This is a genomic window from Virgibacillus sp. LDC1, from assembly GCF_025792345.1.
Lineage (GTDB): Bacteria > Bacillota > Bacilli > Paenibacillales > Paenibacillaceae > Paenibacillus_AQ > Paenibacillus_AQ lautus.
The window spans coordinates 1,672,475-1,730,145 of the sequence record NZ_JAOXLZ010000001.1 but is presented as its reverse complement, the minus strand read 5'-3'; the positions used below and the strand labels follow the sequence as shown (position 1 = coordinate 1,730,145).

56 protein-coding genes and 4 pseudogenes are annotated in these 57,671 nt (G+C 43.1%); 49 read left to right on the top strand and 11 right to left on the bottom strand.

Translation table 11 applies throughout. From position 1 onward, the window contains the following. Nucleotides 1-3: 3 nt before the first annotated feature. From OHJ21_RS07835 to OHJ21_RS07790, 10 genes are all read left to right on the top strand, one after another. Nucleotides 4-579, top strand: coding sequence for a TetR/AcrR family transcriptional regulator (locus OHJ21_RS07835; protein WP_486019729.1), 576 nt, complete (start codon nucleotides 4-6; stop codon nucleotides 577-579). A gap of 1,067 nt (nucleotides 580-1,646) precedes the next feature. After that, nucleotides 1,647-2,768 carry an acyltransferase family protein gene (locus OHJ21_RS07830; protein ID WP_486019728.1) on the top strand — a complete coding sequence of 374 codons (1,122 nt, stop codon included), beginning with the start codon at nucleotides 1,647-1,649 and terminating at the stop codon, nucleotides 2,766-2,768. A gap of 586 nt (nucleotides 2,769-3,354) precedes the next feature. Then, the gene (locus OHJ21_RS07825; protein ID WP_486019727.1) at nucleotides 3,355-4,053 is read left to right on the top strand and encodes a response regulator transcription factor; all 699 of its coding nucleotides are present in this window, start codon (nucleotides 3,355-3,357) and stop codon (nucleotides 4,051-4,053) included. Between the two features lie 3 nt (nucleotides 4,054-4,056). Then, nucleotides 4,057-4,995: a sensor histidine kinase gene (locus OHJ21_RS07820; RefSeq protein WP_486019726.1), complete on the top strand. Its 939-nt coding sequence runs from the start codon at nucleotides 4,057-4,059 to the stop codon at nucleotides 4,993-4,995. A gap of 171 nt (nucleotides 4,996-5,166) precedes the next feature. Beyond that, nucleotides 5,167-6,081 carry an ATP-binding cassette domain-containing protein gene (locus OHJ21_RS07815; RefSeq protein WP_100537140.1) on the top strand — a complete coding sequence of 305 codons (915 nt, stop codon included), beginning with the start codon at nucleotides 5,167-5,169 and terminating at the stop codon, nucleotides 6,079-6,081. A 6-nt stretch (nucleotides 6,082-6,087) separates the two neighbouring features. Then, a complete protein-coding gene (locus tag OHJ21_RS07810) occupies nucleotides 6,088-6,786 on the top strand; it encodes an ABC transporter permease (RefSeq protein ID WP_486019725.1) in 699 nt (232 codons plus the stop codon). Nucleotides 6,787-6,803: 17 nt separating this feature from the next. Continuing rightward, complete coding sequence (locus OHJ21_RS07805) at nucleotides 6,804-6,938, top strand: hypothetical protein (RefSeq protein WP_486019723.1); 135 nt, start codon at nucleotides 6,804-6,806, stop codon at nucleotides 6,936-6,938. A gap of 32 nt (nucleotides 6,939-6,970) precedes the next feature. Further along, on the top strand, nucleotides 6,971-7,261 hold the full coding sequence (locus OHJ21_RS07800) for an alpha/beta fold hydrolase (protein WP_243390858.1): 291 nt from the start codon (nucleotides 6,971-6,973) through the stop codon (nucleotides 7,259-7,261). A 697-nt stretch (nucleotides 7,262-7,958) separates the two neighbouring features. Continuing rightward, on the top strand, nucleotides 7,959-8,417 hold the full coding sequence (locus OHJ21_RS07795; protein WP_486019722.1) for a hypothetical protein: 459 nt from the start codon (nucleotides 7,959-7,961) through the stop codon (nucleotides 8,415-8,417). A gap of 378 nt (nucleotides 8,418-8,795) precedes the next feature. Beyond that, entirely contained in the window at nucleotides 8,796-9,809 is a 1,014-nt protein-coding gene (locus OHJ21_RS07790) for a S66 family peptidase (protein WP_326113771.1), read from the top strand. A gap of 583 nt (nucleotides 9,810-10,392) precedes the next feature. Here OHJ21_RS07790 and OHJ21_RS07785 read toward each other — a convergent pair. After that, the gene (locus OHJ21_RS07785) at nucleotides 10,393-10,716 is read right to left on the bottom strand and encodes a MerR family transcriptional regulator (RefSeq protein ID WP_486019721.1); all 324 of its coding nucleotides are present in this window, start codon (nucleotides 10,714-10,716) and stop codon (nucleotides 10,393-10,395) included. A gap of 313 nt (nucleotides 10,717-11,029) precedes the next feature. Here OHJ21_RS07785 and OHJ21_RS07780 point away from each other — a divergent pair, with 313 nt between their 5' ends. From OHJ21_RS07780 to OHJ21_RS07750, 7 genes and pseudogenes are all read left to right on the top strand, one after another. After that, nucleotides 11,030-11,551 (top strand): TetR/AcrR family transcriptional regulator, encoded by a 522-nt coding sequence (locus tag OHJ21_RS07780; protein ID WP_394055914.1) that lies wholly within the window; start codon nucleotides 11,030-11,032, stop codon nucleotides 11,549-11,551. 247 nt (nucleotides 11,552-11,798) lie between these two features. Then, a complete protein-coding gene (locus OHJ21_RS07775; protein ID WP_486019720.1) occupies nucleotides 11,799-13,232 on the top strand; it encodes a DHA2 family efflux MFS transporter permease subunit in 1,434 nt (477 codons plus the stop codon). 148 nt (nucleotides 13,233-13,380) lie between these two features. Next, complete coding sequence (locus OHJ21_RS07770) at nucleotides 13,381-13,914, top strand: SRPBCC family protein (protein ID WP_486019719.1); 534 nt, start codon at nucleotides 13,381-13,383, stop codon at nucleotides 13,912-13,914. A 36-nt stretch (nucleotides 13,915-13,950) separates the two neighbouring features. Then, on the top strand, nucleotides 13,951-15,468 hold the full coding sequence (locus OHJ21_RS07765; RefSeq protein ID WP_486019718.1) for a multicopper oxidase family protein: 1,518 nt from the start codon (nucleotides 13,951-13,953) through the stop codon (nucleotides 15,466-15,468). A 39-nt stretch (nucleotides 15,469-15,507) separates the two neighbouring features. Further along, entirely contained in the window at nucleotides 15,508-16,029 is a 522-nt protein-coding gene (locus tag OHJ21_RS07760) for a TetR/AcrR family transcriptional regulator (RefSeq protein WP_486019717.1), read from the top strand. A gap of 74 nt (nucleotides 16,030-16,103) precedes the next feature. Continuing rightward, nucleotides 16,104-16,394 (top strand): annotated as a pseudogene (locus tag OHJ21_RS07755) (NAD(P)H-binding protein); the annotation flags it as partial. A 715-nt stretch (nucleotides 16,395-17,109) separates the two neighbouring features. Next, nucleotides 17,110-18,279, top strand: coding sequence for a cation:proton antiporter (locus tag OHJ21_RS07750; protein ID WP_486019716.1), 1,170 nt, complete (start codon nucleotides 17,110-17,112; stop codon nucleotides 18,277-18,279). Between the two features lie 435 nt (nucleotides 18,280-18,714). Here the strand turns inward: OHJ21_RS07750 and OHJ21_RS07745 are convergent, their stop codons facing one another. Both OHJ21_RS07745 and OHJ21_RS07740 read right to left on the bottom strand, forming a co-directional pair. Beyond that, nucleotides 18,715-19,215 (bottom strand): arsinothricin resistance N-acetyltransferase ArsN1 family A, encoded by a 501-nt coding sequence (locus OHJ21_RS07745; RefSeq protein WP_100537132.1) that lies wholly within the window; start codon nucleotides 19,213-19,215, stop codon nucleotides 18,715-18,717. Nucleotides 19,216-19,438: 223 nt separating this feature from the next. Continuing rightward, a complete protein-coding gene (locus OHJ21_RS07740) occupies nucleotides 19,439-19,888 on the bottom strand; it encodes a MarR family winged helix-turn-helix transcriptional regulator (RefSeq protein WP_486019715.1) in 450 nt (149 codons plus the stop codon). A gap of 430 nt (nucleotides 19,889-20,318) precedes the next feature. Here OHJ21_RS07740 and OHJ21_RS07735 point away from each other — a divergent pair, with 430 nt between their 5' ends. The 11 genes and pseudogenes from OHJ21_RS07735 to OHJ21_RS07685 all read left to right on the top strand — a co-directional run bounded on the left by OHJ21_RS07735 (nucleotide 20,319) and on the right by OHJ21_RS07685 (nucleotide 28,213). Further along, a complete protein-coding gene (locus OHJ21_RS07735; RefSeq protein ID WP_486021008.1) occupies nucleotides 20,319-20,633 on the top strand; it encodes an ArsR/SmtB family transcription factor in 315 nt (104 codons plus the stop codon). 147 nt (nucleotides 20,634-20,780) lie between these two features. Next, nucleotides 20,781-20,894: pseudogene (locus tag OHJ21_RS07730) on the top strand (arsenate reductase); the annotation flags it as partial. Nucleotides 20,895-20,956: 62 nt separating this feature from the next. After that, nucleotides 20,957-21,193: an arsenic metallochaperone ArsD family protein gene (locus tag OHJ21_RS07725; protein ID WP_486019714.1), complete on the top strand. Its 237-nt coding sequence runs from the start codon at nucleotides 20,957-20,959 to the stop codon at nucleotides 21,191-21,193. Continuing rightward, entirely contained in the window at nucleotides 21,085-21,477 is a 393-nt protein-coding gene (locus tag OHJ21_RS07720) for a protein-tyrosine phosphatase family protein (protein WP_486019713.1), read from the top strand. Before OHJ21_RS07725 ends, OHJ21_RS07720 begins: the two co-directional genes overlap by 109 nt. 228 nt (nucleotides 21,478-21,705) lie before the next feature. Continuing rightward, complete coding sequence (locus tag OHJ21_RS07715; protein ID WP_486019712.1) at nucleotides 21,706-22,281, top strand: hypothetical protein; 576 nt, start codon at nucleotides 21,706-21,708, stop codon at nucleotides 22,279-22,281. A gap of 2 nt (nucleotides 22,282-22,283) precedes the next feature. After that, nucleotides 22,284-23,333 (top strand): flavin-containing monooxygenase, encoded by a 1,050-nt coding sequence (locus tag OHJ21_RS07710; protein ID WP_486019711.1) that lies wholly within the window; start codon nucleotides 22,284-22,286, stop codon nucleotides 23,331-23,333. Nucleotides 23,334-24,444: 1,111 nt separating this feature from the next. Next, complete coding sequence (locus tag OHJ21_RS07705; protein ID WP_486019710.1) at nucleotides 24,445-24,765, top strand: hypothetical protein; 321 nt, start codon at nucleotides 24,445-24,447, stop codon at nucleotides 24,763-24,765. Further along, a complete protein-coding gene (gene lepB / locus OHJ21_RS07700; RefSeq protein WP_486021007.1) occupies nucleotides 24,702-25,106 on the top strand; it encodes a signal peptidase I in 405 nt (134 codons plus the stop codon). The genes OHJ21_RS07705 and lepB overlap by 64 nt, the downstream gene beginning before the upstream one ends. Nucleotides 25,107-25,336: 230 nt before the next feature. Continuing rightward, the gene (locus OHJ21_RS07695; protein WP_100537127.1) at nucleotides 25,337-25,711 is read left to right on the top strand and encodes a YciI family protein; all 375 of its coding nucleotides are present in this window, start codon (nucleotides 25,337-25,339) and stop codon (nucleotides 25,709-25,711) included. 545 nt (nucleotides 25,712-26,256) lie between these two features. Next, nucleotides 26,257-27,609 carry a helix-turn-helix domain-containing protein gene (locus OHJ21_RS07690; protein WP_486019709.1) on the top strand — a complete coding sequence of 451 codons (1,353 nt, stop codon included), beginning with the start codon at nucleotides 26,257-26,259 and terminating at the stop codon, nucleotides 27,607-27,609. Nucleotides 27,610-27,637: 28 nt separating this feature from the next. Then, nucleotides 27,638-28,213: a VOC family protein gene (locus tag OHJ21_RS07685; protein WP_326113718.1), complete on the top strand. Its 576-nt coding sequence runs from the start codon at nucleotides 27,638-27,640 to the stop codon at nucleotides 28,211-28,213. A 1,455-nt stretch (nucleotides 28,214-29,668) separates the two neighbouring features. Here the strand turns inward: OHJ21_RS07685 and OHJ21_RS07680 are convergent. Continuing rightward, nucleotides 29,669-30,277 (bottom strand): TetR/AcrR family transcriptional regulator, encoded by a 609-nt coding sequence (locus OHJ21_RS07680; protein WP_100537126.1) that lies wholly within the window; start codon nucleotides 30,275-30,277, stop codon nucleotides 29,669-29,671. A gap of 18 nt (nucleotides 30,278-30,295) precedes the next feature. Then, a complete protein-coding gene (locus tag OHJ21_RS07675) occupies nucleotides 30,296-31,147 on the bottom strand; it encodes a CPBP family intramembrane glutamic endopeptidase (protein ID WP_100537125.1) in 852 nt (283 codons plus the stop codon). 649 nt (nucleotides 31,148-31,796) lie between these two features. Between OHJ21_RS07675 and OHJ21_RS07670 the strand changes: the two genes are divergently transcribed. From OHJ21_RS07670 to OHJ21_RS07655, 4 genes are all read left to right on the top strand, one after another. Next, nucleotides 31,797-32,327 carry a DedA family protein gene (locus tag OHJ21_RS07670; protein ID WP_100539373.1) on the top strand — a complete coding sequence of 177 codons (531 nt, stop codon included), beginning with the start codon at nucleotides 31,797-31,799 and terminating at the stop codon, nucleotides 32,325-32,327. A gap of 542 nt (nucleotides 32,328-32,869) precedes the next feature. Continuing rightward, a complete protein-coding gene (locus OHJ21_RS07665) occupies nucleotides 32,870-34,045 on the top strand; it encodes a sensor histidine kinase (RefSeq protein ID WP_486019708.1) in 1,176 nt (391 codons plus the stop codon). Continuing rightward, nucleotides 34,032-34,676: a response regulator gene (locus OHJ21_RS07660; protein WP_100537124.1), complete on the top strand. Its 645-nt coding sequence runs from the start codon at nucleotides 34,032-34,034 to the stop codon at nucleotides 34,674-34,676. The genes OHJ21_RS07665 and OHJ21_RS07660 overlap by 14 nt, the downstream gene beginning before the upstream one ends. A 150-nt stretch (nucleotides 34,677-34,826) precedes the next feature. After that, nucleotides 34,827-35,723, top strand: coding sequence for a CPBP family intramembrane glutamic endopeptidase (locus OHJ21_RS07655; RefSeq protein WP_100537123.1), 897 nt, complete (start codon nucleotides 34,827-34,829; stop codon nucleotides 35,721-35,723). A 392-nt stretch (nucleotides 35,724-36,115) separates the two neighbouring features. On the opposite strand, the gene OHJ21_RS07650 is transcribed toward OHJ21_RS07655, so the two are convergent. From OHJ21_RS07650 to OHJ21_RS07635, 4 genes are all read right to left on the bottom strand, one after another. Further along, nucleotides 36,116-38,428, bottom strand: coding sequence for a helix-turn-helix domain-containing protein (locus OHJ21_RS07650; protein WP_165789635.1), 2,313 nt, complete (start codon nucleotides 38,426-38,428; stop codon nucleotides 36,116-36,118). Between the two features lie 88 nt (nucleotides 38,429-38,516). Beyond that, nucleotides 38,517-40,154: an extracellular solute-binding protein gene (locus tag OHJ21_RS07645; protein WP_486019707.1), complete on the bottom strand. Its 1,638-nt coding sequence runs from the start codon at nucleotides 40,152-40,154 to the stop codon at nucleotides 38,517-38,519. 41 nt (nucleotides 40,155-40,195) lie between these two features. Next, nucleotides 40,196-41,080: a carbohydrate ABC transporter permease gene (locus OHJ21_RS07640; RefSeq protein ID WP_100537121.1), complete on the bottom strand. Its 885-nt coding sequence runs from the start codon at nucleotides 41,078-41,080 to the stop codon at nucleotides 40,196-40,198. Further along, nucleotides 41,074-42,042: an ABC transporter permease gene (locus OHJ21_RS07635; RefSeq protein ID WP_326118410.1), complete on the bottom strand. Its 969-nt coding sequence runs from the start codon at nucleotides 42,040-42,042 to the stop codon at nucleotides 41,074-41,076. The genes OHJ21_RS07640 and OHJ21_RS07635 overlap by 7 nt, the downstream gene beginning before the upstream one ends. 944 nt (nucleotides 42,043-42,986) lie before the next feature. Between OHJ21_RS07635 and OHJ21_RS07630 the strand changes: the two genes are divergently transcribed. After that, nucleotides 42,987-43,139: a hypothetical protein gene (locus OHJ21_RS07630; protein WP_165789634.1), complete on the top strand. Its 153-nt coding sequence runs from the start codon at nucleotides 42,987-42,989 to the stop codon at nucleotides 43,137-43,139. Between the two features lie 1,005 nt (nucleotides 43,140-44,144). On the opposite strand, the gene OHJ21_RS07625 is transcribed toward OHJ21_RS07630, so the two are convergent. After that, nucleotides 44,145-45,029: a LysR family transcriptional regulator gene (locus tag OHJ21_RS07625; RefSeq protein WP_207797499.1), complete on the bottom strand. Its 885-nt coding sequence runs from the start codon at nucleotides 45,027-45,029 to the stop codon at nucleotides 44,145-44,147. 158 nt (nucleotides 45,030-45,187) lie between these two features. Here OHJ21_RS07625 and OHJ21_RS07620 point away from each other — a divergent pair, with 158 nt between their 5' ends. From OHJ21_RS07620 to OHJ21_RS07585, 8 genes are all read left to right on the top strand, one after another. Next, the gene (locus tag OHJ21_RS07620) at nucleotides 45,188-45,673 is read left to right on the top strand and encodes a DMT family transporter (RefSeq protein WP_486019706.1); all 486 of its coding nucleotides are present in this window, start codon (nucleotides 45,188-45,190) and stop codon (nucleotides 45,671-45,673) included. Next, nucleotides 45,667-46,059, top strand: a complete 393-nt coding sequence (locus OHJ21_RS07615) for an EamA family transporter (protein ID WP_486019705.1) — start codon at nucleotides 45,667-45,669, stop codon at nucleotides 46,057-46,059. The genes OHJ21_RS07620 and OHJ21_RS07615 overlap by 7 nt, the downstream gene beginning before the upstream one ends. 130 nt (nucleotides 46,060-46,189) lie before the next feature. Continuing rightward, nucleotides 46,190-46,729 carry a prolyl-tRNA synthetase associated domain-containing protein gene (locus OHJ21_RS07610; protein WP_100537118.1) on the top strand — a complete coding sequence of 180 codons (540 nt, stop codon included), beginning with the start codon at nucleotides 46,190-46,192 and terminating at the stop codon, nucleotides 46,727-46,729. 1 nt (nucleotide 46,730) lies between these two features. After that, entirely contained in the window at nucleotides 46,731-47,537 is an 807-nt protein-coding gene (gene proB / locus OHJ21_RS07605; RefSeq protein ID WP_486019704.1) for a glutamate 5-kinase, read from the top strand. Between the two features lie 54 nt (nucleotides 47,538-47,591). After that, nucleotides 47,592-48,494: a DMT family transporter gene (locus OHJ21_RS07600; RefSeq protein ID WP_100537116.1), complete on the top strand. Its 903-nt coding sequence runs from the start codon at nucleotides 47,592-47,594 to the stop codon at nucleotides 48,492-48,494. Nucleotides 48,495-48,847: 353 nt separating this feature from the next. Then, nucleotides 48,848-49,483: a DedA family protein gene (locus OHJ21_RS07595; RefSeq protein ID WP_326118389.1), complete on the top strand. Its 636-nt coding sequence runs from the start codon at nucleotides 48,848-48,850 to the stop codon at nucleotides 49,481-49,483. Beyond that, nucleotides 49,483-50,193: a response regulator transcription factor gene (locus OHJ21_RS07590; RefSeq protein ID WP_100537115.1), complete on the top strand. Its 711-nt coding sequence runs from the start codon at nucleotides 49,483-49,485 to the stop codon at nucleotides 50,191-50,193. The genes OHJ21_RS07595 and OHJ21_RS07590 overlap by 1 nt, the downstream gene beginning before the upstream one ends. Beyond that, nucleotides 50,193-51,296 (top strand): sensor histidine kinase, encoded by a 1,104-nt coding sequence (locus OHJ21_RS07585; protein WP_100537114.1) that lies wholly within the window; start codon nucleotides 50,193-50,195, stop codon nucleotides 51,294-51,296. The genes OHJ21_RS07590 and OHJ21_RS07585 overlap by 1 nt, the downstream gene beginning before the upstream one ends. 50 nt (nucleotides 51,297-51,346) lie before the next feature. Here OHJ21_RS07585 and OHJ21_RS07580 read toward each other — a convergent pair whose 3' ends face one another. Further along, nucleotides 51,347-52,099, bottom strand: a complete 753-nt coding sequence (locus OHJ21_RS07580) for a hypothetical protein (RefSeq protein WP_243390683.1) — start codon at nucleotides 52,097-52,099, stop codon at nucleotides 51,347-51,349. Between the two features lie 613 nt (nucleotides 52,100-52,712). On the opposite strand from OHJ21_RS07580, the gene OHJ21_RS07575 reads away from it, so the two are divergent. The 8 genes and pseudogenes from OHJ21_RS07575 to OHJ21_RS07540 all read left to right on the top strand — a co-directional run. Continuing rightward, a complete protein-coding gene (locus OHJ21_RS07575; RefSeq protein WP_486019703.1) occupies nucleotides 52,713-53,294 on the top strand; it encodes a YdeI/OmpD-associated family protein in 582 nt (193 codons plus the stop codon). A gap of 44 nt (nucleotides 53,295-53,338) precedes the next feature. Next, nucleotides 53,339-54,334 carry a helix-turn-helix transcriptional regulator gene (locus tag OHJ21_RS07570; RefSeq protein WP_486019702.1) on the top strand — a complete coding sequence of 332 codons (996 nt, stop codon included), beginning with the start codon at nucleotides 53,339-53,341 and terminating at the stop codon, nucleotides 54,332-54,334. A gap of 20 nt (nucleotides 54,335-54,354) precedes the next feature. After that, entirely contained in the window at nucleotides 54,355-54,642 is a 288-nt protein-coding gene (locus OHJ21_RS07565) for a putative quinol monooxygenase (protein WP_486019701.1), read from the top strand. Nucleotides 54,643-54,808: 166 nt separating this feature from the next. After that, nucleotides 54,809-55,261: a carboxymuconolactone decarboxylase family protein gene (locus OHJ21_RS07560; RefSeq protein ID WP_411829508.1), complete on the top strand. Its 453-nt coding sequence runs from the start codon at nucleotides 54,809-54,811 to the stop codon at nucleotides 55,259-55,261. Nucleotides 55,262-55,556: 295 nt separating this feature from the next. Continuing rightward, nucleotides 55,557-55,649, top strand: a pseudogene (locus tag OHJ21_RS07555) (helix-turn-helix domain-containing protein); the annotation flags it as partial. A 78-nt stretch (nucleotides 55,650-55,727) separates the two neighbouring features. Then, nucleotides 55,728-55,904: a hypothetical protein gene (locus tag OHJ21_RS07550; protein ID WP_326118384.1), complete on the top strand. Its 177-nt coding sequence runs from the start codon at nucleotides 55,728-55,730 to the stop codon at nucleotides 55,902-55,904. A gap of 233 nt (nucleotides 55,905-56,137) precedes the next feature. Continuing rightward, a complete protein-coding gene (locus OHJ21_RS07545) occupies nucleotides 56,138-56,728 on the top strand; it encodes a GNAT family N-acetyltransferase (protein WP_326118383.1) in 591 nt (196 codons plus the stop codon). Between the two features lie 58 nt (nucleotides 56,729-56,786). Then, nucleotides 56,787-56,972, top strand: a pseudogene (locus OHJ21_RS07540) (IS1595 family transposase); the annotation flags it as partial. Nucleotides 56,973-57,671: the final 699 nt, after the last annotated feature.

The window sequence follows — 57,671 nt, the reverse complement described above, 5'->3', positions numbered from 1 at the left end:
ATTATGGCCAAGCGTATGCCAAAATCAAGGCAGGCGATTAATGATGCTTTTATGAGGCTAATGTCAGAAAAGGAATTTGAGCGCATAACGATTAATCAAATTGCGGCAGAAGCGAATGTCAATCGAGGAACGGTGTATCTGCATTTCGATGACAAGTACGATCTGCGCGAGCAATGCATAGCAGCTGAGATTAACCAGTTGCTTCGACATTGTATGTCTGGAGATGACCTGGCTTATCTTCCTTCCAAAACCGCACTACTTCACACTTTTGAATATTTGGAGCAGCATGCTTCTTTCTACTCGATTATGCTGAAGAGCAAGGGAAGCGTGGTATTTCGAAACCAAATGGAGACCATGTTCAGAAAAAGTCTGATGGAACATCTGGATTCAATCAATCTCGATCAGGACAGGAACAGGGACATTACAGTACAATTTTTAATTTCAGCATCAGTGGGTGTATTGGAATGGTGGATTATCCGTTCGATGCCGTATCCGCCATCCGTCATGGTTGAACAATTTTGGAATTTGCTGAACCCAGTTGTCGAAGGACACGAACATCGTTCCATTGGAAGTCGCTAATTTAGCGGCTTTTTTTGTGTTTTCTTATGTTTGAGAGGATAGGAGGTGATAAACATAGTAAAGCCACTGAGGTGCAAGAGCACAACATACAAGTCAGTCAAATTCGAGTCAACCTCGCACTGGGAAACGCCCATCTTGCTTTGGCGTTACTGCGGTCATTGCGGCGCCAAGTAGAGGAATAGGGCTTGGTAGATGAACGGGGGCATTCGTATCTTCCTTGACGAAGGTTCGTCTATCTACACTTTGCTTTAAGAAGCTAAGTGTCGGAGGACAGAAACATTGTCCCATGGAAAGTCGCTATTTTAGCGGCTTTTTTGTTTTATCGGTACAAGTTCTTGTCCTTGGCTCGGGACAAGAACTTGTACCGATTGCCGTAAAGGACAAGAACATGGTCCGATTACCGATTAGATAAGGATCTAATTTAAGTTTCCATGCAATTTCATTAAGCTAACGGGTAGGTTAGTTGAATAAATTGAGGAGAGTAGGTAGGTCAACGTGTCGGATATACACAAATTAGTTGAACAGTAACGAGCCAAAATCATCATTCAAAACAACTACTGAATTTTCATTCAAGTTCTGCTCATTATTATGAAACGCATTATAAATACACCTGTACAACGTAACGGGAAACGCTAAATTAATAAGATAATGAAGCTAGCTGGCTACATTCGGCTGCATTTCAATGAGATAAAGGGAGTCACCTATGATAGGTAAATAAAAAACTCGGACTGTAGACTGAGCTATGAATCAGACTCAAGGTTGTTTTGGGGCACTCCATTCTCCAAGTAACATAAAGATACAATTCAATGGAAGGGAATGGTTATTATGTTCAACAAGAGGATTCCGCCTGATGTTAAAAATCTTATCTGCTTTGGCTTTTTGCGATTGCAGCAGGAGTTTTCGAAATGTTTATAGCTGTTGCTCAATTGTTATCCAACGAACCAGAAGTCGGAATTTTAATGCATCGTCCGGCTGCTAATTTCAAGCAGTATGCCATTTAGTATTATTAGTGGGTTTCGCTAGGCGAAAAGCCAATAAGAAAAACATCATATAAAAGGGGGAACAACATGAACAATCGTCTATTTTATATGGATCATCTGCGGACATTTCTCACGATTCTGGTTGTGTTCCATCATGCAGCGACGACATATGCTGTACCGGGTTCGTGGTATTTTTTTGATACGCTACAAAAGCCAGATGCGAGTTTTGTGCTGATGCTGTTGTTTGTCTTTATCAACCAAGCGTTCTTTATGGGATTATTCTTCTTTATCGCGGGGTACTTCGTGCCCTCATCTTTTGATCGCAAAGGACCAAAGCCTTTTCTCAAAGATCGGCTGATGCGCTTGGGGATTCCGTTGATCGTTTATATCTTCCTCATCAGTCCAGTGATTTTATATACCACTACGCTCCACTACAACGCAAACGCTAGCAAAGTAGTGTCATTTTGGGAGTTTTACCGGACCCAGATCCTCAGCTTTGCAATCACAGAACCTGGACCACTCTGGTTTCTGCTCGCACTGCTTGTGTTTAATGCAGTTTATGCGCTTGTAAGTATGGTAAGGAAAGATAGTGCACCGAAGAAGAGTATCCCTTTTCCATCGGTGAAAGTGCTTTTGCTTACTGCCACGCTCATTGGGCTTGTAACCTTCGGAATTCGGCAAATATTCCCGATTGGTACGCTGATATTTGGATTGAACTTTGGTTATTTTCCTGCATATATCGTACTCTTTATTGCAGGGATCATGGCGTACCGCAATCTTTGGTTAACGAGTATTCCACGTCGAACCGTGAAAATCATGGGCATCATCGCACTCGTTTTCCTGCCGATACTTCCGATCGCCGCTCTCATCCTCAATCCGACATTGAGTACCGGAGGGGGACTAAACACAAATGCCTTCATTTATGCCATGTGGGAGCCCTTTGTCGGATTTGGCATCTCGCTACTATTGTTGGCAGTGTACCGCAAATATAGCAATCAAACGAACGGATTTCAACGTAGTGTGGATGCTACCTCGTATACGGTTTATATCATCCATTCACTCGTATTGATCGCTTATAGCATTTGGTTGCACAGCGCGCAAATGCCTCCGTTTATTGAGTTTCTGATATTAGGTGGGTTAGGGACGATCACGAGTTATTTACTCGCTATGCTGATTCGGAAAATCCCTTATGCCAAGAAGATACTATAACCATTTTTAACTGGACAAGAACATGTTCCGATTACCGATTAGATAAATATTTAACTACTTTTCACTGCTCTAATTCATTAAGCTAACGGGTAGGATAACGGAATGAACCCGTAACAACCATAAAGAACTAATCAAAATCATCTGTATATCACATTAAAGGAACATCTTATGATTATATTTTCTTAAAGTCACACCAAAAGATCAAATGTATTGTGAAGCCATAATGACAAAGTTGATTACATCGTATGGCAGTCAGAGCAAGGCGACGCTTGCCTCTTCCGTCTTCAAATGCCGAAAGGGGAAGAGGCTTCCGACTTTGCCGGTCCCGTGCTCGTATCACTATCCACCGTTCAAAGCGAATCAGAAAGATATATAACATCAGCAATTCGGTCAGGTGATTACCTGGAATATACTTTAAAGGAGCCACGTGTTGTGTGGCTTCTTTTTGTATATCAAGTTGTGTAAATCTAGCGGATCTCCACAGCTACTTATGCTAATTTATGTTAAAATCGAAGCATAAAACTACAATTCGCATGATCGCAAAGAAACCGCAACAAGCGTATATCCCTGTTCAGGAGGAACTTAAATGCAAAAACGAATATTGCTCGTTGAAGACGACAACGACATTCATCAATTAATCGAGAGTCAGCTGCAACAAGAGGACTACTCCGTAGTTTCCGCACGTGATGGAGAGGAAGCCCTTGCACAGTTTCAAAGTGAGAAGTTTGATCTCATATTGCTCGATTTAATGCTGCCGAAGATCAATGGCATGGAATTGCTCAAGCAAATTCGAGGGACAAGCAAAGTCCCGGTCCTGATCATCTCAGCGAAAGGCAGCGATTTGGACAAGGCTTTAGGCCTTGGGTTTGGGGCGGATGATTATATCAGCAAGCCGTTCTCCATGATCGAGCTCACAGCCAGAGTCCAGGCAGCTATTCGAAGGGCGACACTGTATGCGGAAACGGACAGCAAACCGGCCAAGCCTCCTGTGCTCAACTATCAGGACCTAGTTCTGGATCTGCATTCGTTCTCCGTAAAAGTCAAAGGAAACAACGTTCCGCTGACATCCAAGGAGTTTCACATCCTAAAGCTTCTTATGACCAATCACAGCAGAGTATTCACGAAGGAGCAAATCTACCAGCTCATCTGGGAAGATGATTACTATGGGAATGAGAACGTCATCAACGTACATATCCGCAGATTGCGGGAAAAAATTGAAGTTGATCCGTCCAATCCGCAATACATCCGGACAATTTGGGGAATCGGATACAAGTTGGGGGAGTAGGCCATGATCCTTTTTTTAACCGTCACGATGAGTCTGTTGATCATGGTAATTGGCTGGCAATCATATCTGCATCATAAACGAAGTCAAAGCATTCTTGAAATCTCAAACCGAGTATCTGACATCCTGCAGCATGAAACGGCCGAGAAAGTGCTGGTATCGACAGGGGATGATCCGGTTCGTCAGCTGTTGATCCAGATCAACCGCCTCCTCGATAACAAGCAGAAGGTCTTTGCGGACTATGCCCGCACGAAGGACAGCCAACGGAAAATGATCTCGAATATGTCCCATGATCTGAAGACGCCGCTGACAGTCATTCTGGGTTATACGGAGAAATTAAATCAGCAGCATGCGTTAACTCCGCAAGAGAAGGAGCAGCTCATGGAGCGACTAAATGATAAAGTAAACAGTCTAATCTCATTGCTGAATCAGTTCTTTGATCTGGTCAAGATCGAATCGGAAGACTATGACATACCGCTTAGCAAAATTTCTCTCAGCGAGGTATGCAAGAGCAGCGTGCTCGAGTATTACGACCTGCTGGTATCCAACAACCTGCAGGTTCAGATCGACATACCAGAACGGCCATGCTTCTTCCTTGGCAACAAGGATGCTCTGCAGCGCATACTGAGTAATCTCATCTCGAATGCCATTCGCTATGGCAGTGACGGCGGAGTATTCGGGTTGACGGTTCGGGAAGAAGGAGGGTTCGTCGCTGTCGACGTGTGGGATCGCGGCAAAGGCATTGCAGAGATTCATCAGGAGCGTGTATTTGAGAGGCTCTATACGCTGGACGATGCGCGCAACCCGCAATTTCAAGGAAGCGGGCTGGGACTCAGCATTACGAAACGCTTAACAGAGGAAATGAATGGGTCCATCTGCTTGAGCAGCTCACAGAGTGAGCGAATGACGACCTTCACCTGCAAATTCAAGCAGTTAACCTACTGAAGCTAAACAAGAGAGGTTGTTCTTTCGTTCAACGTCTCTTTTTCTATGTGGTTCGTACACAGATTTCGATTCTTAAGAAACATGTAAGGATTGGGAAAGGAATATCTTCAATCTCTGGTCTATCCTTTAAATAACAAAGGAAACCAATCGTAAACAAGGCGGTGAATCTCAATGAATGCCATCATACAAACCTCCAAGCTGACGAAGATCGCAAATGGCAATACCATCGTATCCGGCGTCAATCTGAATGTGAGAAAGGGCGAAATTTTTGGTCTGCTGGGTCCCAACGGTGCAGGTAAAACGACAATCATGAAAATGCTCACCGGACTCATCTTGCCAACCTCCGGGACGATCATGCTGTTCGGCAAGCCATTCTCCGAAACCGCGAAGGAGGGACTGAAGCGAGTCGGAAGCATCATTGAATATCCCATCTTCTTCGAGCATCTGACAGCCGTGGAGAATCTTCAGCTTCACTGCGAATACTTGGGTTACTATGATCAGCAGGGGATGCGCCAAGCGTTGGATCTGGTCCAATTAACTGGTATTGAAGGTAAAAAAGTAAAGGAATTCTCCCTCGGCATGAAGCAGCGCCTAGGTATTGCACGAGCAGCCGTCACCAAGCCGGAGCTGATCGTGCTTGATGAGCCCACAAATGGGCTGGACCCCATCGGGATCAAACACATGAGGGATTTGATTCGAACACTGAATCAGGAATATGGGATTACGTTTCTGCTGTCGAGCCATATCTTAGGCGAAATCGAGCAGGTGGCGGACCGGATCGGTGTCATTCGGCAGGGACAGTTGGTCGACGAAGTTTCTCTGCAGGAGTTACGCCGACATGGGACCGATTATATTGAAATACTGACCTCGAATGTGCAAAGATCGGCCTTCTTGCTGGAACAGCAGCTGCAAATTTCCAATATGAAGATTGTACAGGGTCAGCGAATCCGGATCTATGATGCCGAGATATCGCCTGGACAGATCACGAAGCTGCTCGTAGCCCACGAGATCGAAATTGAGGAGATTCAGAAACATACCAGTACGCTCGAAGACTATTTCTATCATCAAATTCAGGGGAAGGGGTGAACCGATATGATGAAACTAATCGAGCTCGAATGGATGAAGCTGGAGCGGAAGAAGGTGATCGGCGAAGCGGTGATATACTGGATCATTCTGATGTTCCTGCCTTTCCTGATACTGAGAGTAGTCTTTGCCGACATGCCGACGATTTCTTTTGGCGAGAGTTACGCAGCCGCCATGGATCTGATGCTGCCCATCCAGCTGGGGTTTCTCTTATTCGGCGCGTCCTTGATCAATCATGTATTCATTGAAGAGTACAAGAATAAGACGATCGCCCTATCATTCGGATACCCGATCAGTCGAAAAAGACTCGTGACGGCGAAAGTGCTGTTTATCTTCCTAGCTGTTTTTCTCGGGACGATGATATCGTTCGTGTTGAGCGGTATTGCGACATATGCGTTCGATCAGGTGACGGATATCATTCCTGGAACGCCTACAGCAGCGGATCTTATGCATTATGCCGCCCGAGCGGTCATTCACTCCGTCGTTGTCGCACTTGCTTCGCTGGTTCCGCTGTTCTGGTTCGGCATCTGGAAGCGAGCGGTCATTCCGACGGTCATTTGCGCGATATTCATGATGCAGTTCCCGAATTTCAGTGGGCTGTTACGTATCACGTTGAACCATGATCTTCTTTATGCTTTATTCTGCCTGTTAGGCTTGGCAAGTGTCTTCTTGTCCGTAAAGTTCGTGAATAAACTAGGGGATTTGTAATGAAAGGATGGGGCAAAATGGCAGTTCATATAAATTCAGTCGAGTTGTCTAATGGAGAAACGTTGTCTTATCGGGATTTGCGGGGTTATGGCGAGTCCAGCTACCGAAATTTGATTCACGGCATGAGGGATTTCTCAAAAGACTGGATTTGATCCATCAGGTGGGCGTAGAGCAGGTCGTATTCATGGGGTGGTCCAACGGAGGAGGGGTCCCCATGCAGTTTGCAGCCGATTATCCGCAGCGCGTGCAGCGGTTGATCCTGCTGGCCTCCATCTCCACGAGAGGCTATGCAGCTGTCAATGCGGAAGGCGTTCGACTGCAGACGAAAGAGCAAATTGAGAATGACCCTAGACTTGCCATGACGTTGCAGGCTAATCAGAGACCGAATCGGGATTATTTTGATCAAGCGATGGGCTTCCTGATGTTCAGTCAAAGCGCAGCGAAAGACCAGACACTAAAAGTATGCCTGGTTTAATTATTGGTTTAATAATTATAGATGTTTTAATAGCTGTAATTTTTGATAGATAGATCGTAATTGGTTTAGACAATCGTTGTAGACATAAATTTAGAGAATAATTGCTTTTAAACGACAAAATCAGAGCTTATTTAAGTGGTGGGTTGCCGTGATTGTGAGTGGATGGAGTATCATAGAAGGAAAAAAGCAGAGAAGGGGCATAGCGTTGGCGTATGCTCCTATTTGTCGGGGTGTATATGTAGAAACCAACTCAATTTAATTCTTAACTCGAAGATATCTCACTTAGTCAAAAATGATTTTAATATCATATGAATATATTACTCTTCTCTTGTTTGTTATTTTCTTCTGCCCTCCTTTCCCACCGTGACTGTTGCGGTTAAAGAGTGGATTGCAAGGGCTGCCGCTGCCCAAATAAAGCGGCGTTTTTTATTTTAGGATTAAATAAAGGGGCATCCCATGGATATCAGAGTTCTATCAATAGTACGACTCTGAATGGCTTCGACAAAGACGGAATCGCCGAGATCGTACGCCACCCGTAGCTCGCCGAGTCGTCAAAACGTAGGAAGCAGGACGACCTTCGGTCCACCTGCATCAAGACGTGCTTACAGATTGAAAAAAAGCTGATTTTCATGGTCAAGTATCATGTTTTATCAGTTCGGAATAAGCTACAATCATCGATCAGATTGGAGGCTTACTAATGATAAATAACCCCTATTTATGCTCATATAGTCGATTCCCTCAACCATCTTATTATTATCCGTATCCTGCACCATATTATGGCGTTTATTCTCTTAATGGCAACCATTTCGGACATGGCATTGGTGTTCATGCTGGTGGTCAGCTTGGGGGTGATTATGGAGCAGGTATTTTTGTCGGTGGTCATCTCGGGAGTGGCCAGGGAATAGGAGCTCATGCTGGCAGCCATCTCGGTGGTGACTATGGAGTAGGAGTTCATGCTGGCGGCCAACTCGGTGGTGGTCATGGGATGGGAGTTCATGCAGGTGGATATCTTGGTGGAAAATATGGTGTCGGTGGTTATACCGGTGCACATCTTGGTGGGGGACATGGTTTTGGCTTCGATGCCGGTGCCCATTTAGGCGGTTATAGTGGTCAGTTCGGTTTCCAGTTTGGCGGACATAAGGATGAGTACCGGTGATAGAAAACGGTTCTTAAAAGGAAACAAGCTATCGTTTATCGGTAGCTTGTTTCTTATTCGTAGGGTTCCAGCCATATGTCGAGGGACAAGAACATGGTCCCTCGACATTTTCGAGGAGTGCCACCGAAATGTACCGACGCGGTTACGTCAAAGTCCTGCCTTGTCTTGATGATTCTCATTCTTACATCACCTTAGAATTAAATTGACCCCTTGAAAAAGGGGTCTTGGTACTAGGTCACGAATATGATATATATTCCAAAATGTGCTAGAATCGGTTCTTGCATGGCGTGGATTCGTATATATGTATGCAAATTTGCTGGCAGGACACAAAACAACAGACTAGTAGATCTGGCAACATGTTTGAGGGGGAATCAGTATATGATCCGCTATCCATTGTTACAGAAAGGGACGACGATAGGCGTCACCGCCCCATCATCCGGCGTAAAAGGACCTTTACACGAGTTGGTAAAACAGTCAATTGGCCGTTTGAAAGAGAAGGGCTATCCGGTGATTTGCGGGGAAACAGTATGGACTCAAGAGAAAGCAAAGTCGGCATCTGCCACTATAAGGTCTACAGAACTTAACGCTTTACTGCAGAACGAAAAGATTGGAATGATCTTCCCGCCATGGGGCGGAGAACTGTTGATCGAAATAGTGGATCGAATCGAATATGATCATATTCAGCCCAAGTGGATTCTCGGCTACTCAGATACGAGTGTTCTATTACTGGCTGTTACGCTCGCTACAGGAATAGCCACAGCTCACGGTACGAATCTGATCGATTTGAGAGGGGAATATGCGGACGAGACAACTGCAATGTGGGAAACCGTGCTGGCGACGCGGGTCGGTGAATCCGTTCAGCAATTTTCGTCAAAGCTGTTTCAAAAGACATGGGATCACGAAAATCCTTCGCCATGTGTTTTTCATCTAACCGAGTCTACCGCATGGCAAACATCAGGCAATAATGCCCGTGTACGCGGGCGTCTACTTGGGGGATGTATTGATGTCATCCGGCATTTGATTGGGACGCCGTATGGCAATGTACGGACATTCCAGAGTCAATTCATTCATGGCGAGCCGATTCTTTGGTATCTTGAAAATTGTGAATTGAACGTAACCGACCTTCGGCGTTCACTTGTACAAATGAGACTGGCCGGTTGGTTTGACCATTGTAGCGCCATCCTATTCGGCAGAAGCGATGCGAACAAGCCCATCGACGATTATGAAGTATTGGATGTGTACCGAGAGCTTGCGGAGGAGCTAGGCGTTCCAGTAGTCTACGATATCGACTGCGGTCATGTGCCCCCACAGATGACGTTCGTCAATGGAGCACTAGCGGAAGTCGAAGTAACGAATGGCATAGCCTCCGTAATACAGTTTTTCGAGTCGTAAGTCTTAATTTATGAGTGCCTAAAATTCATAGATGGATAAAGTAAGATCAAAGAAAGGGCCATCCCTCAGAGGATAGCCCTAAAACTTGCCGTTACAGACTAGGCGGTTTATGTTGGCTGATCAAGACATTACATTGGCTTGTCTATGGTGGGACAGAAATAATCCATGGCTCAGAAACTTGGATACCTGACTTGTTAAAAGATTTAGAGGATCTTTACCAGGAAATTGTGTAGTATCTTTAAGCTAACGGGAAACGATAACGAAATAGACACGTAGGCAGTCGGCGACGCGATCGGCTAAATTAGCGGCTTTCAATGTGAGCATAATCTTGTTCCCCGACAAATCATTATAGAATGCAAATTAGCGAGTAAATGTCCACACCAACTGTTTATTTGTTAACAAAAAAGGTATCGTTCCTCTGCAACGCATGTGAATTAATTTTTCTTTTCTCCTTCTTGCTACAATCCGTTCATCTGAGTTTACACTCTTAACGATCCCTCCTTAAAATATTTATCATGAAACAAAGCTAAAGTAGTTTTTGCATCTGTTATGGCCTCTAATAATGGTTTGCCTAATTGATCCGTTATTGATCCGTTATTGACACGATATCTTCTTCATCTATTGGTGTATTTAAAATGGTGAAAATGTCAGATAATGGTTGATGAATTTGTTTGAGTGGACGTAAAATGGCATTAATTGAGTAATGGGCACTTCTCAAAGTACGAATAACTCGTAGCTGTTCAAGTTCCCGTTCTCCATATGCCCGATTACCATTGTTCATTCTTGGAACGGTAATAAGTCCGTTACGTTCCCAATTACGTACAGTTTCAGTTGTAGCATCCAGAAGTAGTGCTACTTCCTTTCGAGATAAGTACGTGTACTGACCGTAGGTTCCTTTCTCAACCATTTTTCAACAACTTCTGCAGCAGGGGCCTGCCGGCAGATTTCAGGCAGGCGTTATTTCTTTTAGGTGAATAGTGCCATTATGTTTCTAGCACTTTGCAGTGAGCTGGGCCGGTCGCAAATAAAGATTAAAGTATCACAACATCGTAAGTAATGGAGAATAGAAGCGGTTGCTCTTATCATCGACGGAGGGTATTCCGTAAAGTTTTGCCCTTTGACGCTTGAGGAGCTTGCAGCAACCCTGTTGATTTGTTCCGGAAGCCATTGTATAATGATTTAGTTATTGATCAATCACTTTTGAAAGGAGGAAGAAGAGGATGGCTAAACCCGAAACAACGACAGTTAATCGCAGATCCGAGATTATCTCCGCAGCGATCGAAGTGTTCGCAGAAATCGGATACTACCGAGCTACGACGGCGCAGGTGGCGGAACGGGCGAAAATTTCGCAGCCTTACGTCTTCCGTTTTTTCGCGACTAAGGAAAATTTATTGCTGGCCGCCCTGGAGGTTTCTTGGTCCCGGGTCATCGAATCATTCCGTAAGTTGGTGGAGACGACTTCGCCAGAATTGCTGGAGACCAAGCTTATTCAGGAGTACATGAACATCCAGGAGATGTACCAGAACGAGGTGCTTTTGCAGATGCAGGCGCAGACCATTCGGGAAGATGCAATCCAGGAGACGATGCGGAGCGGCTTTAAGGAAGTCCGTGATATGGTGCTGACTGCCTTCCGCGAAGCTGGTATTGATAAGCCCGAAGAGAGAACGATGCTGTTTCTCGCCCGTGGAATGCTGTGCAATGTTGCCGTTGCGATTAATTTGCCTGAATTGATGAAAGGATGAGGAGGTGAAATTTGTTCCAAATGGTTATTGACCAACTGATAACGATCTGATATAGTGAAATCACCAAGTTAGTAATTGATCAATCACTAACAGAAGAAACGAGGAGGTGAGGAAAGTCCCACCTATTGGCACAGACTCGATCGAAAGTGATCAAAGGGACTATAACGAAAACCTTCAAGAGGTTTGGCGGATCGAATATTTTTTTAACAGTGTGTAATTGATCAATCAATAACAGGAGGAAATTCTTATGAATTCAATGGTTCAACCGGCAATCGCGAAATCTCGCCATATGTCGCTTCGGTGGTGGGCGCTAATCGCGCTGGCTTTAGCTCAATTTCTGGTCGTGCTTGATGCATCCATCGTTAATATCGCGCTTCCCTCTCTAGGCTCAGAACTCCACCTAAGCACAAATACGCTGAGCTGGGTCATTACGGCTTACGTTTTGCCCTTCGGGGGCCTGCTGCTTCTCGGTGGAAGGTTGTCGGATCGATTCGGACATCGAAGATTATTCATGACCGGAGTCGCCGGATTTGCGCTTGCTTCGGCCGCAGCCGGATTGGCAACTTCGGGAGCCTGGCTGCTCACGGCCAGAGCGATCCAGGGCGCATCGGCCGCTCTGCTCGCCCCGGCCGCGCTTGCTCTTGTCACCAAGCTGTTCGCAGATCCTCAGGATCGGGCGAGGGCAATCGGCATTTGGGGTGCAGTTGCAGGTATCGGCAGCGCGGCGGGTGTCTTGCTCGGAGGCGTGCTGACGGCTTCGCTTGGCTGGTCCGCAGTGTTCTATGTGAATGTTCCTGTAGCGGCATTGGTTCTGGCGGCAGTTCCCTTGCTCATCACCAAAGATTCGCTCGGCGAACGCATAACTCTGGATATGACAGGCTCGGTTGCGGTAACGGGGGGCATCGTAGCGCTTGTGGCCGCGCTTTCCGGAACAGAGCGGGTCGGCTGGACGTCCCCGCAGACGCTGATTCTGGCAGGCTTGGCAATTGTGCTGCTGGGATCGTTCATCTTCCTCGAGAAGCGTGCTGCGAATCCACTTATGCCGCTGGACATCTTCCGTAACAAATCGGTTACGGGCGGCAATCTGGCGATGTTCCTCATCGGAGGGGCGACAACGGGATTATTCTTCGCACTCTCGGTTTACATGCAGCAAGTGCTTCATTACGATGCGTTAAAAGCAGGGCTCACCCAGCTCCCGTTAGCCGGCGCACTGGTCGCAATTGCCGGAGTCGTTCCCACGGTGGTTAAGGCAATTGGTCCAAGCAAGACGCTTGCGACATCGCTGATCCTGCTGGCCTCAGGGCTAATCTGGTTATCTCTATCGCCAAGTGACGCTACGTTTGCTGCCAATTTGTTAGGACCGTCCATTTTGATCGGAATCGGTCTGGGAGGCGCCTTCGTCTCAGGAACAGAGCTTGCGGTTCACGGTGTAGCGGACGAAGAAGCTGGGCTTGCCAGCGGCTTGGTCAATACGAGCCAACAGATCGGCGGAGCCATTGGACTTGCGGTGCTGACAACGGCGGCATCGGCTCGAAGCGATCGCTTGTTGGGCCGCGGCGTATCCGAAGCACAAGCGTTGACCGGAGGATTCTCCTGGGTGTTCCTTGGAGCTGCTGCGTTCGCGATTATTGGAGCGATAGTGGTCCTCGCGGTTGTAAGGCTTCCCCGTTTTACGAAGTAAGTGACCAATCAATCACAAGATGTTTGCGACGCGCAGTTAGTTAGGAACCAAGTCAGATAATCTTCAGGATATCAATATAACTTATTAAGCGTTACATGAAATCCAAGTTCGTAATCAATTACAAATCCAACGAAATGAGGTCAATGAAATGAAAAAGTTGATGGTAAATGGGGTAGCCAGCATAACGGGATCGGAGAACACGGAAGAATTGTTCGTACTGGAGGGCACGGTCGACGTTGACCGAAATGCACAGGTCATCGTCGACCTGTCCATTGAGATTGAAGCTTCGCAGGAGATCGTATGGCAATTACAGACTGGCGTCGAACAGTGGCCGACTTGGCAAAAGGATATCACGCAAGTGCGGTTATCCGGTCCAATCGCGATAGGAAGCACGTTTTGGTGGGAGACTCATGGGCTACAAATCGTCTCCACAATCCTTGAGGTTGAACCCATGAAACGTATTGTATGGGGAGGTCCAGCACATGGTATCGAAGGCGTTCATGTATGGAGCATCACCCCCACACCTAAAGGAGTAATCGTGCACACCGCGGAATCCTGGGACGGTCCGCCAGTAGCAGCTGATCCCGACGGCATGAGCGCTGCACTTACGGCTTCGCTGAATGCCTGGCTCGCCGCCCTCAAATCAACAGCCGAGAGCTTGCAGCTGACATCGGCGGAATAGTAATTAATTAATCAATCATACGAGGTGAAAATAATCTTGAATAAAAGAAAAATCGTTAAACGCCTGATTTACTTCGGCCTTCCTTTAACTTTGGTGCTTCTGGTCGGAGCGGTGCTTGTCACTTATTTTTGGCAAATGCGACTTCAGAAGCCGGAAGAAATCAACATGGCTTACCATCAGATGGGGGCCGACATGACTCGAATGGTAAACATGACCCATATGGAGGGCATGGAGCATATGGAGGGCATGAGGAAATCTTCCTCCGAAGAAGGCGCTGTGTCTTGTTCCTCAATCACGACCCCGGAGTCATCGGCTCCGATTCGCAAGTTCGATCTGAAGGCCGCCCGGACGACATTAAAATTGGACAACGGTAAGACCATCGATGCTTGGACTTTCAACGGCTTATCTCCGGGTCCGGAACTTCGCGTCACGGAGGGCGACCAGATTGTTGTTACTCTACATAACCAAGATATTGAGGACGGCGTTACGATTCATTGGCACGGAATTACGGTTCCGTGCTCGCAGGACGGGATTGCGGGAGTAACGCAGGACGCCGTTCCGCCTGGGGAACAGTTCACGTACACCTTCATTGCGACGACTCCGGGCACGTATTGGTATCACTCTCATCAGATGAGCTCGATTCAGGTAAGCAAAGGACTTCTAGGCGCGCTCATCGTCGAGCCGAAAAACGGTTCTGAATCCGATACTTCAACATCGGAGACAACAGCCTTTTATCAACAGCTAGGTTCTTCCATGCTGGTGAACGGAAACGAGAGAGGACTGACGATCCCGGGCAAGCCAGGCGAACGGGTCAGACTAAGGCTGATCAATTCGAGCAATGAAACGATGGAATATGGCGTCGACGGGGCTCCCTTCCGGGTCCTGGCGATGGATGGCCACGATCTGCATGAACCCGGTCTGCTGGAAGGGACGATAGTTCCGATAGGGGCGGGCCAGCGTTATGATCTGCTTATCCAAGTTCCAGGGTCGGGTAAAGTCGTCGTCAGCAGCTCCTCGGCTAAGGGTTTACCGATTATGATAGGCAGCGGAAGCCAGCCGCAGCATAAAGAAGACGGGCAGCTCTTCTCGTTTCTCGATTACGGCACCCCGTTGCCTGAAGACCCCGTCTTACATGTCAAGCCCGATCGGCATTTTGAGCTTAAGCTCGGCCAAACTCTTTTCACCAAGTCAATTAACGGAAAATCCTTTCACGATATTCCTCCGATGACCGTGAAAGAGGGCGACCATGTTTTCATTACTGTCTCCAACGAAGGCGGAGGTGATCATCCTTTTCACCTGCATGGGCATGTGTTCCGAGTCTTGAGTAAGAACGGCGAAGCTTTGCAAGGCAGCCCGGTGTATCTCGATACGGTTCTGACGAAGAAGGGTGAGACCTATGAGCTGTACCTGGAAGCTGACAATCCCGGCCTCTGGATGATACATTGCCACAACCTCAAGCACGCCTCGATGGGTATGAGCATGATGTTGAATTACGAAGGCATTACGACGTCATACCGGGTAGGAACCAAATCAGGCAATCTTCCCGACCTATAACGAAAGTATTACCGTTAATTCGCAAAGGAGCTCAAGTTCATGAACAAAGACGCGAAGACATCCATCAACCGCCGAACCGACATCATCTCTGCGGCGATTGAAGTGTTTGCCGAGACCGGTTACTACAGAGCCACTACGGCCCAAGTCGCTCAGCGGGTTCAAATCTCACAGCCTTACGTGTTCCGCTTCTTCGCTACGAAGGAGCAGCTGTTGTTGTCAGCGCTTGAAGTATCTTGGTTGCGAATCTTTGAGTCATTCCACCAAGTGATCGAGTCCGCGTCTTCGGAGCGGTTGGAAGCTAAATTGACCGAAGCTTACGAGAAAATTTCGGAAAGCCATCGCAACGAAATGCTTCTACAGATGCAGGCTCAAACGATTCAAAAAGATCCGATCCAAGAAGCCATGCGTTATGGGTTCCGAGGGGTACACCGAATGGTGCTCGAAGCTTTCCGTCAGGTGGAGAATTCGAATCCCGAAGAGAGTACGATACTGTTCCTTGCCCGCGGGATGCTATGTAACGTTGCCGAAGCTATTCGATTGCCAGAACTGAAGGAAAGTTAAAAGAAACGGTTGTTCTTCATTATCAAGATTAAAAACGCAAATTGTGATGATCGATAAATTACAAATTGAAGGTAATGGTGATTGGAGCAACCGGCGGAACGGGAGCCGCGATTACGGAAGAACTGGTTAGACGAGGGATTCATACGATTGCATTCGGGCGATCACGTTAGAAATTAGAGCAGTTCGCGGTTCGGCTAGGGAACCCTGCACATCTGACGCTTGCCGTAGGGGACGCAATGAAGCCCGCTGATATTGCGTCTCAAGCAGGCGACGCGGACGTCTGGTTCCATTGCGCGAATGTTCCTTACCATGAGATGTCAACCAAGTTGATTCCGCTAGGCGAGTCGGTGATGGAGGCGGCTTCGCCTACGATCAGAATTGGAATGTACAAGTGCCGAGGGACAAGAACATATTCCTATTGAAGTCGCTATTTTAGCGGCTTTTATATTTTATCGGTACAAGTTCTTGTCCTTGGCTTGGGACAAGAACTTGTACCGATTACCGATTAGATAAACAACTAAATATGAAGATTGTCTAATGACACAAAAGTGTCTACTTTGTTGGAATTTGACACAAATAAGACTACATTATAGGTGATATATTCAAAAGCGCATGCTTAATGAATCCTGGCCTGTTATGTGGGGCATTCTGGAAACTCAACTCATCAAACGTCATTTCTAGGTTGTGATTTTGAAGACCTTTAAGGTGTCGGGAGTAAAGATCATTGCCCCATTGAAATCGCTCATTTAGGCATTTTTTTCTTTTAACGGACGATTGGACTTAAACTTAAAATGTGCAGGAATAGACAATATCGTGCTGAGACCTGCGTAACTCTTCTCGCTTTTTCTTTTGTTGAAACCAAAAAAACAACACACGTTCTAATACACCCCTAATTCCAGTTTTAACGGGTTCACTATAACTCTTCGTATCTGGGGATTTTATTGGGGGTTTGAGGCGTTTATATACCTATTTAAATTGCTCTCATGTCTATATTGACCCAGGGTTTTTGGTCGATTATATTTATCGAGAACGCGTTCGATATTAAGATGAGATATTATTTAGACAGAGGGAGAAGATAGGATGGAATTTGTTTGGTATTTAGTTCTTATTTTGCTTTTCACTAAACTAGCTGGAGACTTATCAGTACGTTTAGGTCAACCAGCTGTACTTGGAAAACTAATTGTCGGGATACTTCTAGGTCCTGCCGTACTTGGTTGGATAGATAGTAATGAATTTATCCATTACGTATCAGAGATAGGAGTATTGCTGCTTATGTTTATTGCTGGTTTGGAAACAGATGTAGAACAACTGAAGAAAAATTGGAAATCAGCAGTCGCTGTTGCTGTTGGTGGAATTATATTACCTTTCATCGGAGGGTATGGAGTTGCAGAGTTATTTGGTTTTTCAGTTAATTACGCCCTTTTCATGGGAGTATTGTTTAGCGCAACTTCCGTAAGCATTTCTGTTCAAGTATTAAAAGATCTGGATCGTCTTGGTTCGAAAGAAGGAACGACTATACTTGGGGCAGCTGTAGTAGATGATATTTTGGTCGTCATTCTACTCGCTTTCATGGTGAGTTTCCTGAGCACGGGTCAGGAAATATCCATGGGCCTTCTTATAGGTAAGAAGGTGTTATTTTTCGTCGGTGTTATTATTGCAGGATGGCTTATTGTTCCTCAGGTCATGAATTGGCTTTCCAATTTAAAGGTTACAGAGCCTGTGATTTCAATTGCACTTGTCGTGTGTTTTGGATTTTCTTATTTCGCAGATTTGATGGGGATGGCCGGTATAATTGGTGCATTTGCTGCGGGAATAGCGATCTCACAAACGGCCTTAAAACACACCGTTGAACAAAAAATCGAGCCCATCGCGTATTCGATTTTTGTCCCTGTCTTTTTTGTAAGCATTGGGCTCAATGTATCCTTTCAAGGGGTTAGTCAACAAGTAGGCTTCATAGTAGTATTGACCATAGCCGCAGTTCTGACCAAATTGCTGGGAGGTGCTCTTGGAGCGAGAATTACAGGTTTTAATAACTTATCATCGTTTGCTGTCGGAGCTGGCATGGTATCAAGAGGGGAAGTTGCATTAATCATTGCTTCCACAGGCCTACAAGCAGGACTTCTACTACCAGAATATTTCACATCTGTTGTCATTGTGGTTATTCTGACGACATTAATTGCTCCACCGTTGTTGAAGATCCTATTTCAACCACAAGGTAAATTGAATAGTTCCAAAAAAATCGGACTATAGCGGGCTTTAATGGGTTGATTTAAATATCGAAGCTCTATCTGTTTTTCATATAAGCCAAAGAACGAAGGTTGGACTGAAGATTGCGTTAATTTTCATCTGGATAGTTTGCATGACATCAAACATCTTCATGATCGTGTATACCTTATCAAGACGGATGATGATATTGATTTATTAGATAAGTATCTCCTTGAATGTTTTAGGAACAACGATAGTTACTTTCTGTTGCAAATTAGTGAGATGCCTATTAGGCACCGTCATCAAGCTCTCGTTTCTGAGGATCTTTCCACGTGGTTGCAGCTTTAAACGAGGTGAGAAAAGCGAACTATCAGATGATAGTTCGCTTTTTATTGATACAATGAGGAATCAGATAATGTTCCGATAAGCACAAATCTGAAATAACAGTAAAAAAACACTGAAGGAACGCTCTAGGTTTTTTTAGATATTAATTAACTTCTCCATAATCTTAACATCCACATATTTGCCATCCAAGATCCCTTGGTTTTCGAAAACCCCCACGTCACGGTAACCAAGTTTATGATATAAGCCTTGACCATTATGATTAAACGGAAAGGTGAACAACACGATTTTGTAAAAGTCTTTCTCCTTAGCGATCTCCTCTAGACGCTCCAGAAGAATGCTTCCAACTCCCTTACCCCTAAAGGCTCTGTCAATGTAAACGGATAGGTCGGCAACGCCGTCATAAGCACATCGCAGTGAGTAAGGGTTGAGGGAAGCCCAGCCGATTACTACACCATCCTGCTCAGCAACAATGACTGCATAACGCTCCTGGTGTTGTTCGAACCAATTATTCATATAGGCAATATCTTTTTGATCAACTTCTAGTGTCGCAATGCGATCCTCGATTCCTTGATTATAAATGTGCAATATACGTTCCACGTCGCCAGTATCTGCTTCTCTAATCAAAGGGGTTTTCATTGTTAGTTCCTCCTATGTAGGAAATATAAGCTTAGCAGCAGGTGACACAGCAGGTATTTATGCGTGGTTGTCTTGAAAACGAGAAAGCTATACGTGTTTGTATTCTATTGAGTTCTTTATTGGTTATCTCTCGGCTTTTTTGAATGTGAAGGTCATTTTTCATTAAATACTGCAACGTAAGAATGTAGCAACATCGTAATTCATCTCCTATGTATCAAATTTATTATTCAGATAATGGGCCGCAGCATTTATTAGATTTCGCCATCGCATCGTTAAAAATTTTAACGGAGTGTAGCACGGTTTCTTTTTCAAACTCGGTCATGTACGAAAACACTTCGTTAAGATATTCATTCATTTGTTGATCAATGGTAGTCGCTATAAACTTTCCTTCCGTCGTAAGAGCCAGTGTATAAACTCTTCGGTCCTGTGGATCCTGAGTTTTTTTCACTAAATTCATTTTGATTAAGGATTGGACCTGTCTGCTAAACGTTGTAATATCAGTTCCCAAAGTTTCAGCGATTTGTTGCATCGAAGGGTTGTGCTGCCGGTCAATCTCATACAAGATGTGGCTTTGTACTAACGAGACATCGTTTCCTCCGACGCTGCAGCAGGTTTTATTTAGAAGACCAAATCTTCGGGTCATGATCTGAAACAACTCACGAGCATTTTCCATTTCGAATCACCTCTTGTCATAGTTATACAACATATATTTGCAACATGCAAATATAACACGGAATCCATATAAGATTTTGAATTTCATTTCATATGAGTTGAGTGAATGATTATTAATCAAAATATTTTGATTTAGTCCTTGAACATACAATTTTTTCATGTTATGCTTCATTCATCAAATTTTATTGATGGATGGTGGGACGTCCAATGATGAATTACTACACAATGGAAAAATTGATTGAATATCAACAAAATGAAATTGAGCTGAAGGCACGACAAATGTGGAAGTGGTTGAATTCACAACACTTGAAACAGACGACGAGCATCTCGGCACCTATCACTGTTCAACCAACCACTGCTTGTTGCCATTGCTGCTAAATGGAGGTAAAGTGTTTATGATCAAAGAACTGAACGTTATCCAGCCATCCAGCATGGATGTTGATTTTGTCCAATACGAAACTAAATTCAAAGCATTGGCAGATCAGAAAAGACTGAAGATCATGCATGAGCTCAGTCAAAAAGGTAGTGTTTGTGTCTGTGACCTGATGGAAATCATGGAAATGCCTCAGTCAAAGCTATCGTATCACCTAAGAATCCTACTCGATGCCCAGATGATCACTCTCGAGACGAGAGGGACTTGGAGCTATTATGAGTTAAATCATGCTGTAGTTAATCGGCTGCTTTCTCCTGAGTTATGTTGTATTTTTCGTTCGATAGGCGACAAGCAGAATGGATGCTGCTCATAAAGTCCAAAGGTCTTCATTCACTATAGTACTACTTTTGTAGCTTATACTTGAAATATGCAAATAAGAAGATTATGGTTCATTTTTAGTTAATAAATCAAAAAAATTGATGTATATCAAATAGGAGGGCTTACGAATAAAAAAATTGAATTTGACGATCCTGCCAAGGCTCAGGGTACTGACGAAGAAAAATGGGCTGTTTTTTAACGTGTTCGCGATCAAATCGACGAGCGTATTCAAAAATTCGCTGAAACCGGCGAGTAATCAAGTAGGTTGTAGGAGCCGGGAACTTTTCTCGGCTTCCTTTATTACTAGAGGGAAACGACATGACATCCATTGAAATTTATGAGCTGGCCATGTGCTGTTCTACAGGAGTATGTCGGCCCCACAAAAATAGCAGGCAACGAAGAACATGGAGAAGAAATACCATGCCGTACATGAAGATAAGATCTATATGGGCGGAGCCGCTGATGTCGAAGAAATGGTTAAACAGGAAGGGGTCCAGGTTGTGGTGGATCTTCGAGAAGAAGCCACGGAGTGCGCATCAACTGATGCCAACGTGAAATGGATTAAGATCCCCCTGGGCGACAATGCAACAGAGAGCGAGGAAGTTTTATTTAAAAAGGCGATCGATGAAGTAGTAAGTGCCTATCACAATGGCCAAAAAGTTGCTTTTCATTGTGGGGGAGGTAAGGGAAGAACAGGAACCGTTGCCATTGGAACTTTGCTAGCCCTAGGAGAGGCCCAAACCATTGCCAAAGCTGAGGAAAAAGCTAAGATTAATCGTCACATTATTCAAATAAAGCCGACGCAAAGGGAATCCCTCGCAAAAATATTTGAAGCATAGTCTTATGATAGCCACCTGTTCTACAGGCGGGGCTATTTAAATGGACTCATTTTAAAGTTAAAACTTGCAAAATACAAATATCTGAGTTATAACTGATCTAAGGTTAGATACATACAATGTGAGTGGGTTTTAATTTCTATGCTCCTTGAAGTGGAATAAGGGACGTATTCTAAGAGTTATTACTTGCATTTTGCAAATAACGTAATTTCTTTATTATTCCAAGGGTCCGTGAAATCGACACTAAGCAACTGGATAGAAATGCGGGATTTTAGTGCTTTATCTTTATTAAGTTCGATTAGTGCTGCAACGTTAACAGGAATACTACTCACCCTCAAATTAGCTGCAGATCCTTTCCTTGGTTATTGGGTTGGAAGGTTTCGTGATATCAGGCAGTCGAGAACAGAATGGTTAACAGGAAGTATCACAGTGGTTGGTATTCTATTTGTTATCATCGCATTCCATCTCCATACTATTGTGTGGCTCTCAACGCTTATCTTATTATTTCTCGTATCTTCAATCGTAACTACATTATTAGATGCTGATGCTGCTCAATATGCAGCTGATTCATCCAATAAACATTACGTCGTATTTTCGTATTCCATGACGGTTGATATAGGTGCCGCGTTAGGTCTGTTTCTGGGTGTCACACTGCTCTCTGTACTAGGAGACGCCGCATTGAATGTTGGAGCTGCTCTATTGTTAGTTTTGTGTGAATTCGTATTGCTTCGAGTGAAGAAAAGGGATCGGAAAAGTGAAATCCTAAGTGATGTTGATAACCATACATTATGTGGGAGGAGAGAATGACAATGAATCATGTTTTAGATGTCCTAGTCATTGGTGGCGGGCAATCGGGATTAGCATCAGGGTACCACCTGAAACAAAGAGGTTTATCCTTTTTAATTTTGGAAGCGAGTGGGGAAGCTGCAGGTTCGTGGCCGAATTACTACGATAGTTTAAAGCTGTTTTCGCCGGCTAAATATTCATCCCTACCCGGACTATCCATACTGCCTCCAGGTGATCGATACCCCAATCGAGATGAGGTTGTTCAGTATCTTAAAAACTATGCGTCTCACTTTCAGTTACCGATTACCTTTCATCAACGTGTTGAGCAAGTTTCTAAAGAATCAGGTGTTTTTCAAGTTCGTACAACTTCGGGAGAGACATATACAGCACGCAACGTGATTTGCGCTACCGGTTCTTTTAACAAGCCATATATCCCATCGATACAGGGCCAGGAAGATTTCAGAGGTACTATCGTACATTCCGCCTTTTATAAGAAACCGGATCCCTTTCGGGATCAATCGATTATCGTTGTTGGTAGGGGAAATTCAGCCGTGCAAATCGCAATGGAGTTAGCGGAAATATCCAATACCACGTTAGCTGTTCGTGAGCCGGTCTCGCTTGTTCCGCAGCGTTTTTTAGGAAAGGATATTCATTTTTGGTTTATTATCACCGGTATCGATTCTCATTGGCGGATAGGGAAGTCATTAGCCAAAGCATCTTCCGTCATGGACCTGGATGGGTATAAACAAAGGTTGAAGGATGGCAATCCAAAGCAAAAGATCATGTTTACATCGTTTTATGAAGATGGGGTGATCTGGCCAGATGGTTCAAAAGAGAAGGTGGATAGTGTTATTTTTGCAACTGGGTTTCGTTCCAATCTTTCCTTTATCAAAGATCTTGAAGGGCTTGATCCTAAGGGAGATCCATTACAAGACCGAGGCGTAAGTACAGTTGTACCCGGTCTATATTATGTGGGCCTATCCGGACAACGAACCTTTGCTTCAGCAACCCTCCGCGGGGTTGGTCCGGATGCAAAGTATGTTGTGAACCATATTCATAAAAATGCTAAGTGAACTTTTATAGCAGGTTAGCAAGTTTCATAAGAAAAGAGATTCAAATGGAATTTCATGTGATTAATTCTTATCCAAATATCCAGCATTCAAACAAACGTTGGGAAGAAGAACTGGATGAGAAGGAGCATTTAAAATTCTAACGGTCAAACCATATATCAATTTGCGGAAAAAGAAAATCATAATTGGATGAATCCAAGGCTTTTATTAAATATTAGGTTCAAGGATCAAAATCGAGAATTACATCGTAATAGTTATCTGATTAACGACATGATATAAGTTAAAAGGCTCCAGCAAAATTATCTGGAGCCTTTTTTATGATTCATATAACCATCTAACATTTTTTTAACGAAGGAGGCAGATAGAGGGGACAAGAATATGGAAGCTTAGAAAGTCGCATGCGGGAAGCGTCTTTTCTGTTGTATTAACTGACTGCCCTAAGAAATTTGGTTGTAATCTGAAATCGCTGATTACTAGAACAGATATAGGCAAACACAGGGTTCTTAGTATTTTATTTCTAGGAAGAATATTGTAAAATTAGGTTGTTAACGTGACCCCATGCAAGATACATGTACGAATAAAGTTCTTCAACATTTGAATAATCGCTCTGCTAGAAAAAATAAACTGGGAAACGCGTTGGAAGAATGTTTGATATTGATTTGAGAGTAGACGGCATAGACCAAGAGCAGAGAGATACTGCAACAAAATCTATATATAACCTTGCCCTTCATCTAACTTCAGAACTAAATTCTGAAGGATCTTGATTCAATTGTTTACACAAGTGCATTTAAAGAGGATATAATTTCATTCCAACGGTCAAAAGTACGTTCAGGAGGGGCTTAGACAAGAACATAGCCCCATTGAAAGTCGCTATTTTAGCGACATTTTTATTTTATCGGTACAAGTTCTTGTCCTGAGCCATGGACAAGAACTTGTACCGATTGCCGTAAAGGACAAGAACATAGTCCGATTACCGATTAGATAAGGATCTAACTATGTTTCCATGCAATCTCATTAAGCTTACGGGCAGATTAGTTCAATCAAGCCACTGTAATTTTGGAACACTTAACCTAAAGTTTCGTATAAAGGAAAAGAAGTCCGAGGGGAGTGGTAAATGATGAAAGTGGTCATTATCGTTATTGTATTTGGACTGATATTTGCAGCATGTAGTAGTTCAGATCGAACAAGTAAAATCATAACTGATTCCATAACCAAACCAACGATTAATACAGTAACCAAAAATGAGTTAGATTCCGGGCAGGTCATCTACAATCATAACTATGACAACATGGATCGTGGGAATCATGATTTAAAAGGTCAGGTTGTGGTTGATTTGAAGTATTACAATGATCATGCGATGGTCGCGGTGATATCGTATATTTTACAAATCCTGAAACTAAAAAGAATCTTAGTGAGTACAGTATTTCTAGATTAATCGGGTTACCTGGCGAAAAAGTAAAGATTGAAAAAGGACAGATCTATATTAACGGGAAATTGCTTGATGCCTTTTACGGAAGAGCACATCGACTGGGTGCTGATCTCGATAGTTTGAAAAAAGCTTTAGAGCGTGTTGACTTAGAAGATTACATACGAAAAAACATTAAAAACAATGTGGATTATTTTCAACAACTGAGCATGGAGGAAATCGAGATCCCCGAAGACAGCGCTTATCTTGTAGGTGATGATTGGTTACGCAGTAATGATAGCAAATTGTTCGGCTCATTACCCACAGATAAAATTGAGGGGAAAGTGGTTGGGGTGATCGGTAGCCCGTAAAGCTAACGGGAAACGTTAGTTCCATACAAACACAGCGATTGAAATTTGCTATTAAATGAGCTGAAAGTGAAATTTTGAAAAGCAAACCTGCGGAAGATCGCTCTATATAATTATAAAGATTATTTTATTAAAATATTTTCTAGGGTATGTCGATTTTTTTATATACCGTTCGTCAATTAAATAGAGGCAAGAAAGAATGCTTCAAACTCATACGTTAAAGGAGAAATGAAATGAAATTTCTGTGCTTGGGTTACTTGGAGTCAGATAAAATGGATGCCCGCCCAAAGGATGAGATTGATGCTATAATGAACGAATGTCCACCCCACCTAGAAAATTTCTACAAGAGCGGCCAAGTGATTATCGATGCTGGTCTCGCATCCGAAACGAAATGCTTGCGGCGGGCGAATGGGAAAGTGAAGGTTATGGACGGTCCTTTTATCGAAACGAAGGAGATGATCGGTAGTGCTTTTCTCATAGAAGCACGGGATATGGAGGAAGCTATCCGGATTGCTTCCTTACATCCAACTGTACAAGTGGCATCAGGCGAGCAGTTTGGATGGGGGATTGAGATCCGGCCGATCAATTACTTTGAATCGAGAGACTAGAATCAACTGTTTTACGGAAAAGATCGTTCAATATATGAAAGTAAGGGCCATTCCGCAAGGAGTGGCCTTAAAAGTTGCCGTTACAGTCAGTGCGGAGATCGTGAAGGAGATAAGAAGCGGGGCTTCGGTTCGAGCACAGACAGATCCCTAGCTGGATATGAATTGCTGCAAGCATTAAATAGCTGTCTGTTGGATGCAACGCCCTACTTGTCCGATTGGTTTGAAGAGGAGTGTCGGGGGATCTTTCTATAGACCTAATCAATCATAAAAGAACATAATGGCCGATCAAGAAGCTGATTGACTGGCAAAAGACTTGCCTTTGAAACCGGAACGAGTTTACGACTTTATTAAAAACCAAAGAGTGATGCCACTCAAAATTGCCAAATTGATAAATAATCGACTTGCAACCTTCTTTCTTTTGTATTCTTGACAGGTGATTGTTTTTGATAAAAAAATACAGTCTATTCCAGATGGGATTTGCTAAGCTGAATTTAGCGATAAAAAATACTCCGAACAACGTCTTCGGTCTTAAAAGGAGGCTAGATATGGAGACATCCGGAATAGTCCAGCTGGCGATCGACTATATAGAAGAACAACTTTATGAGCCCCTTTCGTTAGAAAACATCGCAGAGGCTGCCGTTATGTCGGTTCCCAATTTATACCGCTTATTTTATGCGATGACGGGCCACCCAATTAAAGAGTATGTACGCAAACGCCGGATTAGCGAAGCAGCCCGTCTTTTGCGTTATACCGATCATGCAACTATCGACATTGGGATTGGTTGCGGATTTCAATCGTACCAAACATTCATCAATACATTTAAGCGAAACACTGGTTTGACTCCGGGTCAGTATCGACAAGCGGAATTCATATTCAGTTTTGAGCGGATCAACCTGCTTGAACGAGTGACCTACCTTGAAGAAAGAGAGATGTTCGATCGTTTCCCAGACGTAAAGGTTATCCGACTGTCTCCTCAGAAAGGTATAGGTTTTCTCTATGCCGCCGAACAGGAGGAAGGCATTGAAGATGATGCCCTTATCCAATTCCATACCATCTTGGAAAAGAGAGGGCTAGACTTGAATCAATTGAGGATATTCGGGTGGAATGTTGATATGCAAGGAAGTCAACAACGCTACGGCTACCAACTGGCGGCTGTCGGCGAGACCGTGACACCTTGCATAGAAGATCCGAACTTACACCTTATTGAACTGCCTGGAGGTCTTTATGCGGTAACGCGTACTACGGCGGGGTCCTGTCGGACAATCATTGACACTTGGAATCATTTGGTCTCCGATTGGCTTCCGCTAAGTACGTTCGAACTCGGAGAACATAATTTTCTTGAAGAGTATCAACAGTTCAGCAAAAAGATTGCTCGCTTGAAGCTCTATCTCCCTGTCGAGCGCCGTCATGAGACAGAAACCATCGAAATCCTGGAGCGTTCAGCGGTGAAGGTCATCTCTTTTCGAGAGGAAGGGAAGGATTGCGTGATACGGGCAGACAAGGCTTCTGTCCAATGGTTAAGAAGGAATGGGTTTATCGGGGATACTCGCATCAATCTATTCATGAGTTGCAGCTTTCCAGCGGATGAAAGACTCGCATATGAAGTCCACATTGCACCACCGGATGAATTTGTCCCGTCAAAGGAGGATTTGCATCGGACGAACTACTTGGAAGGCGGACTGTACGCCTGTATAACCACAAGAGCTTATGGCTCAATGTCAGGAGTGCTTGAACGGATCTATCGCTGGCTTAGTTCGACCCCGGATTATGGACCAGATGGCAAACGCTCGTGGTATTCGTACTACGTACCTTATATAGGGAATAATCCAGGTGAGGGAAGGGAATTCGAACGCTCAGTTTCTGTAGAGTGCTGCGTACCTGTCATTTTACGAGGATGATCTTTGTATCTGAAAGGATGTATGAAAAATGGGTCGAAGTGCGAGAAAGTACCATAACGCAGATGGTTACAAGCCTACTCTTATTCCAGCAGCATTAAAAATGATTAGAAACGTTGATGAACAAAGGGATGAAACGGATATGAAGGAAAATGAGGAATTCAAAATGGAAGAAGGACTGGAAGACATTACGGGTATTACTTGTATTTACGTACCAGTAAAGGATGTTTACGAGTCCATTAAATGGTACCAAAAGAATTTAGGGTACCAACCTGCAAACAACGATCGTGTTGAGCCCGGGATTGTGATGGCTGTTTTGAATTTTCCCGATCGGAATGGAAACCTGCCTTCACCTGGTTTAAGGCAAGCTGTACCCGCTCTGTTCCTTCACAAATCAGACGAAGAGGGCGGTCGTTTACGCTTTTCATGGTCATTGGACAGCGGCAAACCCCATGCAATGGCATGTTTTATTACACCACGGATCGAAGAGCTATTTGAACGTTTTAAGAAAAACGGAGTGAATATTTTAGGAGAACGGGTCACAAGCGGACCAAACATAACGTTTGCTGACCCTGACGGAAACATATGGGAGGTTTGGCAACCATAACCGAACAGATCTATTACGCTAACGGGAAACGATAGCTATAAAAACAAGAAGGCATCAACGTGATCAGCTGATGTTTTCAACTAGCGGACTGACAATAGGGATCGTTGCAAAAATGCTGACGATCCTTTTTTGTCTACCTTTAGGGACATAGGAAAAGGAAGCTTAGTGTTAACTAGGCTTCCTTGAAAATAGCGATTTATTTGATTTGAGATCTATGACTGTACAAATACTCAATGATTATATTCTTTTCTTCACACCCCCCATCAATTTTTTTTGAGAAGGAAAATAATTGTATGCAACAAGTTACATGCCTCATTATTTGTTATCTATTGTAATATATATCAAAATTCTCGAAGGAAGTTATAGAATTTTTTTAATTTTTTTTATTACTTCTGTGAAGGTGTCGAGGGACAAGAGCATGATCCCTTTGAAAGTCGCTATTAGCCGCTTTTTTCGTTTTATCGGTACAAGTCTTGTCCCGAGCCAAAGGCTCCTGACTCGACCGTACACTTACATGTTGAGAACAAACATATGGATATTGCAGATATAAAGATTGAAGGAGAACGTGTCTTATGGGACGCCAGATTTTCACTTTTATAACCATCATTCAGAAAAGAATGAATTTTGTTATGTAACTTTTTTTGCTTTATTGGTGTTTACTAAGTTGAAGGAAATAACCTCCATGCAAGAAAAGGGACGGAAAAGTGAAGATGTTGATATGGGATTAAATGGTGTTTGAGTAAATGAATAATGAAGAAACTGAGCATACGATTCTTATGACACAAGTGGAGATCTTAATGAGATGGCATCGTTAATGAGTGCTAGGTCGCCATTAAAAAATGTAAGGGGAAGGGGCTGGGCATATACACACCTTTTATATCCGTTTAACATAGACTTACTTATTGCATTGATTGAATAAAAACTTAGGGAGTAACTACTCGCTCTAATAAACAGAAAATTAACTGTCGGACTTGTTTATCGAATGACGTCGATCCTCTTAGGCACTATGAGTATAGATTAAAGTCGTATTCATATCGGAAGGCCGAGCTGCTCCATTAACTTGGCAAGATCGGCAGCCTTGAAGTCATTCAACGTAATAGATCGAGGCCAGAAGTCTGAGAATTTCTTTCAAAAGTAATTATAATTTTGAACAGTCTCGTCCGTTGTTTGATTGGATTACGATCTTTAATGAAATGAGGAAAACCCTGCCAGCGATGAAGCCAGCAGGGTTTTGGTATTGAGGGAGTGAATTGGGGAAACATCACTCAATATGAGTATAGCCGCTCACCACTGATTTATACCTTCGTGTATATGCGGCTTTTTTGCTTGAGGGTCATTTTTTGTACGAAGTCCCATTCTCTCTTCCTCGAACACTACCAATACCGGTATGCGTGTCGATATCTGTTACCCTCATCATGTCCGATCCCATTGTATTGTTTTAACCAATGAATTTAATCAGTTGGGTTCATCCATTGCTATTCCCTTTAACAGCAGCTTGATCGCATTGACATGCAGGGCTGCGTATTCGTCCCCGCTTAATTTTGGCATCGTTAGGCAGAGCTGCGTCGCTCCAGACAATGTGGACATCACAGTAAAACTCAACGTTTCGATATCTTCTTGAATGAAGACGCCCTGGTCAATCCCTGTTTGCAGCAATTGTCTTATTGCACGATAGGCTGCTTCTGTAATTTCTCTCAATGTAGCCAATGCCTCGGATTCGCTGGATAGTGTTTTGGCATACTCTTCGAGTGCAGGGAGTAAGGGACTTTCACAATCTCTTCCGAATAAATCAGCCATTGCGATCAACTGTTCGCTTGGAGACGTGGATTGCTCGGCCGAACGAAGCCACTTTTGTGACATTTGTTCGGCATGCTGGGCCAGCAATTGGAGAAAGAGCACCTCTTTATTTCTAAAATGATGATACAGGTTGCCTTTACTCATCTGCGTCGAAGCACATATGTCGTCCATTGTGGTCCGATCATAACCTTTTTCAATAAATAATAACTTAGCATGGTGTAAAATAATCGTTTTTGCTTCTTCTGCCGGCAATCGTCTTCTGGTCATAAAGCTCCCCCGGGAACCTTACGAACGGTTCCTTTTATATTTAAAAAACTGAAAAACGCCATATGAGACAACGATAGCAAAAATCCCAAAGAATGCAAACGGCATATTCAGCGTGTGGCGATAAACAATACTTTGCAGCCCCATGTTTTCTACCGTAGATGCCCCATATGACCAAATGGTTGTATTAAAAATATTTGTGGCAAAGTGGATTCCGATGGGAGCAGCCAGACCATTGGTGTGATAAGTAACGATTCCCAGAAAGAATGCCCCCAACAGGTAATAAAGCGGTCCCCAAATTCCGTAACTTAGCATCTCAGGGTTAAAGCCATGGACCAGGGCAAAGGTCAGGGATGTGATGAGGATGGACCAGAAAGCTCCGCCTCTTAATGATCTGAACATACGGTACATATAGCCTCTGAACAAAATTTCTTCAGCAGCGCTTTGAACCAAAATCAAAGGAGTGACAATAATGAATACGCCTAACCACGGCAGCGGATCGAAATGAAGCGTAAAGGCTTGAGGATGAACGTTTATATCGATAATCAAGTAGAGGATAAGGGCTAAAAAATACAATGAAAAATAAATCGCAAACTTTCGGAAGTCGAACCTTTTGCCTTCAAACAGAAATGTGCGAAAACGAATCTTGAAGAAATATCTAGTGATAAGAAAGACTCCGAGAATCAGGAAACAAAATGACAAAAAAAGCGTGATAAAGCTAGGTAAGCCTGCGCGGGTAGCGGGAATCATAATATTCGTTAGTTCTAACCACATTAACGTGCCGCCTTGCCAAATCACAAAAATGAGGATGAATCCTGCTAAAGATTTAAAGCTGAGTGGGATCGGCGGTTGAAGGCCATATTTCTTTACCATGACATGCACCTATCTCTCTTTTATAATACCGACTATTTAGTCGGTAGTTACAATATAAATGTTTAATAAATATCTGTCAAGATTGAACAAGATCGGGTGGTTGCAATCGGTAATGGATTTATAAGCCTACACTGTGTTTTTATCCGTGAGCCCAATGTTGAAGTTAACTGAAAAAAAACAGCCTGACCTCGAATGAGGATGGACTGCTTTTTCAGTAATGGCATCTCCCTAAAGAGAATATGAGTTACTTCAGTGTCACAATAGGTACATGCTGGCCTCCTCAGATGCAACTGGCGGGGGAGCCTGCGGGGTACTAGGTGTTTTCCCTAGTCCGATATAAGCGGTAATGACCGTAACAGTCAATAGCAGAACAGTTAATAGCAGAACTGCGAGATTCGTGCGAATCCATTTCTTCATAAATGATGTCTCCTTGCCTATTAGATTTGCCTCTTAACGATCGGCGGCTGAGCCCAGTATGGCAAAGGAGTTGTCACACCCACAAGTTGCATTTTGTCATCCATGACATGCAGCCACTTTGAAAGAGACATGTGACAATTCGGCACTAGGTTTATTGACAAGGGAGGCATTAAAATACCTGTAAGGGCGATGAATCCTTGCCCAAAGCCATTAGAACTGGAGTGTGAACATCATCGCTTTCTTACAAGATATCGTTATCCATTACGGTTATATTGCCATCTTCCTATGCCTTGCGCTTGGCATTATTGGTTTGCCTGTGCCTGATGAGGTTCTTATGACGATGGTTGGCTATCTTTCGTCAATGGGGCTGCTTGATTTCCCGGTATCCCTTGTGATCAGCGTCCTCGGGGCTATGAGTGGTATGCTCTGCAGTTACGCCCTTGGGCGGAAGTTCGGCAAGCCGTTGCTGTGGAAGTATGGAAAATGGGTCAGGTTCACGACCAAGAGGATAGAGAAAACAGAGAGCTGGTTCGAGCGTTACGGCCCCTGGGCGATATGCATCGGTTACTATATCCCAGGGCTCCGCCATCTGACCTGTTATCTGGCAGGGATGAGCGCCATGAACCCACTGAAATATATACTCTACTCGGGCTTGGGAGCCATGTGCTGGTGTGCGATTTTTATTTCAATTGGGTATTTTCTAGGGGGAAATATTGATTTTTCGGATTATGATGGTTCTATTTTGGGGTTGTTTTTCTCTTGAGAATCGAGGGCTTTCAACAGAGCTAAATACTTGCCGTTACAGATTGCGTGAAGAACCTTATCCTAAGTAGTGACAAGTTTTGTGAAAAGGTAGTTGGAGGCGATTCAGAGACTCTCTTACCTCCGGGCCGGAGGTTCATGCGCTTACTGCCGTTTATAGTCCTGGATGATGGTGTCCATCACGCTTAAAAATCCACAACACTACTGCATTTTACATTCCCCTCCATGACGTTCATTGTAGCATGGAGAACAAATTGGTTTCTCGATGTTTATTCTCCTATCGGCGGAGAAATACGTACAAAAGCAACCGATCACGTTGATCGGCTGCCTTCTTGTTTTTATTGAGCCCCGTTAGCTGAATGACCTGTCTGTAAACTATGGTACGGTTCACCGTACCGCTAAAGCCGCGAAATCCCTGAAACCTTAAAGAAGGCAGTAGGAGATTCGTTTTCTTTGTTCCAATTGTGCTGCAAATATTTCGTTTAAACTGTATTTGAGAAATCTTTTATTATTCACCCTTTAGATTTCCTGTAAGATGATGATATGAGAAAAATATTATCTTTCATGGATTGGGGTATATTCGCTCTTCGTTTATACCATTATATTTTGCTGCTGTCCCGGGTTTTGGCAGTAAATGAATTTTCGAACCGAACGTTATTGAACGTAATCTGGCTGTGCATAGCTCTTGTCGTCCCGTTGCTGTTTTGGTTTCCTGGGCGCCGGATGAACAAAGTCTGGTTTTGCATACTGGAGCTATTGCTTGGCGGTTCTTATTATGTGAATTCTGTCATTCATCCGGATCTGACTTCAAAAGCGGACTATTTACTGCCGAGTCTTACAATGGGGTACTTATTGACTAAGCAAACCCTTTGGATCATTCCCGTAGTTGTTTTCATTCCTTTTTCCTTTCAGTCTTACCTAAGATTATCTTGGGAGAAAACCCTAAGTATCGGAGCAGACAATCTGCTGTTCTGCTTCATCGGCATATGGGCAAGCTTCGTCGCCAATGCATATGATCAGAAGAATAAACTGGTAGCCGAAGTGGAGCAGCAAAATAAGTTGTTAACTCACTACACGGCTGAGATCGAGAAAATGACTTTGCTTGAAGAGCGCAACCGCATGTCCAAGGAACTTCATGATACACTGGGGCATTCCTTTATCTCACTCATTCTGAGTCTTGATGCTTCTATTGCCCTTATGGATAGCAAGCCTGCCGAGGCCAAAGATCGGTTATTTCGCTTAAGAACATTGGCTGAGAAAAATCTGGACGAAATGAGAAACATCGTACACGAGATGGGGGAAGAAGAGGAATCAAGTCTGATCCAACAGGTTGAATCCCTTGTGGTCCGTTTCCGGGAGCACACGGGTACGGCCCTGACTTTGAGTCTGCCGGAGACAGAGCGGTCCATACGTTTTGAAGTACGGCAAGCGGTCCTTCGGGTCATCCAGGAATCCTTTACAAACGCACTAAAACATGGAAAAGCATCTCAACTGCATCTGGAGCTTAGATTTTCTGAGAGCAATCTGCAATTGTCCGTTCGAAATGACGGTATACCGATCGACAAGCTAAATTATGGCTTCGGCTTGACCACGATGAATCATCGGGTCGAGCGGTTGGGTGGCAGCCTACACCTAACATCTGGAGAGGGAACTCCAGCGATAACCGAAGTCAGATGCGAAATCCCGCTGAAAGGAGTGATTCCACATGGTGAAAATTAAAGTGCTGCTTGCTGATGATCAAGAGTTAATTCTCGAGAGCTTACATATCGTCCTGTCCATGGAAGAAGATTTGGAAATTGTCGGTTTAGCCAAGAATGGGGAAGAAGCAATGAAGGGCTGCGAGCAGTTTATGCCGGATATTGTGTTGATGGATATCAATATGCCAATCATGGATGGCGTTGCCGCAACGGCCCTGATTAAGGAACGAATACCTGCAACCAAAATCATCATGCTGACTTCCTATAAGGAAGTAGAATATGTGTTAGCGGCGTTAAGCTATGGAGCAGAAGGTTATCTGCTCAAAGCTCTTCATCCCAAAGACCTGGCTGCAGGCATACGGGTGGTTCAGGCGGGAGGGACTTTAATCTCGCAGGAAATGGCGAGTAAAATGATCAAGAGCATCAACAATGCCACCCCTGCGAAAAATAATGAATTCGGGCTCACTGCCCGTGAAATAGAAGTGCTGCATAAGCTGGCTTCTGGCCTGCGTAATCAAGACATTGCCGAGGCGCTGTATCTTAGTGAAGGGACGGTTAAAAATTATATCTCAACGATTTATTCGAAGCTGAATGTGAAAGGAAGGCGGGAGGCCACCCGTAAAGCCCGAGATTCGGGAATTATGGATCATTAAAAGTCGATCCCCAAGAAGCTGGTAACTTATTAGGGTTGCCGGCTTTTTTTGAATATAGCCATAGAATAAATTATGACAAAAGCGCACTGTCTCTTTATGACTTTTTCAGCCTATACTCATAGCATCAAACAACAGAAGAGGCGATAAGATATGAAGAAAAAAATGTCCAGAAATAAAGAACTTCTGAAGCAGAATGGCGGGAAGTTAAGTGCTTGGAGTTCATTTTGGCGCTTTCCTATCGTCTGGATGATTGCGGGGGCTATCGGCATTATTCTCATCGATACGTTATTCCGGCAGCTGTCAGCGCGAGTAGAGGGGACAGTTTCCCTTGTTTGTACACTAGTGATGGGATCTCTAGCCATCTTAGTTTATAAGCTCACGCTGACATACCTGGCCCGGCGGTCCACTCCAGAGATATCCAGACAGCGTGCAGGGATCGAAACGGTTCTGGGCGTACTAACCGGGGCGATTTTTATCACAGGGTCCGTTTTTATTATTATGGCTCTGGGAGGGTACTCCTTTCAGTGGGCAAGTTCTGCGGATACGAGTTCTGTTCTAATCTCCTCCCTTGAAGCAGCTTTAGGAGCAGCCATTGTCGAGGAACTTATCTTTCGTGGACTTATGTTTCAAGCCATTGCTCAATTGGGGGGAAGACCGCTCGCGCTTGCTGTGACCTCTCTATTCTTTGGAGTTGCCCATCTTGGAAATCCAGGGGCAACATTATGGAGCGCGTTCGCCATAGTCCTGGAAGCGGGTGTTCTGCTCGGGGCCGCCTTCTTGTGGCGGCGGAACTTGTGGTTTACCATGGGACTGCATTTTGCATGGAACGCCATTGAAGGCTTGCTTGGCATTCCTGTTTCTGGACACCCTGCTGCCGGTCTCTTTACCGTAAAGGTGAATGGTGCCGCACTTCTCACAGGGGGCGACTTTGGACTCGAGGGCTCTATTGTTCCGGTTGTAGTCAGTCTTCTGATTTCCATTCCTATGCTAATTGGGACTGCACGGAAACGAGGGGATGTGGCCCGGAACCTTCCTGTATCAAAGTAAACGGCAGATGAATGAATGCAAACATCATTGCGGTTGATTGATTTGGTGATTTTCGGGTAGATGCCTGAACCTGTCTATACGAAAGTGATGTTGGACTTTGTCTGCAATCCCGTTGGTGGGCATTTATGTACATCCGAAGAGACATCGGATTGCCGAAGGGTTGATGTCGGGGGACAAGAACATAGTCCCATAGAGAGTCGCTATTTGAGCGGCTTTTTTATGTTATCGGTACAAGTTCTTGTCCCGAGCCAAGGACATGAACTTGTACCGACTGCTGTAAAGGACACAAACATAGTCCGATTCCCGATTAGATAATCATCTAACTATGTTTTTGATGCGGTTTCTTTGGTGTTACCGGGGACTCGAGACCTGCTTAAAATCGCAGAACATCCTTAATTCATAAGATTGCGGTACTGAATAGGCGTCAGACCTTCATTTCGTTTGAATTTACGAATAAAGTTAGTGGAATCAATATAACCAACCTCGTAGAGAATATCTTTCAGCGTAAGCTCAGTTGTTTTTAACAACTGCTTAGCCTCCTGCATTCGCAAGCAATCAATATAACGCATTAGGGGTTCACCGGTCTGGTTTTTGAAGAAGCGAGTAGCATAAGAAGCCGATATGCCGAACTGGTCAGCAATGCATTTTAGAGAGAGTGAGTGGTCTTTGTAGTTTTCCTCAATATATGCTTTAATCTCATCAAGCAGTTCTGTATTCCCGCTTTCTTTCTTACTGCTGGTGGTAATGCAGACTCGAAGGCAGATGTCAGTGATTAATCGCTCCAGCTCCTCAATCGTTTCCAGATGGGGAACGAATAGTTTACCTAATGTCTCGTTGGTTGCTTCATCAAGTTCGATCTCCAGCTCAATGAGCGTTTTGGCCACATTATTAACGATATCAAAGCAGATAAACAAAGCGACTTCCACACTCATGTTCTGATCACGGATGTATGTCATGGCTTTTTGAACCGCATCTGTCACCGCCAGTTGATCGCCCTGTCGAATGGATTTTACCAACTGATCCAAAATCTCAACAGGATAAGACCGCTTGGTTACATGGTTTTGGTCAATGTCAGGGTAATAAATGATCCGACAGCCGCCATGCATCAGCCGATAGCGCGCAGCATGGCTTGCTTCGATAAAGGACTGTGAAATCTGATTAACCTCCGGATAAGTGCATCCAACACCAATTGTGACGGTAAATCGGAAATAATGCCGGATGAGAGACATAACTTGTTCGGCGTATTGACGCAGAATAGCTTCTGTATCCTGGCCGTCTTTCAAATTCAATACGAAGACCATGCTGCGTCCGTCTAAGAGCTCTGCGCCGCAGCCTTGACCGATACCGTCGGCCCCTTCCTCCAGGACCCTTATGAGGCTGTCTTTAAGATGGCTTTGCATAGTGTCTGAATATTCTGCACAGAATGATTCATAATCATCGATATATAACAAAAAGACGGCAAAGAATGGATCATACATCGGCAGGTTTGCGGAATGCAGGTAGCTATTAATTTCTTCTCTAGTCTTGTATTTTCCCCGGATCAAAGAGAGTACGAATTGTTCCCGGAGTGAAATAGCTTGATGATGCAGCTGGTGGATCATCCCTTCATTTTCGCGGATCATATTTGCGACAGCGGTTGAGATAACATCCAGTTCGTCCTTTTTGCCTGACGGTGTAGGCAGCTGTGAAGCCGGATTTTGGGCAGCAATCACACCCATAAGCTTCTGAAGTGGTTTATAATTCCGAACCGATAGGGCAGTGGCTAAAGCCACACCGAAAATAAAGATGCCAAATACCGTCAGGTTATAAATGTCTTTTACTTGATCCACTTTATACATAATCTGATCCGATGGAAGGGCTGCGAGGTAGCGGTAGTTCCTTGCTGTGGAATCCTTTTTGGTAACCGTGTACTCCTGATTCTGGTAATGTATATGATTAATGCTCCAGGGGTTTTGGGTTCCGGGCATCATACCTGTTAAAGTATTCATCAGGCCGGCATCAGCTGTGCCGCGGTTATAGGTATAGAGATTCTGGCCCTGGTCACCCAAAATATACACGGAACCGTTATAATCGCCAAGGACATTAGCGGCAAGCTGGTTAAAAGATTTTTCAGGAATAAGAAACATGACTGTACCGTAAGGAGTATCGGCACTGGCTACCAATGGGACCGAATAAACGACATAGTTCTGTTCTGCAACCTGATTTACGAGCACCGCATCCATTGGACGCATGACTGGCGATAATATGGAAGCGCTATCAATTAGAAATTGATTTTGGTCCCAATTTTTAAAACGAAAGATATCGTTGAAAAAATGGTTAATATCATAGGTCCCGCTGGCGGCATAGAGGGTGTCTACTTTGCGGCTGTTATAATGGATGACAATATCCGAAATAAAACGGTTTGTGGTGAGGAACTGTTTCAATTCATCGATCGCTAGGTAGGCGCCGTAGCCTGTTGACGTTGTTTTAAAAGGAGTGAGATCTGTATGCTTCGAAATCTGATGCGCCATCCGGTCCATTTCTTGGATCCTCTGATCCAGGGCATTCCGGAACTGATCGAGTGAATTTATCATGGCGTGGCGGACTTCATCACGCATAGAACTTAATACCAGGTTGTATACTACACCGCTCATGATCGACAGAGAAATTACCGTTATTAATATGTATGACAAAAAATATCGGTAGAATCGCTGGCTTTTGATCATGCGCATCACAGCCTCCCGTCATAATAGATGAGGATACGGCAACGATCGGGAAGAGAGAGGCATCCCGATCGTCAGCTGTACCGTATAATTAATCCTGTTTATAACGATTATACGCATTCTTGTAAATTTCCATATAGCGCTCTAGGCCCATTTGGTTTATAGTGCTTACGTAGTTATCCCACTCATCGAAGGAGGCGCTGCCGGAAACAAATTTGGCTCTCATCTCCGTTACGTAGCTGTTGATGTCTGCTCCCAGCGTGCCCATATCCTCATTTTCCTCGGCTGTAAAAGAGAAGGCGGGCCATACTTCTTCAGGAACATATGGATCGTATTTTTCAGCGGTTTTAACTGCTTCCGGCCGGCTCTCCGCACCCTTGAAAAATTTCTCTTGGACAACATTCGGATAACCGCCGCCAGGCCATACAACATACTTAATCAATGCTTGCTCGAATGTAAGTCCGCTCGGGTTCTTGGTGATTTCATCCGAATATTCAAACTGTCCGTCTGCCGTGACATGATAAGATTTTCCTTCAAAGCCCATGAAGAACATTTTGCTGCCTTCCTCACCGTACAGGTAGTCAATCCAGCGAACCGTTTCAATCGGGTTTGGATTTTTGTCGGTAATGACAAAAGCACCAGGAGTAGCAAGGGGTGAACCGATTGCAGCCCAGATTTGGTCGCCATGCGGCCCTTTTAATGCGGTGGCTCCAATATAATCATCCTGGTTCATCAAAGTATAAGGACTTGTCGTTATGGTTGCTCCATAAACACCTTCCGCACCCTTAGCATAATATTGATTAGCTTGGACAGTAAAAACGTCCTCGCCGATCAATTTTTCCTTATACAGCTTGTTCATGTACTCCAACATTTCTTTATATTTCGGGTCGGTTGGAATAAAGCGGAGTTCTTCGGTTCCCGGCTGGAGATCTACATTGGCATTACGGATTCCGTGATTGCTGAGGCCCCAAGAGCCCTTTAAATAGTTCATCAGGCTATCGACGCCGACACCCATGTAAGGAATTTCGTCCTGTTGTCCGTTTTTGTTCGGATCCTTTTCTTTAAAAGCTTTCAGCATGTTGTAAAAATCATCCGTCGTTTGAGGCTCCTTCAGGCCAAGTTCATCCAGCCAGCTATGTTTGACCCACATTTTTGCAGAAGAGAGCACAGATTTAAATTCGGGGTCGTAAACGCCAGGGAAGGAGTAGATGTTGCCGTCCGGCATCGTAAGTCCTTTTTTTACGTCAGGGTATTTTTCTAAAAGCGCTTTCATATTTGGTGCATGTTGATCGATTAAATCATTGAGTTTGATGAAAATGCCCTGTTGACCATATTTCTGAAGATCAGCCAGCGGAATGCCTGCCGTGAAAAAGGCGTGCGGATAATCGCCGCCAGCAAGCAAAATGTTACGCTTTTCCGTCATCGTGTCATTCGGAACCATTTCCCATTCGACTTTGATGTTGGTCATTTTTTCATATTCCTGCCATAGCATTGTCGTGTTCCAATCGGGTGCCGTGGTCGGCGCCTTGCCGGCAATCATCTTCAACGTGATGGGTTCCTTAACAATCGGCAGACCCGTTGGGTTAAAGTTGCTTGAAGCTTCTGGAGCTTCTCCCTCCGCAGGTCCATCAGAACCTCCGCCGCTGCAGCCCGCCAGGATGGAAAAAGACATGATGGCAGCCAGCGATACTTTGAGACCGGATTGAAACAGATTCATGGACTTTCTCATAATACGCCCCCTTAATATATGAATAAAGATTGAATAAAGGTTTAACCTTTGATAGCTCCGATGACCATGCCTTTAACAAAATAGCGCTGAAGAAATGGATACAGTAGTAAAATGGGCAGATTGGCCACAATGACAAGTGCGTATTTGATCGACTCCGCCTCCATAATCGTTTTGGCTAGCGACTCCTCACTAGTCTGGATCATATCTTGCATATTGCTCTGAATTAGAATTTCTCTAAGAAAAAGCTGAAGCGGGTATTTGTCCCTCTCTGTCAGATAGATTAATGCACTGAAGAAGGAGTTCCAGTGAGCAACACTGTAAAAAAGGGTCATGACAGCCAAAATCGGCATCGAGAGAGGTAGGATGATTCTCAGCAAAATTTTGAAGTTACCGCAGCCGTCAATTTGGGCCGATTCCTGAATTTCAAATGGAATGCTCTGCTGGAAGAAGGTGCGCATAATAATGATATTCCAGACAGCCACCGCATTAGGGATAATCAGTGCCCACATCGTGTTGGTCATCCCGAGGTCCTTAACGATCAGATAAGTTGGAATTAAACCGCCGCTAAAGAACATGGTGAAAACAAAAAGCGCAGTGAAGATATTCCGCCCGCGAAAATCTTTTCGCGACAGGGGATAGGCAGCCAAAATGGTCATTCCAACATTCACGATCGTGCCTGCAACGGTATAGAGAATGGTGTTCATATAACCGTTCAGAATTTCCTTGTTCGCAAATACTTTTTCATAACCCGTGAAATTTATTTCCTTGGGCAGAAGCCATACCTCTCCTTTCACAACGGCAGCCGGGTTGCTGATAGACGCAACGGCCACAAAGATGAGAGGGTACAGGACAATGATCAGTACGATGGCCAGAAGAATATAGTTGATGATGTCAAAGAGGCGGTCGCCCGCAGATTCCTTTACCATAGGCTTGTTTGTCCCACCTTTTTGGATATGAAGTTGACCGTTACGAGCAAAATGAAGTTTATAATCGAATTAAACAGTCCGATGGCAGCAGAGAAGCTGTACTGGGCGCCTAAAATCCCGCTTCGGTACACATATGTCGCGATAACATCTGAGCTGTCCCGGTTAAGATCATTTTGCATAAGGAAGACTTTCTCAAACCCTATAGCCATAATGGAGCCGACATTCATAATAAGCAAAATGATAATAGTTGGCATAATGCCTGGCAGATTGATGTGCCATATTCGTTTTAAACGAGAGGCGCCGTCCACCTTGGCTGCTTCATGAAGCTGCGGATCGATGCCGGTTAGGGCGGCTAAATAAATGATGGAACTCCAGCCCATGGATTGCCAGACACCTGAAAAGACATAAATGGTCTTGAACCATCCGGGTTGAGTCATGAAGGCAACCGGGTCACCGCCAAACAATCGGATGATCGTATTGATCATACCGGAATTCGGATCCAGGAAGATGAATAGCATACCGACAAGCACGACAGTAGACAAAAAGTGGGGGGCATAGGTTACCGTTTGAATGGTCTTTTTAAAGCGCTTACTTCTTACCTCGTTGATCATGAGTGCCAGCAGAATAGGGACAGGGAAGCCCACCGCTAGCTCATAAAGCCCAATCTCCAGGGTGTTCATAATCAATCTCTCAAAATAGTAGCTGTCAAAAAAGCGTTCAAAATGTTTAAAGCCTACCCAAGGACTGTCGGTAATCCCTTTTGATGCGATGAAGTCTTTAAAGGCGATCTGCACTCCATACATGGGTACATAATGAAAAATAATGTAATATACCACAACAGGAAGGATGAGCAGATACAGCTCCCAGTTCTTCCAGAGCGTTCTGGCACGGGAGAGGGAGCGGGCGGCAGCCGGCTTTTCTTGGTGTGGTTGTTGCACTTCAGTTTTAATCAAAAACCTCATCACCTCCTTCTCCTGGTTTCAAAATGTGTCGAGTTATTGAAAATTAATGTACAGGAGATTGTTTTTTTTGTACATCTGCAGTAATTTCGGTATCGGCTTTTCTTTACAACTGACATGAATTTATGGTGAAAAACAAAAAAATAAGGTCATGTTGAATGAAAGTGATCATATTCGAAAAAAAGTTGTTGACCTTGGTTTGATCAGTGTGATAGATCGACTGATTCGCCGCTGAGATATGGTGAACAAAATAAAGTATCCAACAAATTGTTTGTGAAGTGCCGATTACCAGACAAGTGTAGTTGAGCAAGAGAATATTCTCTTAGTTAAACTCGTGATGGCGGGTATCGTAAAGGAGAAGACTTGTCCATGAAAAACTCAAAGATTTAAAATACGTACCGGAGTATAACCCTGACGGCGAAAAAGAGGTCGCTAAGTTAGCGGCTTTTTTATTTTATAGGCTGGTATTATGCAATACCAATATCGTTCATCAGCAGTCATCGCAGAACACTCTGATTCAGGGAACAACGGCTTATTACCTTACGTCGAGCAACTTGATGGAAAACCGAGTGATAAATCGATTGATCATAGCAAACAAACACGCCATTTGTAATATCTTTGACTTTGACTATCTTTGACATATCATAACTACCTTAAATGAAGAAATGCGGCTTTTTTGTTTTATCGGTACAAGTTCTTGTCCCGAGTTGAGGACAAGAACTTGTACCGATTGCCGTAATGGACCAGAACATGAGCCGATTACCGATTAGATAAGTATCTAACATTGTTTCCATGCAATCTCATTAAGCTAACGGGCAGGATAATTCAAAAGTTTCGCGAACACCCTAAATAATTATGGAATTTTTTGCGAATTTCGTGATTAAGACTAAGACGTTATGTGAAAAGCATGCAACGGTATAAAATCTAATTCTGAGGAAGATAATTCAATGAAGGCGAATAAACCCCTAAAGAGAAAATCCTTCGGTTTTATCGCACAAACAGATCAGATGGGAAGAAAAAAATTATTAGTTTACTTTAATGTGCCAGGTGTACAGTTTAGGTTACCTGGTGGAAATATTGATCCTGGAGAAAACGGCTGAAGAGGCTTTATATAGAGAGATGTTGGGAGAGTCTGGGTTGACTAACTTACTGATGATGAAGAAACTCGGAGTTTAATATTATTACAAGGAATTTATAGATTCAAATGTGGAACGACATGATTTTCTTGCTGCACCAGATAGAAAACCACCAGAAGAGTAGGAATATATTGGGACAGGTGAGCTGTGGTAAAGCGCATTGTCTCCCGTTCGAAAAAGGAAACGACTGTGCTCATTCAATTCAACGCCTTACCACAATGCTTCCCACTCGTGATTCCTAACGATATTTTCACCGGCACCTCTAAATATGTTAAAAAAGATGGTGAGAGCTGGTTTTGAAACGGAATTTGAAATATCTATTGTCCAGCCAGGGGTCTCGATATTAGAGATCACAAATCCTATGAAACAAATTATTCTTGCAACAGATGCTTACTTAAAAGATACTTATGGCATACGTCTTACATGTTATTTTAGTAATTAGAAGGTAAAAGCCAACGTCTAAACACAGACGAAACGGGCAGGTTAATTTAATCCTAATTCCTTCAAACTTAAAAGGTCGATTCAATAATTAATATTACAATGCTTATCATGAACAATCCAAGTGATGAGCATAAGATGCTCCAAAAAACATAGAAATAAATGTGGAAGGACTAGAACATGGTCCCATTGAAAGTCGCTATTTTAGCGGCTTTTTTGTTTTATCGGTACAAGTTCTTGTCCCGAGCCAAGGACAAGAACTTGTACCGATTGCCGTAAAGGACAAGAACATGGTCCGATTACCGATTAGATAAGTATCTAATTATGTTTCCATGCAATTTCATTAAGCTAACGGGCAGGTTAGTTTAATATCAGACCCTTCGAATCGTATCTTAATTAAGATGACTAATGGGGAAACATAGTCGAGCTGTTTAACATGGCGAGTATTACTTGTAAAGGAATGCAGCAATATACGGCCTTATTTCCTCCTTATAGAAAAAAAGGCTTCGGTTGAACTAGCTTTATCATTTATTACACCTCATCGTGTATAGATTTGTTTCTATGTTGCAGGTAATCAATGAATCTCTTGACGGCAAGTGATGCTGTTTTTTTATCTCTCATTGCTAGTCCTATCTTACGGTAAGCGGGTATATCCAGTTCTTTCGTTATAATTCGGTATGGAATACGTTGCAGTATAAGCTCTGGCAAAATACTGATTCCCAATCCACTTTCAATCATGGACATAATGGCATAATCATCCCATGTTGTAAAATGTACATTGGGTTTAATGTTACATTTTTCAAAAATCTCCGATATTTCAGCTTTAGCGCCTTTTTCTAAAAGCATGAAGGGATAATCACATAACGCTATTACAGGAAAATGTTCACAGTCGGCCATGGGGTGATCTTCTGGCAAAATGACTAGTAATCTATCCTGCTCCAAAAAAATTGTTTCAAACTCTGGGTTTGTCGGTAGCCGAATAAATCCACAATCCACGCGCCCCTCCAAGATCCAGCTTTCTATTTCGGTATAGTCTCCCAATAATAGCTCATAATCAATATTAGGATAGTCTTTTTGGAACTCCTTGATAATCTTAGGAAGCCAATGCGTTGCCACACTGGAGAACGTTCCAATCCGAATTAACCCGGATTGCAAACCGTTTAGTTCGTCTACCTGAGTTTGTAATTTCTCAAATTCGTTACATACGCTTTGAGCAAAAGGCAACAACTTTAACCCATCAGAAGTCAAACGAACACCAGCACGACCACGTTCAAGAAGTGACACTTGCCATTCCTTTTCTAAATCGTTAATCATGCGGCTGATCCCGGACTGAGAATAATTCAGCACTCCTGCAGCCTTAGTAAAGCTGCCATATTCGACGGTTTTGATAAAAGCCCTATATTTTTGAATATTCATATCCATATTTATTTGTCCTCTTTTCATTTGTTTTTGTCATACTTAACATAATAAATATTCGTTTTTGTTATCTTTAAATATATGATAATCTACCTATGTTGAAAAAACAAATGATGATAACTCATTGTTTAAGATCAAAAAGAAAGCAGGAATCTAAATTGAAGGAAAAACTATATTTTATGTTCTCGATGATTATCTTCGGCGCAGTAGGCGTATTCGCAAAATATATTGACCTGTCTTCAAGTAAAATTGCGTTCTTTCTAAGTCTAATTGGAGCAGTATTTCTACTTATTATTTTTGTATTTAAGAAAATGAAAGTATCGTGGGACCTTGTACGCACAAACGTCTTAGTTCTTTTGATTGCAGGTATAGCACTAAGCGGGAACTGGATTTTTTTATTTCAAGCGTATAAGGAAACAACAATAGCCAATGCGGCATTAAGTTATTATTTTGCACCTGTCTTGGTAATTATGTTTTCACCTTTTGTGTTAAAAGAAAAATTATCGCTTAAAAAGGTAATGTGTATCGTTGTTGCATTATTAGGATTATTTCTAATACTGCAAAACAGTACAGGGGGTAGCACCGGAAATCATTTGCTTGGAATCGGTTATGGACTGATCCAGCAGGGTTTTACGCCGTGTTAACCCTGGCAAACAAATTTATTCGGGGTCTGGATGGCCTGACCATTACACTTTTACAACTTGGTTTATCGGTTTTGCTATTATTCCCCTTAGTGTTACTCACCGAAGGATTTAATTTTTCTTCTCTCACTGGGAAGTCGATTTTTGTTTTGCTTTTACTAGGTATTCTTCATGGTGGAATTGGATTTTACATGTTCTTTGCAGGAATGAAAGGATTAAAGGCACAAAGTATTGCCGTATTGAGCTATGTTGATCCACTTACTTCACTGCTGATTTCAGCCTTTATCATCAGAGAGGGAATGTCTGTGCAACAACTGATTGGCGCTGCTTTGCTATTAGGTTCCATTTGGATAGGCGAGTCAAGGTCTTCAAGGTCAAACAATGAATAATGAAGAGATATACGGCAATAATACATCTGGTATTGTTATGTATAATATGATTATTATTCGCTATTGTAATTAATTTAAGAATGATAAACTAACTGATGCAGAAAACTTTAAGTGAAAGGATGCATTAATCATGTTTTTTATCAGTGATATTTATACAAGTGCACCATCTGAGTATACGACGGTATTACAAGAAAAAACGTACCGTACCTTGCAAGAATTGCAGATTTCGTTTGAACGTGTAGATACAGACGAGGCAATTACAATGGAAGACTGTGTTCAGATCAACAAAAAGATGAATATGAAGATGGTCAAAACTTTATTTCTTTGCAACCGACAGCAAACAGCATTTTACCTGTTCATCACGGCAGGTGATAAGTCTTTTAAGGCAAAGGAGTTTAGCAATGCATTAGGAGTTTCCCGAGTTTCATTTGCTCCTTCGGATTTAATGGAAAATATGCTAGGAACGAAAATCGGCGCGGCAACGGTATTTGGTGCATTACTTGACAAACAAAATGAGATACAAATTGTTCTTGATAAGGATATTACCTATGAGGAATGGTATGGATGTAGTGATGGTACAACCACAGGTTATATGAAAATTAAAACAGAAGAAATTATTCACAGATTTCTGCCTTTCGTGAAGCATATCCCATCTATTGTTGAGGTGTAACATGGGACTATATCAGAATAGGATTGTTGTAAAGGTTGGAACTTCCACACTGACAAATGAAATAGGACAAAACGACTTGCGTTCTTTTGATCGTCTTGCCTGTGTATTGTCTGATGTTCATAATATGGGCTATGAGATTATCTTAGTATCCTCCGGAGCAATTGCCATAGGTTCAAATAAGCTTCAAATGAAAACGCGGCCTACTTCCATGCGATTGAAGCAGGCTGCGGCGGCGGTGGGACAGTGCAGTATAATGTTTTTGTATGATAAATTTTTTAATGATTACGATAAGACCATAGCGCAAATCCTCCTAAATGCTGAAGATATTGAAATCGAGGAAAAAAAAGAGAATTTGACAAACACTTTTGATGCTTTACTTGAGATGGGTATCATTTCAGTTGTGAACGAGAATGACTCCGTTAGTTATTCCGAAATCGAGTCTGAAGACAGGTTATTTGGCGATAACGATATGCTTTCAGCTATTGTTGCCGTATTATGTAGAGCTCAAAAACTTGTTATTCTATCCGATATTGACGGTTTTTACGACAATGATCCTCGGTTACATGCTGACGCAAAGCTTATAGAACGGATATACACTATTGATGAGAAAATACAATCATTAGCAGGAGGATCTGGCTCCCGCCGGGGTAGAGGCGGCATGAGAACAAAGTTACAAGCAGCACAGTTGGCAACCATGCAGGGGATTGACACGATCATTACCAATGGCAAGAATCCATCTGCTCTGTATGACATTATTAAAGGAGCGAATGTGGGTACGCTGTTTTTAGGAAATCACTCAAAGCGATAGTTCATGAGATTTATCTTATCAATTTAGCTCCCTCGGTAAGAAAGGAAAACAAAATTGAAACTATCAAAGACACAAGCAAATTTGGCTTTAATCATTGTGGCATTTTTGTGGGGAACAAGTTTTACCTTTATCAAGCAAGCCATTGCTGCAGGGATGCCTCCGGGATTGATTAATTCTCTCCGGGGGTTGATTTTTACTTTACTCATATATCTATTCTTTTTCAGAATCATCAATAAAATGACTCGTACTGAATTTCGAGTAGGCGTTTTTGCTGGATTAATCAATTGCATTGTTCTTCAGTTGCAGTCTTCTGGTCTCAAGTTTACAACACCTAGTCATAGTGCTTTTTTAACAGCTATGTATGTTGTTATACTTCCTTTTGTTACATGGCTTATATTTCGAAAGAAACCTGCTAAAAAAAGTTATATTTCAATTGTGCTATGTCTCGTAGGAATGGCATATTTAACTGGAGTAATTGATGATGGATTTCATGTCCAGTTAGGGGATTGGCTTTCTGTCTTAGCCGCTTTAGCCTTATCCTTTCAGATTGTATATTATGGACATTTTGCCACTGGTGCACGACCTCAAATCGTTGCGTTTATGTTAGGAATGACTCAATTAATTGTGAGCGGGGTTTATTCGTTAATATTTGAAAGTGAAGGTTACGAATTTATTGATTGGTCACACGCAGTAATACCCCTAATAATATTAGGGGTAAGTGCTTCGTTCGTAGCACAAACGTTACAGATATATAGCCAAAAATACACTGATGTGATTACAACCGGATTAATTTTAATGACTGAATCATTATTTGCGAGTGTTGTATCCATTGCTTTTGGAATTGAACATCTAACAAATAGATTAATAGTCGGAGGGATATTTATTATTACTGGGTTATTGATCATACAGTTTAATATTCAATGGTTAAAGATAAAAGTAAACAAAAATACAAGTTAAGAAAGATAGATAGTACGTTAATTTTCATCACAGAAAATTGCGTTAAACTAACGGAAGACGATAGTTAAACGATCCAGGAGCAGTTCGCCACCGCGGCAACCGCTCCTTTGTTCAGTGAAGTAACTGGCAGGATAGTTGAAACTTGGAACTAACAGGAGTCCCTCTGGAATGGGAACTCCTGTATTGTTTTTTCTCGGAATTTAAGAGCTAGTGTTTCTTCGATTAGATGTATTCGTTCAGGTAAAATTCAGGCGAATTTATGGTATTATTCAGCATGGCTTTTAGCCAGGTTCATATTCTCGTTTTAGACTGTGGGGAGTGATGTGACAAATGACAAAAGGAGTAAAATAAACATGATGGAAATGATTGAATTATGGTTTAAACAATACGGATACCTGGTCTTACTGATAGGATTGCCTTTAGATTTTATAGCACTGCCTATTCCACCTGGAAATACTACGTTAACGTATACTGGATATTTATCCTTTAAAAACGTATTGGATGTTGTACCAGCTTTTTTTATGGCATTAGCAGGGGCGATAGGAGGGATTACAATTACGTACTGCATTGGCTATAAGTTGGGGGCTCCCCTAATAGAACGCTATGGTGGATTGTTGCTTTTAAAGCCCTCTTCTATACAGAAGGTCCGTCATTATTATAATAAATACGGAGATAGACTGTTGCTTATCGGTTTTTTTATTCCAGGGATTCGGCAATTTATCGGATATTTCATTGGCGTTATTCGCGTCCCTTTCCGTAATGTTATTCTCTATGCGTATACAGGGGCTTGCCTATGGGTGATTGTATTTTTTTCGATTGGTTATTTATTCGGAGATCAATGGAATTCTGTATTCGATCTTGTGGAAAATTATATTAAAATAATATTTATTGGAGTAGGATGTATCTTCGGCGGCTATCTCATTCTGATTTGGCTTAAGCGTCGTAAAATGAGTCAACACAAAAATCGTTTCGGTGGAGGCGAACAATAATGGATTGTAGATTGCTCCTGGTAGATGACGAGACAGGGCTGTTGGATATGTTGAATTACCTTTTAACAAAAGAGGGCTTTAAGGACGTTACTTTTGCTACTACGGCCCAAGAAGCGCTTGATTGTGTACATGCAATGAATTTTGATCTAATCGTGCTAGATATTATGTTGCCCGATTTGGATGGTTTCGAACTGTGTCGGCGTCTACGCGAAGTGACGAGCGTACCGATTTTATTCTTGACGGCGCGGACTCTGGATATGGATAAAATTATGGGACTTACTATCGGTGGCGACGATTATATTACTAAGCCGTTTAATCCATTAGAGGTAGTAGCGAGAATTAAAGCTCAATTACGCCGTAAAAATATGTCAGATCGAAAAAAAACCAACAATGAAGTATACGATTTTGGGGCCTTTCAATTGTATAAGCAAGAGGGAAGATTAATGGTGAACCGGCAGGAAATCAACTGTCCGGCCAAAGAGTTTGAATTATTGCTGTTTCTGTGCGAGAATCCAAATCAAATATTCAGTGTATCACACCTATACGAGCGAATTTGGGGAATGGAAAGCTTTGGAGAAGAGAATACGGTGATGGTTCATATCCGACGGTTACGCCAAAAAATCGAAATAAATCCAAATGATCCGAAATGGATTGTCAACATTAGGGGAATGGGCTATAAGCTCCTTAGCTCGCCGAAGGGGTCAAACTAGTGAGTCTTCAAAAGAAATTAATGTTTCATTATGTTGCAGTTATCGTGGCAGTCATGCTATTTTCGTATGTCGCGTCTTCCATTACTCTTTTAATGTTGTTCGGTTTTGACATAAGTTTTTTCGGAGAAAGGCTGGCGTGGTCAGGATTATTTGATGACTCATTTATATTATCTGTTTTTCTTCTGTCTTTTTCTTTGTTTTTTTTCGGAACAACCTTTATGTATGGTCGCAAGCTGAGTGAGCCCCTGTTTTTTTACCTGAATTGGATTGAACGACTATCACAGGGGAATTATTTCGCTTTAGAAATGCCGAGATCGAGAAGAAATAAATCACCGATGGGATTTCGTCTCTTTCACGAGTTGACCGAAAAAATGAAGCAACTATCCGATCGTTTGTCCGCGAGCGAGAACGAACGAATGGTTCTGGAGAACTTACGCCGAGATTGGACTTCAGGCGTGACGCATGACTTGAAAACACCACTTTCTTATATTCAGGGATATTCGACGATGTTGCTATCCGATGAGCACCAATGGACCATTCAAGAACAGAGGAAGTTTATAGCGATTATACAGGAGAAAGCCGATCATATGCACCGTCTTATCGAAGATTTAAGCGATGCATTCCGATTTGAGAGCGGTGCTGTACGACCGACTATGAAACGAACAGATATCGTTTCGTTCGCGATAAAAGTTATAGAAGATATACGTCAACTACCCGCAGCCCGGAAGCAGCAAATTCGATTCGAGGTGGCTGAAGAATCTATATATTACGAGTTTGACGAAAAGTTAATAGGGAGAGCATTGGTCAATCTATTGATAAATGCTGTTCTTCATAACCCGCCTGAAACGATCATAACTATGACCGTGCAAAGGAACAATTATTTGTGTATTACGATTTCTGATAATGGTATCGGGATGAATGAAAATGAGAAAAACAACCTCTTTCAGCGATACTATCGCGGGACGTCAACGGAAGCACCTATTGGCGGTACAGGACTCGGCATGGCGATAGCAGAACGGTTTATCGCAGCGCACCACGGCATGATCAACATTCAAAGCGCGCCAGGGGAAGGGACTGCAGTTACAATCCTTCTTCCGTTATGATCGGCTTTCGAGAATAACGTTCCGTAAGGCAAACGCAGGAAGACAGGATGCTATGCATTCTGGCCAACAAAGAAGAAAATTCCTCCGATAATAACGATTACGATAAACCATTTCATTGCGACTGATAAGCTAGGTGTTGGACCGTCTTGCAAAATCTTAATGCCTAGAGGCGTCAACGCAACGCAAAGACCAATCACGGCAACTAAAGTGTCCCAACTGGTGCCTTTGAGAACTCCTAAACTGTGTATCCCCATTAATCCCAACGCGATTGAGTAGGGTAGATTGAGTGTGCGAGAACGGAAAGCGCCGATCGCAAGAACGAACCATCCAATCATGCCGGAAAACAGGATTGTAGCGATAACATAAAATCCCTGGTAATTATATGCGTAAGATTCACTTATAAAAGTAGTTGCGAGCTCTAAGCCTTGGAATTGAACTAGCCAATAAGCAAGATTATCCACACCGGCATGATACATGCGCGCAAAGAGTCCCATAATCGCGAGGATGCCGCCCCATAAAGCCCATCCTGGCTTTTTTGCGCCTATTAGCCTGACAAGTGCAAGGATACCAGGCCACATAACAATAATGCCGGCTGCGAATAATCCATAGGACGCCGCCATCAGTGTCGGTTGCTCTTTAAAGGCTGCAAGTTGATCAGGATAGTAAAAGTGGTACTTTACCCTGAGAAGTTCCCCGGCAAGAAGAAGAATCGGCCCCAGTACCAGCGACAATCCTCCAATCCATCTACCTGGAAACCAGCTTTCTGCATTGATTTTTTCATTTGGTGAAACAATACTCTTCATCTAAATTCTCCTTCTTGTAAATTAATTGTGCTTCTCACTTGCTATTACTAAAATAAGCTTTAAAATTAAATTCTCAATTAAGGACAGCTAAATGGACTCGAAATTTTACATGAACATAACCTGAACATGGTTATCATAACAACCGATATAATGGAAAGTTAAATCGATTGATTGTTAAGCTATCTGGGAACGATAGCTGGAACAATATAACACGGCAGCCACCCAAACGTCGGCTGCCGTTGTTTATTGAAGTAAAGGGCAGGATAGTTGAATAGAGGGAGGCTTAACTTAGTTGGGAGTAGGAGCTTGCTAACGATCGTCCTTACTATAGTTAAGAGTTAATACTCAACTTAGCGCCGATCGAGTGTTGTCTATTTTCCGTACTTGGAGAACCAATCGGCACACAGGTTAATTACATCGCTCGGCTTCTTGTTTGAATCCCACAAGTACGCATTTTATGAATAATCATATGCTTTTTTGACGAGTGCGACCAAGGGCTAACTCTCACGAGCACGATCAAAAAAGGGGCTCTCGTTCCAATAACTCCCGTCGAAAATCACTGACTGTCCTTGTCAGCAATTATTGTGTACACTTGAATCAGGAGGCGATTCATGTGGTAAAAAAATCGAGTGACTTGCCGGTTATGTCCTTTGCCGATCCACTGTCTTTTGAGAGTTGGCTCGACGATAATTATACCTCACCCGGCATCCGATTACAGATTGCGAAAAAAAATTCCGGCGTCGTTACGATTTCATATAACGAAGCGCTCGATGTTGCCTTATGTTACGGATGGGTTGACAGTCAGAAAGAAGCGTTAGATGAGAAAACATGGCTGCAGCGGTTCACTCCGCGCGGGGCCAAGAGCATCTGGTCGAAAGTCAATAAAGATAAAACCGAACAGCTGATTACAACAGGGCGAATGAAGACTCCCGGATATCAGGCAATTGAAGTGGCCAAAAAGAACGGGAACTGGGATAAAGCCTACGAATCTCAAAGCATCGCCTCGCTGCCTGAGGACTTCGCGATCGAGTTGGAGCGCAATGCCCAGGCTAAGGCGTTCTACGATACGCTCGACAGACAAAATAAATATTCAATCGGATTTCGAATTAACAACGCCAAAAAACAAGAAACCCGAGAGAAGCGGATCCGGCAGTTCATCCAGATGCTTGAGAAAGGCGAAAAAATATATCCTTAACGCCCTTGATATATCCAACTCATCAAAGGAAGGTATGGCGAACGATGTCCAAAGCAGACCATATGCTGTCCATTCTGTGGTTACTCCGGTCAGGTAGACGAATGACCGCTAAGCAGCTCGCGAACGAGCTGGAGATCCATCTTCGTACGGTATACCGATACATCGATTCGTTGTGTGCCAGCGGGGTCCCCATTATAGCGGACTCAGGGCCAAACGGAGGTTATCGAATACTCAATCGGTTCACGGAGTCCCCCCTAATGTTCGATATGGAAGAGCAAAAGGCGCTAGCTCACGCTTCAACGTTCGCTCACGAGACGGGTTACCCGTTCAAAGATGAGCTCAATCGGGCGATTAACAAGCTGAAGCGCTATACGAACGAAGAGCAGCTTGATCAAATCGAGCGCCATATGGAAGGTATCACCATCATTAATCCGCCAATCGAAGAGATGCCAAGGAATTGGCTTCGGATTTTGGAAGATGCGGCTGCTGGGGGCAGATCTGTGGAGATCGTGTACGACAACGGCAAGCGAGAGACCCCTAGCATCCGCGAAATCGACCCTTACAGCATTGTACATTGGAAAGGGAGTTGGTATGCCGTCGGGTATTGCAACCTTCGGAAGGCGATACGCAGCTTCAGGGTGGATCGCATTTCCCGAATCACACTGCGTGATCGTTATTTCGAGCGGCCTTCCGAGTTCTCTGCAAAAGATTTTCTGCTGCTCAACTTGCTGCCAGGCGCTTCGGATTCAGAATCTCTCTTAACAGTGAAGATCCGGGGCTATGAGCAGGCGCTGGATCTCTTATGCCAGCATTGGCTATTCAGCCATACGCTTGTCGAACGTAAAGAGGGACAGGCCTTATTCAAGCTTAGCCTGTCTTCTTTGGAATCCTATGTTCCTTACTTTCTTCTCCCTTACGGGAAATCGCTGGTCATTCTCGAACCGGACATGCTTATTGAAAGGCTAGTGGAAGTAAGTCGCGATATTGCGGCACATTACGAATCGATGCTATCGGTTCGAATCCCAGATAGCAAAGGATGAACGATGTGAACAAATACGCCATGTATGGAAAATTGATCGCCCACCCTGGTCAACGAGACGAGCTCGTACAGACGATGCTGGAAGCGGCCAATCAGCTTGATTCTATGGAAGGCTGTGAATTGTATATCATTAATGTTTCGGTAGACGATCCGGACGTAGTTTGGATCACGGAGCTTTGGAGAGACGCCGAAGCGCATGCCGCTTCTCTTCAAGATGAGAATGTATTGGCGTTGATTCGGAAATGCAAGCCGTTGATTGCCGGCGCGGAACCGATAAAGCTGCGGCCGGTATGCGGCAAAGGAATCTAGAGTCAGGTTCATGAAAAGAAGGGGTAGTTCCTTATTCGAGGAACTGCCCCTTCTTTTCATAGCGGCCGAAAGAAAACCAGTATAGAAATACTGACCGTAACTGTCAGCGATAGCGAGATATGATTAGCAAGAAAGAAAAACTTAATCAAGAAAGAAGGGTCTATCCATGGCTGCACGATTTGAAATGAATCAGGTAATGAATTTAGTGCCCCAAGGAGTAAAGCTTCTAGGTGAGCTGGACGCGTATACGAAGTCGACTGATCTTGATCCAAAGCTTCGCGAACTGGTCAAAATCAGGGCATCGCAAATCAACGGCTGCGTATATTGCCTATCTTATCACTCAGCTGATGCGCGAAAATCAGGGGAATCCGAAATGCGGCTTTATTGTCTCAGTGCATGGGAAGAAAGCAATCTTTACTCGGAAATGGAGAAGGCGGCATTGGAACTTACAGAGCATGTAACATTATTGCCGTCGCTTAAAGTGCCGGATCATGTGTACCATAATGTCAGGAAGTACTTTTCGGAAACACAGTACATCAATCTAACGATGTTGATCGTGATGATAAACAGTTGGAACAGGATGTCGGTTGCGATGGGATTCACTCCAGAAGCAGAATGAGTTAAGTGTAAGAGGCGCTGAAAAACAGTCAATGATTCTTGAACTTATTCGCGTGGAAAGCTAACGGATTGCCGGAGTGTGGGGGCTCACGAATTTAGGAGAGGTTGTCGGGTCAAAGCGTAAGGATTAAACTAACGGGGAACGTTAGTTCAATAGAAGACAAGAGAAGGCAGCCGTTTACGAGATCGGCTGCTTTTGTTCAATGTCGAACGACATGAACATATAGACATTGAAAACCGCATAAGAACCCATATGGATTTGGAGGAATGCTCGTGGCATGGCCAAATCATATTGTTCATTACCAAAAATAGGTGAACAGTTCGGAGGCCGTGATCACACTACAATTATTCATGCATACGAAAAAATAGTTCGATTGCTTCAACCATAATAAAAAAGCTGCTATCAGCGGCTTTTTTATTTTTTTGTTTAAATTTTTGTTTAAATGAGAAGGAGAGTGATAAATCGATTGATCGTAGCAAACACGCCAATTGTTGTCGGGGGACAAGAATTTGGTCCCATTGAATATCGCTATTTTAGCGGCTTTTTTGTTTTATCGGTACAGGTTCTTGTCCCAAGTCAAAGACAAGAACCTGTACCGATTGCCGTAAAGGACAAGAACATGAGCCGATTACCGATTAGATAAGTATCTAACTATGTCCCATGCAATTTCATTATGCTGATGGGCAGGATTGTTTAACTATAATTTATCCTTTACCTTTGTTTTCTCGACCAATTTTGGTAATATTTACTTTCCGATCAATACGAGGATCACCTTATGTTTCAGGAACGAATCAGAAAATAGATGAACCAACAAATTTCGTATGGGCCTTTGATCAAGTTACCTTTATTTCAAATTTGTTTTGGGGGAACGAATTAATGACAATCATTGAAACAAGTTATTTTTGGCAAGGTACTAAGACTAGACTAAGAGCAACTCAAAAAAGTGATTGGGAACAATGGAAATTGGAAAGCACCGATAGTGAAGCAATTCGGCTAATGGAATGGGGTATCGAACTCCCAAAGAATGATATAGACGTTGCCGAAGTGTCGGATAAGTATGATAATTTCAAAGACAATTATAGAAAAATGTTTGCAATCGAGGCGCTATCCGATAATCAGTTAGTTGGACTCATTAACTTGAATTCATTGGACCACAAAAATGGAGTGTTTAGTTTTGGATTGGGAGTGTTCAGAGGTTATAGGAACAATGGATACGCAACAGAAGCAACAAGAATAATTATGCGATACGGCTTCTATGAGTTACGGATGCAAAAATGCAACTCCAGCTGTGTTGAAATAAACGAAGCATCTCTTAAATTCCATAAAAATCTCGGATTCATTGAAGAAGGACGAAGAAGACGAATTATTTATATGAATGGAAAATTTTATGATAATATTTTATTGGGGATAACAAGAGAAGAATTTGATGAAATAGAAAGTAAGTATAGCAAGATTAAACACCAATAAAAGAGAAGTTCTCCAAAGGAAATGGGGGAATTGTGGAGTATGGCAGGGTAGCTCGAGACGTTTCGCGAACGCGAAGGGCTTAGCTCATTACCGCTTCAAATCCGACGGAAAACAACGTGTGAAAGGCGTATACCACATTCAAAACGTCAACAGCTACCACAGTCGCTTGAAGAAAAGGATGGACCGCTTCAATGGTGTTGCGACCAAGTATTTGCAACACTATTTGGCTAAACAACTTTACCTACATATGTACAAAATACGAGTTTTGTGAAACAGAGCTAAGGAAAAACTCCTTAGAAGGTTTTCTGAACATGATTTTTCTGATTTACTGCTTATTTCTTCATTATTAACATTTACATATTTATCGTTTCTCTTTCGTTTTTAATCACGCCATTCGTTTTGTTTTTAATTTCTTATCTTTCGAATTTAGTTCATTCGTTAAGTCTCATTTAAATTTCTTTTGAATTCTGGCTTAAACCAATATCAATCATCGATGATCGTCGCGTCGGTCGGTTTAAACATTTTCACTTCGTAGTTAATCATAACTTCAATTGATCATCCCGAGCATCATAATCAATTCATAGCGCTTCCTTTTTGTTGTAATGATGATCGGTATTATTTTTCGCATTGCCTCCCTTCTACATTCTTATTATTTACCATTTAATGTAATTTTATTAGTGGTTTCATTATCCACTTTATGTACTGAAATCCATGATGGCCTAATCTGGAATTGGTCAGCATAATCACAAAAAAACCGGCCATATCGGTCGGTTTTTATCCGGGCATTACCGGGATAATGCACGTTTTACATAATATTGGAATATATTGTGTTGTTTGACTCATATAATCATCATGATTAGGCCTGTCTCTGCAGGGATAGGAACTTCCTTAGATTTTTCTACAGTCTGTTCATACGGGCAAACTCGTGACACCGTGTTACTAA

Coding starts and splice junctions, on each gene's coding strand:
- OHJ21_RS07835 (WP_486019729.1), top strand. CDS start 4: ATGGCCAAGCGTATGCCAAAATCAAGGCAGGCGATTAATGATGCTTTT.
- OHJ21_RS07830 (WP_486019728.1), top strand. CDS start 1,647: ATGAACAATCGTCTATTTTATATGGATCATCTGCGGACATTTCTCACG.
- OHJ21_RS07825 (WP_486019727.1), top strand. CDS start 3,355: ATGCAAAAACGAATATTGCTCGTTGAAGACGACAACGACATTCATCAA.
- OHJ21_RS07820 (WP_486019726.1), top strand. CDS start 4,057: ATGATCCTTTTTTTAACCGTCACGATGAGTCTGTTGATCATGGTAATT.
- OHJ21_RS07815 (WP_100537140.1), top strand. CDS start 5,167: ATGAATGCCATCATACAAACCTCCAAGCTGACGAAGATCGCAAATGGC.
- OHJ21_RS07810 (WP_486019725.1), top strand. CDS start 6,088: ATGATGAAACTAATCGAGCTCGAATGGATGAAGCTGGAGCGGAAGAAG.
- OHJ21_RS07805 (WP_486019723.1), top strand. CDS start 6,804: ATGGCAGTTCATATAAATTCAGTCGAGTTGTCTAATGGAGAAACGTTG.
- OHJ21_RS07800 (WP_243390858.1), top strand. CDS start 6,971: ATGGGGTGGTCCAACGGAGGAGGGGTCCCCATGCAGTTTGCAGCCGAT.
- OHJ21_RS07795 (WP_486019722.1), top strand. CDS start 7,959: ATGATAAATAACCCCTATTTATGCTCATATAGTCGATTCCCTCAACCA.
- OHJ21_RS07790 (WP_326113771.1), top strand. CDS start 8,796: ATGATCCGCTATCCATTGTTACAGAAAGGGACGACGATAGGCGTCACC.
- OHJ21_RS07785 (WP_486019721.1), bottom strand. CDS start 10,716: ATGGTTGAGAAAGGAACCTACGGTCAGTACACGTACTTATCTCGAAAG.
- OHJ21_RS07780 (WP_394055914.1), top strand. CDS start 11,030: ATGGCTAAACCCGAAACAACGACAGTTAATCGCAGATCCGAGATTATC.
- OHJ21_RS07775 (WP_486019720.1), top strand. CDS start 11,799: ATGAATTCAATGGTTCAACCGGCAATCGCGAAATCTCGCCATATGTCG.
- OHJ21_RS07770 (WP_486019719.1), top strand. CDS start 13,381: ATGAAAAAGTTGATGGTAAATGGGGTAGCCAGCATAACGGGATCGGAG.
- OHJ21_RS07760 (WP_486019717.1), top strand. CDS start 15,508: ATGAACAAAGACGCGAAGACATCCATCAACCGCCGAACCGACATCATC.
- OHJ21_RS07750 (WP_486019716.1), top strand. CDS start 17,110: ATGGAATTTGTTTGGTATTTAGTTCTTATTTTGCTTTTCACTAAACTA.
- OHJ21_RS07745 (WP_100537132.1), bottom strand. CDS start 19,215: ATGAAAACCCCTTTGATTAGAGAAGCAGATACTGGCGACGTGGAACGT.
- OHJ21_RS07740 (WP_486019715.1), bottom strand. CDS start 19,888: ATGGAAAATGCTCGTGAGTTGTTTCAGATCATGACCCGAAGATTTGGT.
- OHJ21_RS07735 (WP_486021008.1), top strand. CDS start 20,319: ATGGATGTTGATTTTGTCCAATACGAAACTAAATTCAAAGCATTGGCA.
- OHJ21_RS07725 (WP_486019714.1), top strand. CDS start 20,957: ATGACATCCATTGAAATTTATGAGCTGGCCATGTGCTGTTCTACAGGA.
- OHJ21_RS07720 (WP_486019713.1), top strand. CDS start 21,085: ATGGGCGGAGCCGCTGATGTCGAAGAAATGGTTAAACAGGAAGGGGTC.
- OHJ21_RS07710 (WP_486019711.1), top strand. CDS start 22,284: ATGAATCATGTTTTAGATGTCCTAGTCATTGGTGGCGGGCAATCGGGA.
- OHJ21_RS07705 (WP_486019710.1), top strand. CDS start 24,445: ATGATGAAAGTGGTCATTATCGTTATTGTATTTGGACTGATATTTGCA.
- OHJ21_RS07695 (WP_100537127.1), top strand. CDS start 25,337: ATGAAATTTCTGTGCTTGGGTTACTTGGAGTCAGATAAAATGGATGCC.
- OHJ21_RS07690 (WP_486019709.1), top strand. CDS start 26,257: ATGGAGACATCCGGAATAGTCCAGCTGGCGATCGACTATATAGAAGAA.
- OHJ21_RS07685 (WP_326113718.1), top strand. CDS start 27,638: ATGGGTCGAAGTGCGAGAAAGTACCATAACGCAGATGGTTACAAGCCT.
- OHJ21_RS07680 (WP_100537126.1), bottom strand. CDS start 30,277: ATGACCAGAAGACGATTGCCGGCAGAAGAAGCAAAAACGATTATTTTA.
- OHJ21_RS07675 (WP_100537125.1), bottom strand. CDS start 31,147: ATGGTAAAGAAATATGGCCTTCAACCGCCGATCCCACTCAGCTTTAAA.
- OHJ21_RS07665 (WP_486019708.1), top strand. CDS start 32,870: ATGAGAAAAATATTATCTTTCATGGATTGGGGTATATTCGCTCTTCGT.
- OHJ21_RS07660 (WP_100537124.1), top strand. CDS start 34,032: ATGGTGAAAATTAAAGTGCTGCTTGCTGATGATCAAGAGTTAATTCTC.
- OHJ21_RS07655 (WP_100537123.1), top strand. CDS start 34,827: ATGAAGAAAAAAATGTCCAGAAATAAAGAACTTCTGAAGCAGAATGGC.
- OHJ21_RS07650 (WP_165789635.1), bottom strand. CDS start 38,428: ATGATCAAAAGCCAGCGATTCTACCGATATTTTTTGTCATACATATTA.
- OHJ21_RS07645 (WP_486019707.1), bottom strand. CDS start 40,154: ATGAGAAAGTCCATGAATCTGTTTCAATCCGGTCTCAAAGTATCGCTG.
- OHJ21_RS07640 (WP_100537121.1), bottom strand. CDS start 41,080: ATGGTAAAGGAATCTGCGGGCGACCGCCTCTTTGACATCATCAACTAT.
- OHJ21_RS07635 (WP_326118410.1), bottom strand. CDS start 42,042: ATGAGGTTTTTGATTAAAACTGAAGTGCAACAACCACACCAAGAAAAG.
- OHJ21_RS07630 (WP_165789634.1), top strand. CDS start 42,987: ATGAAGGCGAATAAACCCCTAAAGAGAAAATCCTTCGGTTTTATCGCA.
- OHJ21_RS07625 (WP_207797499.1), bottom strand. CDS start 45,029: ATGAATATTCAAAAATATAGGGCTTTTATCAAAACCGTCGAATATGGC.
- OHJ21_RS07610 (WP_100537118.1), top strand. CDS start 46,190: ATGTTTTTTATCAGTGATATTTATACAAGTGCACCATCTGAGTATACG.
- proB (WP_486019704.1), top strand. CDS start 46,731: ATGGGACTATATCAGAATAGGATTGTTGTAAAGGTTGGAACTTCCACA.
- OHJ21_RS07595 (WP_326118389.1), top strand. CDS start 48,848: ATGATGGAAATGATTGAATTATGGTTTAAACAATACGGATACCTGGTC.
- OHJ21_RS07590 (WP_100537115.1), top strand. CDS start 49,483: ATGGATTGTAGATTGCTCCTGGTAGATGACGAGACAGGGCTGTTGGAT.
- OHJ21_RS07580 (WP_243390683.1), bottom strand. CDS start 52,099: ATGAAGAGTATTGTTTCACCAAATGAAAAAATCAATGCAGAAAGCTGG.
- OHJ21_RS07570 (WP_486019702.1), top strand. CDS start 53,339: ATGTCCAAAGCAGACCATATGCTGTCCATTCTGTGGTTACTCCGGTCA.
- OHJ21_RS07565 (WP_486019701.1), top strand. CDS start 54,355: ATGTATGGAAAATTGATCGCCCACCCTGGTCAACGAGACGAGCTCGTA.
- OHJ21_RS07560 (WP_411829508.1), top strand. CDS start 54,809: ATGGCTGCACGATTTGAAATGAATCAGGTAATGAATTTAGTGCCCCAA.
- OHJ21_RS07545 (WP_326118383.1), top strand. CDS start 56,138: ATGACAATCATTGAAACAAGTTATTTTTGGCAAGGTACTAAGACTAGA.